Origin of the sequence: Streptomyces sp. CB02414 (assembly GCF_001905385.1) — a bacterium.
Taxonomy (GTDB): Bacteria; Actinomycetota; Actinomycetes; order Streptomycetales; family Streptomycetaceae; genus Streptomyces.
Genome location: NZ_LIPF01000005.1, coordinates 1 through 56,414 on the forward strand (window position 1 = coordinate 1; position 56,414 = coordinate 56,414).

The 56,414-nt window shown below is 73.0% G+C and carries 50 protein-coding genes and 1 pseudogene (1 of these 51 running past the window's edge); 21 read left to right on the forward strand and 30 right to left on the reverse strand.

Translation table 11 applies throughout. From position 1 onward, the window contains the following. Positions 1-48: 48 nt before the first annotated feature. The 3 genes from AMK11_RS17070 to AMK11_RS17080 all read right to left on the reverse strand — a co-directional run bounded on the left by AMK11_RS17070 (position 49) and on the right by AMK11_RS17080 (position 1,637). A complete protein-coding gene (locus AMK11_RS17070; RefSeq protein ID WP_073728007.1) occupies positions 49-270 on the reverse strand; it encodes a hypothetical protein in 222 nt (73 codons plus the stop codon). 138 nt (positions 271-408) lie between these two features. Next, entirely contained in the window at positions 409-948 is a 540-nt protein-coding gene (locus tag AMK11_RS17075) for a toxin-antitoxin system, toxin component (protein ID WP_073728990.1), read from the reverse strand. Between the two features lie 32 nt (positions 949-980). Next, the gene (locus tag AMK11_RS17080; RefSeq protein ID WP_073728009.1) at positions 981-1,637 is read right to left on the reverse strand and encodes a helix-turn-helix domain-containing protein; all 657 of its coding nucleotides are present in this window, start codon (positions 1,635-1,637) and stop codon (positions 981-983) included. A gap of 232 nt (positions 1,638-1,869) precedes the next feature. Here AMK11_RS17080 and AMK11_RS17085 point away from each other — a divergent pair, with 232 nt between their 5' ends. Beyond that, positions 1,870-2,529 carry an MmyB family transcriptional regulator gene (locus AMK11_RS17085; RefSeq protein WP_073728011.1) on the forward strand — a complete coding sequence of 220 codons (660 nt, stop codon included), beginning with the start codon at positions 1,870-1,872 and terminating at the stop codon, positions 2,527-2,529. An 18-nt stretch (positions 2,530-2,547) separates the two neighbouring features. Here AMK11_RS17085 and AMK11_RS17090 read toward each other — a convergent pair whose 3' ends face one another. Beyond that, entirely contained in the window at positions 2,548-3,309 is a 762-nt protein-coding gene (locus tag AMK11_RS17090; protein ID WP_073728992.1) for an ABC transporter ATP-binding protein, read from the reverse strand. Here AMK11_RS17090 and AMK11_RS17095 point away from each other — a divergent pair. Continuing rightward, positions 3,196-3,588: pseudogene (locus AMK11_RS17095) on the forward strand (IclR family transcriptional regulator domain-containing protein); the annotation flags it as partial. The gene AMK11_RS17090 and the pseudogene AMK11_RS17095 sit on opposite strands and share 114 nt — an antisense overlap. Here AMK11_RS17095 and AMK11_RS17100 read toward each other — a convergent pair. From AMK11_RS17100 to AMK11_RS17115, 4 genes are all read right to left on the reverse strand, one after another. Beyond that, a complete protein-coding gene (locus AMK11_RS17100) occupies positions 3,539-4,477 on the reverse strand; it encodes a PDR/VanB family oxidoreductase (protein ID WP_073728013.1) in 939 nt (312 codons plus the stop codon). The pseudogene AMK11_RS17095 and the gene AMK11_RS17100 overlap by 50 nt on opposite strands. Beyond that, positions 4,474-4,656 carry a hypothetical protein gene (locus tag AMK11_RS17105; RefSeq protein ID WP_073728015.1) on the reverse strand — a complete coding sequence of 61 codons (183 nt, stop codon included), beginning with the start codon at positions 4,654-4,656 and terminating at the stop codon, positions 4,474-4,476. The genes AMK11_RS17100 and AMK11_RS17105 overlap by 4 nt, the downstream gene beginning before the upstream one ends. After that, a complete protein-coding gene (locus AMK11_RS17110) occupies positions 4,653-5,726 on the reverse strand; it encodes an aromatic ring-hydroxylating dioxygenase subunit alpha (protein ID WP_079187506.1) in 1,074 nt (357 codons plus the stop codon). Before AMK11_RS17110 ends, AMK11_RS17105 begins: the two co-directional genes overlap by 4 nt. A gap of 107 nt (positions 5,727-5,833) precedes the next feature. Beyond that, the gene (locus AMK11_RS17115; RefSeq protein ID WP_073728017.1) at positions 5,834-7,129 is read right to left on the reverse strand and encodes an MFS transporter; all 1,296 of its coding nucleotides are present in this window, start codon (positions 7,127-7,129) and stop codon (positions 5,834-5,836) included. 170 nt (positions 7,130-7,299) lie between these two features. Here AMK11_RS17115 and AMK11_RS17120 point away from each other — a divergent pair, with 170 nt between their 5' ends. Next, the gene (locus AMK11_RS17120; protein WP_073728019.1) at positions 7,300-9,354 is read left to right on the forward strand and encodes a phosphocholine-specific phospholipase C; all 2,055 of its coding nucleotides are present in this window, start codon (positions 7,300-7,302) and stop codon (positions 9,352-9,354) included. A 97-nt stretch (positions 9,355-9,451) separates the two neighbouring features. On the opposite strand, the gene AMK11_RS17125 is transcribed toward AMK11_RS17120, so the two are convergent. Both AMK11_RS17125 and AMK11_RS17130 read right to left on the reverse strand, forming a co-directional pair. After that, positions 9,452-10,435 (reverse strand): hypothetical protein, encoded by a 984-nt coding sequence (locus tag AMK11_RS17125; RefSeq protein ID WP_073728021.1) that lies wholly within the window; start codon positions 10,433-10,435, stop codon positions 9,452-9,454. Further along, the gene (locus AMK11_RS17130) at positions 10,432-11,235 is read right to left on the reverse strand and encodes a phosphatase PAP2 family protein (RefSeq protein ID WP_073728023.1); all 804 of its coding nucleotides are present in this window, start codon (positions 11,233-11,235) and stop codon (positions 10,432-10,434) included. Before AMK11_RS17130 ends, AMK11_RS17125 begins: the two co-directional genes overlap by 4 nt. A 210-nt stretch (positions 11,236-11,445) precedes the next feature. Between AMK11_RS17130 and AMK11_RS17135 the strand changes: the two genes are divergently transcribed. Next, positions 11,446-12,060, forward strand: coding sequence for a TetR/AcrR family transcriptional regulator (locus AMK11_RS17135; RefSeq protein WP_073728025.1), 615 nt, complete (start codon positions 11,446-11,448; stop codon positions 12,058-12,060). 144 nt (positions 12,061-12,204) lie between these two features. Here the strand turns inward: AMK11_RS17135 and AMK11_RS17140 are convergent, their stop codons facing one another. Then, complete coding sequence (locus AMK11_RS17140) at positions 12,205-13,272, reverse strand: DUF2510 domain-containing protein (RefSeq protein WP_073728027.1); 1,068 nt, start codon at positions 13,270-13,272, stop codon at positions 12,205-12,207. A gap of 273 nt (positions 13,273-13,545) precedes the next feature. Here AMK11_RS17140 and AMK11_RS17145 point away from each other — a divergent pair, with 273 nt between their 5' ends. Next, positions 13,546-16,221 (forward strand): ATP-binding protein, encoded by a 2,676-nt coding sequence (locus AMK11_RS17145; RefSeq protein WP_073728029.1) that lies wholly within the window; start codon positions 13,546-13,548, stop codon positions 16,219-16,221. A gap of 2 nt (positions 16,222-16,223) precedes the next feature. Here AMK11_RS17145 and pcaDC read toward each other — a convergent pair whose 3' ends face one another. From pcaDC to AMK11_RS17180, 7 genes are read right to left on the reverse strand one after another with little or no spacing between them, the layout of a single operon-like run. Further along, positions 16,224-17,345 (reverse strand): bifunctional 3-oxoadipate enol-lactonase/4-carboxymuconolactone decarboxylase PcaDC, encoded by a 1,122-nt coding sequence (pcaDC, locus tag AMK11_RS17150; RefSeq protein WP_073728031.1) that lies wholly within the window; start codon positions 17,343-17,345, stop codon positions 16,224-16,226. Beyond that, positions 17,342-18,670 carry a 3-carboxy-cis,cis-muconate cycloisomerase gene (gene pcaB / locus AMK11_RS17155; protein ID WP_073728033.1) on the reverse strand — a complete coding sequence of 443 codons (1,329 nt, stop codon included), beginning with the start codon at positions 18,668-18,670 and terminating at the stop codon, positions 17,342-17,344. Before pcaB ends, pcaDC begins: the two co-directional genes overlap by 4 nt. Continuing rightward, on the reverse strand, positions 18,667-19,272 hold the full coding sequence (pcaG, locus tag AMK11_RS17160) for a protocatechuate 3,4-dioxygenase subunit alpha (protein WP_073728035.1): 606 nt from the start codon (positions 19,270-19,272) through the stop codon (positions 18,667-18,669). Before pcaG ends, pcaB begins: the two co-directional genes overlap by 4 nt. Positions 19,273-19,277: 5 nt before the next feature. Continuing rightward, entirely contained in the window at positions 19,278-20,051 is a 774-nt protein-coding gene (gene pcaH / locus AMK11_RS17165; protein WP_073728036.1) for a protocatechuate 3,4-dioxygenase subunit beta, read from the reverse strand. Positions 20,052-20,074: 23 nt separating this feature from the next. Next, positions 20,075-21,277: a thiolase family protein gene (locus AMK11_RS17170; protein ID WP_073728038.1), complete on the reverse strand. Its 1,203-nt coding sequence runs from the start codon at positions 21,275-21,277 to the stop codon at positions 20,075-20,077. Further along, positions 21,274-21,918 carry a CoA transferase subunit B gene (locus AMK11_RS17175; RefSeq protein ID WP_073728040.1) on the reverse strand — a complete coding sequence of 215 codons (645 nt, stop codon included), beginning with the start codon at positions 21,916-21,918 and terminating at the stop codon, positions 21,274-21,276. The genes AMK11_RS17170 and AMK11_RS17175 overlap by 4 nt, the downstream gene beginning before the upstream one ends. Then, positions 21,918-22,673, reverse strand: a complete 756-nt coding sequence (locus tag AMK11_RS17180; protein ID WP_073728042.1) for a CoA transferase subunit A — start codon at positions 22,671-22,673, stop codon at positions 21,918-21,920. The genes AMK11_RS17175 and AMK11_RS17180 overlap by 1 nt, the downstream gene beginning before the upstream one ends. Positions 22,674-22,865: 192 nt before the next feature. On the opposite strand from AMK11_RS17180, the gene AMK11_RS17185 reads away from it, so the two are divergent. After that, entirely contained in the window at positions 22,866-23,330 is a 465-nt protein-coding gene (locus AMK11_RS17185; protein ID WP_073728044.1) for a MarR family winged helix-turn-helix transcriptional regulator, read from the forward strand. A 13-nt stretch (positions 23,331-23,343) separates the two neighbouring features. Here AMK11_RS17185 and AMK11_RS17190 read toward each other — a convergent pair whose 3' ends face one another. After that, a complete protein-coding gene (locus AMK11_RS17190; RefSeq protein ID WP_073728046.1) occupies positions 23,344-24,345 on the reverse strand; it encodes a DUF3048 domain-containing protein in 1,002 nt (333 codons plus the stop codon). A gap of 221 nt (positions 24,346-24,566) precedes the next feature. On the opposite strand from AMK11_RS17190, the gene AMK11_RS17195 reads away from it, so the two are divergent. Next, positions 24,567-25,757 (forward strand): zinc-dependent alcohol dehydrogenase, encoded by a 1,191-nt coding sequence (locus AMK11_RS17195; RefSeq protein ID WP_073728048.1) that lies wholly within the window; start codon positions 24,567-24,569, stop codon positions 25,755-25,757. Positions 25,758-25,767: 10 nt separating this feature from the next. Here AMK11_RS17195 and AMK11_RS17200 read toward each other — a convergent pair whose 3' ends face one another. Beyond that, entirely contained in the window at positions 25,768-26,835 is a 1,068-nt protein-coding gene (locus tag AMK11_RS17200; RefSeq protein WP_073728050.1) for an ATP-dependent DNA ligase, read from the reverse strand. 190 nt (positions 26,836-27,025) lie between these two features. Between AMK11_RS17200 and AMK11_RS17205 the strand changes: the two genes are divergently transcribed. Beyond that, positions 27,026-28,720, forward strand: a complete 1,695-nt coding sequence (locus tag AMK11_RS17205) for a TlrC/CarA/OleB/SrmB family ABC-F type ribosomal protection protein (RefSeq protein WP_079187507.1) — start codon at positions 27,026-27,028, stop codon at positions 28,718-28,720. A gap of 97 nt (positions 28,721-28,817) precedes the next feature. Further along, positions 28,818-29,843 carry a non-homologous end-joining DNA ligase gene (ligD, locus tag AMK11_RS17210; protein ID WP_073728052.1) on the forward strand — a complete coding sequence of 342 codons (1,026 nt, stop codon included), beginning with the start codon at positions 28,818-28,820 and terminating at the stop codon, positions 29,841-29,843. A gap of 12 nt (positions 29,844-29,855) precedes the next feature. Here the strand turns inward: ligD and AMK11_RS17215 are convergent, their stop codons facing one another. Both AMK11_RS17215 and AMK11_RS17220 read right to left on the reverse strand, forming a co-directional pair. Continuing rightward, a complete protein-coding gene (locus AMK11_RS17215; RefSeq protein WP_073728054.1) occupies positions 29,856-32,048 on the reverse strand; it encodes an OmpL47-type beta-barrel domain-containing protein in 2,193 nt (730 codons plus the stop codon). 14 nt (positions 32,049-32,062) lie between these two features. Beyond that, positions 32,063-34,540, reverse strand: a complete 2,478-nt coding sequence (locus tag AMK11_RS17220; RefSeq protein WP_198941389.1) for a ThuA domain-containing protein — start codon at positions 34,538-34,540, stop codon at positions 32,063-32,065. 237 nt (positions 34,541-34,777) lie between these two features. Here AMK11_RS17220 and AMK11_RS17225 point away from each other — a divergent pair, with 237 nt between their 5' ends. The 4 genes from AMK11_RS17225 (at position 34,778) to AMK11_RS17240 (ending at position 40,722) form a co-directional block, all read left to right on the forward strand. Next, positions 34,778-35,791: a multicopper oxidase domain-containing protein gene (locus AMK11_RS17225; protein WP_073728058.1), complete on the forward strand. Its 1,014-nt coding sequence runs from the start codon at positions 34,778-34,780 to the stop codon at positions 35,789-35,791. Positions 35,792-35,878: 87 nt separating this feature from the next. After that, on the forward strand, positions 35,879-36,928 hold the full coding sequence (locus AMK11_RS17230; RefSeq protein WP_073728060.1) for a LacI family DNA-binding transcriptional regulator: 1,050 nt from the start codon (positions 35,879-35,881) through the stop codon (positions 36,926-36,928). Positions 36,929-37,082: 154 nt separating this feature from the next. Continuing rightward, entirely contained in the window at positions 37,083-37,322 is a 240-nt protein-coding gene (locus AMK11_RS17235) for a WhiB family transcriptional regulator (protein WP_073728062.1), read from the forward strand. Between the two features lie 40 nt (positions 37,323-37,362). Then, positions 37,363-40,722 (forward strand): hypothetical protein, encoded by a 3,360-nt coding sequence (locus AMK11_RS17240; protein WP_073728064.1) that lies wholly within the window; start codon positions 37,363-37,365, stop codon positions 40,720-40,722. A 56-nt stretch (positions 40,723-40,778) separates the two neighbouring features. Here AMK11_RS17240 and AMK11_RS17245 read toward each other — a convergent pair whose 3' ends face one another. The 4 genes from AMK11_RS17245 to AMK11_RS17260 form a co-directional block, all read right to left on the reverse strand. Further along, positions 40,779-41,753, reverse strand: a complete 975-nt coding sequence (locus AMK11_RS17245; RefSeq protein ID WP_073728066.1) for an acyl-ACP desaturase — start codon at positions 41,751-41,753, stop codon at positions 40,779-40,781. A gap of 217 nt (positions 41,754-41,970) precedes the next feature. Next, positions 41,971-42,747 carry a dimethylargininase gene (gene ddaH, locus AMK11_RS17250; protein ID WP_073728068.1) on the reverse strand — a complete coding sequence of 259 codons (777 nt, stop codon included), beginning with the start codon at positions 42,745-42,747 and terminating at the stop codon, positions 41,971-41,973. 91 nt (positions 42,748-42,838) lie between these two features. After that, entirely contained in the window at positions 42,839-45,097 is a 2,259-nt protein-coding gene (locus AMK11_RS17255) for an ATP-binding cassette domain-containing protein (RefSeq protein WP_073728070.1), read from the reverse strand. A gap of 10 nt (positions 45,098-45,107) precedes the next feature. Beyond that, on the reverse strand, positions 45,108-46,730 hold the full coding sequence (locus AMK11_RS17260; RefSeq protein WP_073728072.1) for an ABC-F family ATP-binding cassette domain-containing protein: 1,623 nt from the start codon (positions 46,728-46,730) through the stop codon (positions 45,108-45,110). A gap of 331 nt (positions 46,731-47,061) precedes the next feature. Here AMK11_RS17260 and AMK11_RS17265 point away from each other — a divergent pair, with 331 nt between their 5' ends. Further along, complete coding sequence (locus tag AMK11_RS17265) at positions 47,062-47,739, forward strand: GOLPH3/VPS74 family protein (RefSeq protein WP_073728074.1); 678 nt, start codon at positions 47,062-47,064, stop codon at positions 47,737-47,739. A gap of 32 nt (positions 47,740-47,771) precedes the next feature. On the opposite strand, the gene AMK11_RS17270 is transcribed toward AMK11_RS17265, so the two are convergent. Continuing rightward, positions 47,772-48,188, reverse strand: a complete 417-nt coding sequence (locus AMK11_RS17270; protein ID WP_073728076.1) for an SsgA family sporulation/cell division regulator — start codon at positions 48,186-48,188, stop codon at positions 47,772-47,774. Positions 48,189-48,450: 262 nt separating this feature from the next. Here AMK11_RS17270 and AMK11_RS17275 point away from each other — a divergent pair, with 262 nt between their 5' ends. Beyond that, entirely contained in the window at positions 48,451-49,569 is a 1,119-nt protein-coding gene (locus AMK11_RS17275; protein WP_241847012.1) for a WD40/YVTN/BNR-like repeat-containing protein, read from the forward strand. A gap of 71 nt (positions 49,570-49,640) precedes the next feature. Next, the gene (locus AMK11_RS17280; RefSeq protein WP_073728078.1) at positions 49,641-49,970 is read left to right on the forward strand and encodes a plasmid stabilization protein; all 330 of its coding nucleotides are present in this window, start codon (positions 49,641-49,643) and stop codon (positions 49,968-49,970) included. Between the two features lie 10 nt (positions 49,971-49,980). Here AMK11_RS17280 and AMK11_RS17285 read toward each other — a convergent pair whose 3' ends face one another. Further along, positions 49,981-50,277 carry a YciI family protein gene (locus tag AMK11_RS17285; protein WP_073728080.1) on the reverse strand — a complete coding sequence of 99 codons (297 nt, stop codon included), beginning with the start codon at positions 50,275-50,277 and terminating at the stop codon, positions 49,981-49,983. Between the two features lie 42 nt (positions 50,278-50,319). Here AMK11_RS17285 and AMK11_RS17290 point away from each other — a divergent pair, with 42 nt between their 5' ends. Then, complete coding sequence (locus AMK11_RS17290) at positions 50,320-51,021, forward strand: endonuclease V (RefSeq protein ID WP_073728102.1); 702 nt, start codon at positions 50,320-50,322, stop codon at positions 51,019-51,021. Here the strand turns inward: AMK11_RS17290 and AMK11_RS17295 are convergent. Beyond that, positions 51,009-51,203 (reverse strand): hypothetical protein, encoded by a 195-nt coding sequence (locus AMK11_RS17295; RefSeq protein ID WP_073728104.1) that lies wholly within the window; start codon positions 51,201-51,203, stop codon positions 51,009-51,011. The two genes, AMK11_RS17290 and AMK11_RS17295, sit on opposite strands and share 13 nt — an antisense overlap. Positions 51,204-51,383: 180 nt before the next feature. On the opposite strand from AMK11_RS17295, the gene mmpA reads away from it, so the two are divergent. Next, positions 51,384-51,533 carry a morphogenic membrane protein MmpA gene (gene mmpA, locus AMK11_RS38160; RefSeq protein WP_079187508.1) on the forward strand — a complete coding sequence of 50 codons (150 nt, stop codon included), beginning with the start codon at positions 51,384-51,386 and terminating at the stop codon, positions 51,531-51,533. Positions 51,534-51,547: 14 nt separating this feature from the next. Here the strand turns inward: mmpA and AMK11_RS17300 are convergent, their stop codons facing one another. Beyond that, the gene (locus AMK11_RS17300) at positions 51,548-52,726 is read right to left on the reverse strand and encodes a saccharopine dehydrogenase family protein (protein ID WP_073728106.1); all 1,179 of its coding nucleotides are present in this window, start codon (positions 52,724-52,726) and stop codon (positions 51,548-51,550) included. A gap of 205 nt (positions 52,727-52,931) precedes the next feature. Here AMK11_RS17300 and AMK11_RS17305 point away from each other — a divergent pair, with 205 nt between their 5' ends. The 3 genes from AMK11_RS17305 to AMK11_RS17315 form a co-directional block, all read left to right on the forward strand. Continuing rightward, positions 52,932-54,089, forward strand: coding sequence for a CaiB/BaiF CoA transferase family protein (locus tag AMK11_RS17305; RefSeq protein ID WP_073728108.1), 1,158 nt, complete (start codon positions 52,932-52,934; stop codon positions 54,087-54,089). Between the two features lie 11 nt (positions 54,090-54,100). After that, positions 54,101-55,315, forward strand: coding sequence for an acetyl-CoA C-acetyltransferase (locus AMK11_RS17310; protein WP_073728110.1), 1,215 nt, complete (start codon positions 54,101-54,103; stop codon positions 55,313-55,315). 65 nt (positions 55,316-55,380) lie between these two features. Further along, on the forward strand, positions 55,381-56,414 hold the 5' portion of the coding sequence (locus AMK11_RS17315) for a 3-hydroxyacyl-CoA dehydrogenase NAD-binding domain-containing protein (RefSeq protein ID WP_073728112.1). Its footprint extends 1,150 nt past the window's final position; 1,034 of the gene's 2,184 nt are visible here — the first part of the coding sequence; the start codon lies at positions 55,381-55,383; its stop codon lies beyond the right edge, outside the window.

The window sequence follows — 56,414 nt, forward strand, 5'->3', positions numbered from 1 at the left end:
TGTTCAAGCACCCAGCAGGCGTGTCACCAACGTCGCGGGACAGCACACCTAGCTCCGCAGCAGCCGGAAGAACGCCTCCTCGTTCCCCGCCAGCCCCGCGGCCCGCAGTGCCTGCTCGGCCTCGGCCAGCACGGACGGCGGTACGACGGCGGGCAGGGGCGCACCGGACGGTCCCGGCGCGGCGTCGAAGGCGGCCCGCACGGTGTGCAGCAGCCGCAGGTAGGCCTGCACGGCCGTGCGCTCGTGATCGGTCAGTACGGCGGTGGTCATCGGTCGGCTCTCCCCACAACGACGTCAGCGGTCACGCGCCCCCGCCCCCGGCGGTGGCACATCCCCAGCTTGCCGCCCGCCACTGACAATCGTGCCGAGCCGCGCCCCGTGCCGGCCCCGCGCGAGCCGATCGGGGCATCAGCCCGGGTAGCCCAGCGACGCGCCGATCCGGCCCGCCAGGTGGTCCCGCTGCACCGGGCCGCGCAGCGGCGAACCGTCCAGCCACGTCCGGCACTTGCTGGCCAGCAGCAGTCCGAAGGATTCCGCCTCCTTCTCCTCGGCGAGGTCGAAGCGGGAGCGTGCGGCGACCGCGCGCACGGTGGCGCGCAAGGCCTCCTCGTCCGGTTCCGGGCCGTCCCCGTCCAGCAGCCGGGCCGCGACCCCACCGCCCTCGAAGTGGTGCCCGTGGTGCCCGGCCTGCATGTGCCACAGTTCGTGCCCCAGGATCACCAACTGGTGGTCGGGCGCGGTGCGTTCCTCGACCACGACCAGGTCCTGCTCGGCCATGTCGAGCCACAGGCCGCTGGCCGTCCCCGGCGGGAAGGCGGCCGCGCGGAACAGCACCGGACGGCCCCGGCGCCTGCTCATCGCCCCGCACAGCGCCGCGTACAGCTCGGCGGGCGGCGCCGGGGCCGGGAGCGTCAGCTCCTCGACCAGCTCACCGCACAGGCGGCGCATCTCCTTGCCGATGCCCACGTGCCTCCCCACACTCACGACTCGGGCCGCTTGACGCTCTCCAGGAGCATGTCCAGCCACTCGGCGACCTTGTCGCGATGCTGGTCGGTGGGGAGTTGGGCGGCCCGCCAGGCGATGCCGCGCACGCCGTGGTCCTGGAGCAGGCGCTCCAGCGGGTCCTCGGCGGCGGCCGTCGCCGCCCGCTCCCGGTCGGCGAGCTGCTGCAGCAGTTCCTGCTCGGTGTGCTGGAGCGCGACCGCCAGCGCCTCGGGATCCTCGGCGGTCAGGAAACCGGCGTGCACCCGGAAGAAGCGCTGGATGGCGTCGCAGTGCTCCATGGTGGGCCGCCGGTCGCCGTTGATGAGGGCGCCCGCCTGCTGCCGGGACATCCCGGCGCCGTCGGCGATCTCCTGCTGGGTGTACTTGCGGCCGTTGGGCTTGAGCCGGGTGCGGCGCAGCAGGTCCAGGCGCTGTACGAAGCGGGTCTGCACATCGGGTTCCCCGGCGGGCCGGCCGCTCAGCAGCGCCGCGGCCACGGGCTCGGGGACGCCGGAGGCGGCGGACAGGCGGCCGATGTCGAAGACCTCCGCGGGCGGCAGGCCGAGCCGGTCCGCGAGTGCGGTGACGCGGGCGACGACGGCGGGCAGCGCGGCCGTCGGCAGCGCGCCCGGACCCTCGAAGCCATCCGTCACCGACAGCTCTCCTACGTCTCTCACAGGCCTCACAGGCTTCTCACAAGCGGTTGCCGTGAACTTCCCGGAGAGTAACCTGCCGCTCGAACTCACATCCAGGTCTCGCCACAACTGTGGCCTATTTCAGCCGTCAACAGGCACGAAATGCCACGATAGTTGACACACCTCGCGTCGGGGCGCCAGGATCGGGACGCCGCGAGAAGGCCGCATAGGCAAGAGGGGTGACCTCCCGATGGCATTTCAGGCAGGAGGGCAGCGGCCGGCGCCGCGGCCCGCTCCCGCGACCCCCGAGGTCCAGGCGTATCTCCAGGACTACACGGCGCTCCTGGAGGCCGTCCCCTTTCCCTCCTTCGTCGTCGACCACCGCTGGGACGTGGTGCTGACCAACGGCGCCTTCCGGACACTTTTCCAGGGTGCCGGACCGCACCCGACGGCGATGCCGGGCGACAACTTCCTCCGGTTCGTCCTGTTCCACCCGGACGCGTCCGCGGTCCTCGGGGACCACGAGTCGAGCTGGTGCCTGCCCATGCTGGCGCACTACGCCGCTGCCCTGGAGCGGTACGGCCACGACCCCGGCCTCCAAGCGGTCCGCCGCGACATCGCCCAGGACCCGATCATGGAGGCCGCCTACCGCCAGGGCCTGCCGCACTGGATCCGTGCCGTCGGCGCGGAGGCCGTCGAGCACGACGGCGCCGTACGGCCGCTGCACCACCCCGACCCGCGCCGGGGCACCACCGAGTGCCGGGTCGTGGTCGAGACGCCCACGGTCCTGGCGGAGCTGGGCTACAGCCGCCTGACGCTGGTCCTGCGCGAGCCGCGCCGCACCCCGCCCCGTCTCGCACGCCCCCGCCGCACCGCGGCCCACCTGAGAGTGGTCTCGTCCACCGAGTGACCGAGTGACCCAGGGCGGTCACTGCCGCGGCAGGTCCGACTTGACCGGGCGCTCCGCCGCGCGCTTCGCCGCCTGGATCTGCTCGTACACACGGGTGCGCAGCTCGGCGAAGCGCGGGGCCACCCGGGTGTGCACCTGGTCCCGCCCGTCCGGCAGGTCGACCTTCAGCTGCTCCCGGACGACGGTGGGGGAGGCGGAGAGCACGACCACCCGTTCGCCCAGGTAGACGGCCTCGTCGATGTCGTGCGTGACGAACAGGATCGTCATCGAGCGCTCCCGCCACAACCGCCGCACCAAGTCCTCCAGGTCGGCGCGGGTCTGCGCGTCCACCACCGCGAACGGCTCGTCCATCAGCAGCACTTCGGGCTCGTACGCCAGCGCCCGCGCGATGGCCACCCGCTGCTGCATGCCCCCGGACAGCTGCCACGGGTACGCCCCGGCGGCGTCCGCGAGTCCCACCGAGGCGAGGGCGTCCGCGACCAGCTCACCGCGTCGCGCCCGGCTCAGGCCCTTCTTCTGCTTCAGCGGCAGTTCGACGTTCTCGCCGACCCGCATCCACGGGAACAGGCTCCGCCCGTACTCCTGGAAGACGAACGCCATGCCGTCAGGCGGGCCGTCCACCCTCCGCCCGGCCAGGAACACCTCACCGGCCGTCGGCCGCAGCAGCCCGCCCACGCATTTCAGCAGCGTCGTCTTGCCGCAGCCGGAGGGGCCGACCAGGCCGACCTGCCGGACGCCGAGATCGAGGACCGGCTGGGCCGGGCCGACCTGCGCCCGCACACCGCCCGCACCCTCACCTCGGCGGACGCCCTGCGCGCGGAACTGCGCAGGGTGCGCCGCCAGGGCTACTCCCTCGTCGACCAGGAACTCGAGGACGGCCTCAGGTCGGTCGCCGCGCCGGTGCGGGACCGGGACGGCGCGGTGGAGTCCGTACGCCGGGACCTGCTGCCGCACCTGCTGGCGCCGGTCGCCCGGATCGATGCCGACCTCCGGATCACCGGCGCGGCGATCACAGGTTCAGCACCAGCCGACGGCCGCGACAGCGCGACACACAGATGAGCATCGTCTCCCCGGCGGCCCGTTCCTCGTCGGTGAGCACCGAGTCCCGGTGGTCCGGCTCGCCCTCGACCACGTCGGTCTCGCAGGTGCCGCAGGTGCCCTCGGTGCAGGAGTACAGCACCTCCACCCCGGCCCCGCGCACGGCGTCCAGCACGGAGACGCCGGGCGGCACGGCGACCGTGCGCCCGCTGCGCGCCAGTACGACGTCGAACTCCTCGTCCGGGGCAGCCGGTCCGGGCTCCTTCGGGCTGAACCGCTCCACGCGCAGGACGCCGGGCGGGCAGCGCGCCTCGACCGCGTCCAGCAGCGGGCCGGGCCCGCAGCAGTAGACCAGGGTGTCCTCGGGCACGTCGTCGAGCACGGGGGCCAGGTCCAGCAGCCCCGTCTCGTCCTCGGCCTTTACGGTGACCCGGTCGCCGTAGCGCTCCAGCTCCCCGGTGAACGCCATGGTCCCGAGGGTGCGGCCTCCGTACAGCAGCGTCCACTCGGCGCCCGCGGCCTCGGCGGCGGCCAGCATCGGCAGGAGAGGGGTGATGCCGATGCCGCCGGCGACGAAGCGGTAGCGTGCGGCCGGCTCCAGCCGGAAGTGGTTGCGCGGTCCCCGCACCCGTACCTTGTCCCCGGCCCGCAACTCCTCGTGCACGTAGGAGGACCCGCCCCGCCCCCGCGCCTCGCGCAGCACGGCGACGCGCCACGCCGTACGGTCGGTGGGGTCGCCGCACAGCGAGTACTGCCGTTCCAGGCCCGGGCCGAGCACGACGTCGATGTGGGCGCCGGGCTCCCAGCGGGGCAGTGGTTCGCCGAGCGGATGGCGCAGGGAGAGGACGAGCACGCCGTCGGCGGCGGTCTCCCGGCCGCCGACGACGAGTTCGGTCTCGTACACGGTCATGAGGTCCGTCCCCGAACGTGGTGCACGGGTGGGTGTCCTTGCGGGTGGGCGAGCATCCAGTCCCACATGGCGACCGGGTCCTCGGCGGTGTGCTCGGCGCCGCAGTGGCAGGTGCCGTGCAGGACGTCGGTGCCCGGCAGCCAGTCGACGCGGTAGACCTCGCCGGCGCGGACGCTCACCGGGCCGCCCGCCCGGCGGGCTCGGCGCTCTCCTCGACCAGCCGGGCGAGGATGCGGCGGGCGGCCAGGCCGCCGGTGTCGATGTTGATGCTCAGCTCCTGGTAGCCGGTGCGCTCGGAACCGAGCGTGCGCTGGAGGAGGTTGAGCGCGTCGACGTCCTGCATGACCACCGTGTGGTTGTTCTTCCGCAGGAACTCGGTGACCTCGGCGTCGTCCGTCGCCCAGTCCCGGGACACCGCCCAGAAGTCGTACACCTTGCCGTCGCCGGACGGCGTGATGGCATAGGTGATCTCGGTGTGGAAGCCGTGCGGGTCGCTGCCGTCCGCGTCGGGCACCACGCCCGTCGGGGCGACCCTGCTGTGCAGCAGATACAGGCAGGGCGCGTGGTACTCGATGTCCTGCCAGCGGTCGATGCGGCCCTCCACGCCGGTGGACTTGGCGTAGAACGGCGGGCACTCGGCGTCGTCCATGTGCCGGCTGACCCGGACGATCCCCGCGCCCTCGTCGACCTCGGTGGTGATCGGCGTCTCGGCGACCTCGGGGGTGCCGATGTAGCCGCCGTGCAGATAGGTCTCGTGGGACAGGTCGAGGAGATTGTCGACGAGCAGCCCGTAGTCGGCGTCGATCGGTTCCATGCCGCGGACCGTGACCCAGCCGGGGGAGTCCAGGTGCCGGGCCCGCGGCACGGTCTCCGGGTCGGCGAGGGCGGGGTCGCCGATCCACACCCACACCAGGGAGTCCTGTTCGAGGACCGGGTAGGAGGCGACGCGTGCGGTGCGCGGGACGCGCTTCTGGCCCGGCACGTACACGCAGGTGCCGGTCGTGTCGTAGGTGAACCCGTGGTAGCCGCACACGATCCGGTCGCCGTCGAGCCGCGTCGGCGGCTCGGACAGCGGATAACGGCGGTGCACGCACCGGTCGTGCAGGACGACCGGGGTGCCGTCCTCCTCGGAGCGGTAGAGGACGAGCGGCTCACCGAGGACCGTCCGTCCCAGCAACTCGCGTCCGACCTCGTGGCTGTAGGCGGCGACGTACCACTGGTTCCGTGCGAAGGCGGTCATGTGCGGCATCGTTGCGGCTCCCGTCCGTCGTGGGTGCTGGCATCGTGGGCGAGGGCCCCGGGGCGGGGCAACGCCGCTTCCGCCGGGCGGAAGCCGTCGTGCTCACGCCCCGGACGTCAGCGCTCCAGCTCCTTGTGCGCCGTCTCCGGCAGCCGCAGGTACACCAGCGAGGAGAGCAGGCAGAGCACGGCGACGTACCAGGGGAAGAGCCCGGAGTGGCCGAGGTCCTTGAACAGCGTGCCCACGTACGGCGCCGTGCCGCCGAACAGGGCGACGGTGAGGGAGTAGGGGAAGCCGATGCCCGCCGCCCGCACCCGGGGCGGGAAGACCTCGGCGTTGACGGCCGCGCTGATCGAGGTGAAGCCGGTCAGCAGGATCATGCCGGCGCACTGCACGAGCAGCAGCACGGCGAACGAGTCGCGCAGGGCGTGCAGCATCGGCACGCTGAGCAGGGCGAAGCCCACGCCGAAGAACAGGAGCAGCGGACGGCGGCCGAACCGGTCGGACAGCATCCCGCCGAGCGGCTGGAGCAGCGCGAAGAAGGCCAGCGAGATGGTGCCCGCCAGCAGCGCGTCCGACTTGTCCAGCCCGGTGTTGAGCTCCGCGTACGTCGGCAGGTACGACGTCCAGGTGTAGTAGGCGATGGTGCCGCCCGCCGTGATGCCGCAGATCAGCAGCGACTCGCGCGGATGGCGCCGCAGCGCCTCGAACAGGCCGGGACGCGGTGCCCGCTGCTGCTCCGCACTGCGGGTCTCCTCGGCGCCCTGCCGGATCCAGAAGCCGACCAGGCTGAGCACCGCCCCGAGGACGAACGGCACGCGCCAGCCCCAGCCGTTCATCCGGTCCTCGCTGAGCGTGTTCACCAGCACCGTCGCCACACCCGACGCGACGAGCTGCCCGGCCGTGGTCGAGACGTACTGGAAGCTGGAGAACAGCCCGCGCCGGCCGGGCCCCGCCGACTCCACCAGGAAGGTCGTCGAGGCCGCGAACTCGCCGCCCACCGACAGCCCCTGGAGCAGCCGCGCGGCGACCAGCACCACCGGGGCGAGCACACCGGCCGCCGCGTAGGTCGGGGTCAGGCCGACCAGCAGGCTGCTGCCGCCCATCAACAGGATGGTGACCGTCAGGGCGGCACGCCGTCCGCGCCGGTCGGCGATCGCCCCCATCAGCAGTCCGCCGACGGGCCGCATGAAGAACCCCACCGCGAACACGGCGAACGTCGACAGCAGCGGCACCAGCGAGTTGTCCGCGCTCTTCGGGAAGACCTGGTCGGCGATGTAGGTGGCCAGGAAGGTGTACGCGTACCAGTCGTACCACTCCACGGCGTTGCCCACCGAGGCGGCGAGGAGCTGCCGTACGGGCCGGCGGGTGGGCGGGGCCTCCACGTGCATGCGTGTCATGATCGCGACCATCCCCGGGCGGCGGACCCGTCACACCTCGCGTACGGAGGACTTTCACACGGGCGCCACCGGACCCTTCCCTGACGTTTGCTGCTCCTGGAACACTCCTTTCGCGCGCATTACGTCATCATCCGGCTCCGTCCGGCCGGTTGAACCCCCCAAGGCGAAAGGCATGTCACCCCATGGCCGAAGTCAACCGGCGCAGATTCCTCCAACTCGCGGGCGCCACCACGGCGTTCAGCGCACTGTCCGCGAGCATCGAGCGCGCCGCCGCGCTCCCCGCGAACCACCGCTCGGGGACGATCGAGGACGTCGAGCACATCGTCGTCCTGATGCAGGAGAACCGGTCCTTCGACCACTACTTCGGCAGGCTGCGCGGCGTCCGCGGCTTCGGCGACCCGCACCCGGTGCGCCTCGACAACGGCAAGTCGGTGTGGCACCAGGCCAAGGGCGACGGCACGGAGGTGCTGCCCTTCCACCCGGAGGCGGACGACCTCGGCATGCAGTTCCTGGAAGGGCTGCCGCACGGCTGGTCCGACGGGCAGGACGCCTACCGCAACGGCAAGTACGACCGCTGGCTGCCCGCCAAGGGCACCACCACCATGGCGTACCTGACCCGCGAGGACATCCCCTTCCACTACGCGCTCGCCGACACCTTCACCGTCTGCGACGCCTACCATTGCTCCTTCATCGGCTCCACCGACCCCAACCGCTACTACATGTGGTCGGGCCACACCGGCAACGACGGCACGGGCGGCGGCCCGGTCCTCGGCAACGACGAACTCGGCTACGACTGGACGACGTACCCCGAGCGGCTGGAGGAGGCCGGGGTCTCCTGGAAGATCTACCAGGACATCGGCGACGGCCTCGACGCGGCCGGCCACTGGGGCTGGATCGACGACGCCTACCGCGGCAACTACGGCGACAACTCCCTGCTGTACTTCAACAAGTACCGTGACGCGAAGCCCGGCGACCCCTGGTACGACAAGGCCCGCACCGGCACCGACGTGAAGAACGGCGACGGCTACTTCGACCACCTGCGTGCCGACGTCAAGGCCGACCGGCTGCCGAAGATCTCCTGGATAGCCGCCCCGGAGGCCTTCACCGAGCACTCCAACTGGCCCTCGAACTACGGTGCCTGGTACATCGCCCAGGTCCTGGACGCACTCACCTCCAACCCGGCGGTCTGGGCGAAGACCGCCCTGTTCATCACGTACGACGAGAACGACGGCTTCTTCGACCACCTCGTGCCGCCGCTGCCGCCGAAGTCGGCCGCGCGGGGCCGGTCCACCGTGGACGTCTCGCTGGACGTCTTCGAGGGCAGCGCCAAGCACCGTGAGGGCTTCTACGGGCTCGGCCCACGCGTGCCCATGCTGGTCGTCTCGCCCTGGAGCAAGGGCGGCTTCGTCTGCTCCGAGACCTTCGACCACACGTCGATCATCCGGTTCATGGAGCGCCGCTTCGGTGTGCGCGAGCCTCAGATCTCGCCCTGGCGGCGCGCCATCTGCGGCGACCTGACCAGTGCCTTCGACTTCTCCCGCAAGGACAGCCGCCCGGCCCGCCTGCCGGACACCGACGCCTACGAGCCGCCGGACCGCGAGCGCCACCCGGACTACCGTCCCACGCCGCCCACCGACCCGGACATGCCCCGCCAGGAACGCGGCCTGCGACCCGCCCGCCCCCTGCGGTACGCCCCGCACGTGGACGGTGCCGTGGACACGGCGGCCGGCAGGTTCACGCTGACCTTCGCCTCCGGCCCGAGGGCGGGTGCCGCCTTCCTGGTCACCTCCGGCAACCGCACCGACGGCCCCTGGACGTACACCACCGAGGCCGGCAAGAGCATCGCCGACACGTGGAACTCGGCGTACTCGGACGGCTCCTACGACCTGACCGTGCACGGCCCCAACGGCTTCCTGCGCGCCTTCCGGGGCCCCAACAAGGTCACCGGGTGCGAGGTCACCGCCCGCCACACCGGCGACGACCTCCGCCTGACCCTCACCAACGCCGGGAGCGGCACGGCCCGCCTCCGCGTCACCGACGGCTACGGCGGCCGGAGCCGGACCGTCACCGTGCGCCCCGGCGCGACGGTGCACCACACCGTCGACCTCGCGCGCAGCCGGCGCTGGTACGACGTGACGGTGACCTCCGAGTCCGACCCGGCGTTCCTGCGGCGCCTCGCCGGGCACGTGGAGAACGGCCGGCCGGGGGTGAGCGACCCGGCGATCGTGACGGACTGACGGCGCCCGCGCACCTGCGGGCTCGGGTGCCGCGGCTGCCGGTCCGGCGGCGCGCATCCCGAAGGCCCGGCCGGCCGGCTGGTCCGTGTGCCGCGGGTCAGGGCCCGGCCGGCAGGTGCGCCATGGGTCTCGGCGTCGCCGGTTCGGTTCCTGTGGGTTCCGGCGCCGCCAGTCGCGGTCCCACCGGTTGCGGTCCGACCCGTCCGGACCCCACCTGTCCAGGTCCCGCCCGTTCCGGCCCCGCCGGGGCCGCCCCGGGCCGCCGGGGCGTCGCCCGGCTCAGCTGGACCACCCCCCAGGCGGCCAGCGCCGCGCCGGTCAGCGCGAGCAGCAGGCCGGCCGCGCCGCCCCGCAGCCGCTCGCCGAGCAGGGAGAGCCCGATCACCGCGGCGGCCACCGGGTTGGCCAGGGTCACCACCGCCAGCGGGGCGCCCAGGCCTCCCCGGTAGGCCGTCTGCGAGAGCAGCAGCCCGCCCGCCGCGAACGCCGCCACCAGGACCGCCACCCCGATCACCTGGGCGCTGAGCAGCGGCCCCGAGCGGTCCGTGGCGGCCACCGTCACGGTCTGCGTGAGCGCCGACGCCACCCCCGAGGCGATGCCCGACGCCGTCGCGTGCCGCAGTCCGGGCCGGGCGCCGGGCCGGGACAGCAGACCGATCAGCGCCGCCGTGGCGCCGGACACCGTCAGCGCCTCCGGCACGCTCAGCACGTCGTCGGGCGCGGGGCCGGTCGCGGTGAGCAGCAGCGCGCCGAGACCGAGCAGCGTCAGCCCGGTGCCCCGCCACTCGACCGCGCTGACCCGCCGGCCCGCCAGCCGCGCCCCCAGGGGGACGGCCGCGACCAGGGTGAGCGCACCGAGCGGCTGGACCACCGTCAGCGGCCCGTACTTGAGGGCCACGACGTGCAGCAGCGCGGCCGCGGCGTTGAGCGCGACCGACCACCACCAGGCACCGGAGGCCAGCAGCCGCAGCGCGCCCGCCCCGGCATCGCGGGCGGCGAGCCGTTCCTGGGCGACGGCCGCGGCGGCGTAGGCGCACGCGGAGACCAGGGAGAGCAGGACGGCGAGCAGTGCGGCGCTCATCGGCCCGCTCCCACCAGGTCATGCCGCTCCACCGTCCGGCGCCGCGGCTCCGGGCGACGACGGGGCACGGCCCACCGCTGCCCGTGCGGCATGCGGAGCACCGCCAGGGCGAGGCCGAGCAGCGCGGCCGCCACGATCACGTCGAGCCAGTAGTGGTTGGCGGTGCCCACGATCACCAGCAGCGTCACCAGCGGGTGCAGCAGCCACAGCCACCGCCAGCGCGTCCGCGTCGCGACGATCAGGCCGATCGCCACCATCAGCGCCCAGCCGAAGTGCAGCGAGGGCATCGCCGCGAACTGGTTCGACAACGCGTCGGTGCTCGGCGGGCCGTAGACCGAGGGGCCGAAGACCCGCGCCGTGTCGATCAGGCCGGTGGCGCCCAGCATGCGCGGCGGGGCGAGCGGAAAGACCAGGTGCAGTACCAGCGCGGCGCCGGTCAGCGCGGCCAGTACTCGCCGGGCCCAGACGTAGTGCGCCGGCCGGCGCAGGTACAGCCAGACGAGGAAGGCCGCGGTGGCCGGGAAGTGGACGACGGCGTAGTAGGTGTTCGCCGTGTGTATCAGGGTGTCGCCGTGCAGGAGCAGCGACTGCACCGTGCCCTCGTCGGGCATCCGGAGCACGCGCTCCCAGTCCCACACGCGGTGGGCGTTGCCGAACGCCTCGGCGGTGTGTCCCGTCGCCAGCTGCCGGCCGAACTTGTACACGAGGAAGAGCCCTGCCACGAGCAGGAGCTCACGGATGAGCGGCGGGCGCGCGGGCGCGCCCGGTCCCGCTTGTGCAGGCTCGGTGCGGGCATTCATCCCCCGGCCCCTTCACTGACGGTGGTGCGTGTGGCTCACAGGTACGGGGTCGTGTGACGGTTCTCATCGATACGACCCCGTTCCGATACGCCAGTGTACCGATACGGTGGTGTACCGGTACACTGGCGTATCGATAGACGTACGACACACTGACCACGGGGCCCTCGAGCCTCGCCGCGGTGCCGCTGAACCTGGTGAGGAGCAGAGCCGATGACGTCGCAGGACGCGGACCGGCCGGACACGGCCGGCGCCTCGCGCCGCTCCAAGATCACGCCCGAGCGTGAGCAGGAGTTCTTCGACGCCGTGATCGAACAGATCCGGTCCTGCGGCTACGACGCCGTCACCATGGAGGGCATCGCGGCCAGCACGCGGTGCAGCAAGTCCACGCTCTACCGCCAGTGGAAGACCAAGCCCCAGTTCGTGGCCGCGGCGCTCCGCTCCCACCGCCGGGTGCGCTTCGCCGAGATCGACACGGGCTCGCTCGCCGAGGACCTGCGTCAGGCGGCCCGGGCCGCGGGCGGGGGAGCGGGCAAGGACACGGGGCTGCTCCAGGCGCTCGGACACGCCGTCATGGAGGACCCGGAGCTCAAGGGCGCGCTGCGCGAGGCGCTCGTCGAGCCGGAGATCGCCGCGCTCCGCGCGATCCTCGACCGGGGTGTCGCCCGGGGCGAGGTCCCGGCCGGCCATCCGGCGCTGGAGTACGTGCCGGCGCAGCTCTTCGGCATGCTGCGGATGCGGCCCGTGGTCGAGGGCGAGCAGGCCGACGGGGAGTACCTCGTCGGGTTCGTGGAGGCCGTCGTGCTGCCGGCGCTCGGCCTCCCCTGAGACTCAGGTCGCCGTCCACGGGATGACTGGACGGTGGCCTGCCCGCGCCGCACCGTGGGGACGGGGGCGGCGCGCACCCCCGGCCGGGCGGGGCCCCTTTGAGCGGAGGGGCGCCCCGCCCGGCCGACCTCTTCCGGAGGCCGGTCAGACGCCCTGGCCGGTGCCGCCCCCGCCGCCGGAGGAGTCCACCTCGATGCCCTCGGTGATCTCGTCGATGACTGACACACCTTCCTCGACGTCGACGCCGAAGCGGACCACGACGATGCGCTCGGGATCGGCGGGAGCAGGGAAGGCGAGCGACTCGACGTAGCCGTCCGAGCCCTCCTTGGTGACCGCCTTCCAGCGGACCAGCCAGCCCTTCTGCCCGGCGACCGTGACCGACTTCGACGCCAGTTCCTCGTGCGAGGTGATCCCGCCGTAGGCGTCGCCGTAGGACTCCTCGGCGTTCGCCTCGATGTCGGCCTTCGCGACCTCCTCGGCGGTACCGCCCTTCGTTTCCAGCACCTCCTGGGGTGCCGAGTACGCGCCGCCCTTGGTGCAGGTCTCGGCGGGGTCGCCGGGGCATTCGTAGCTGTCGTCCGAGGTCACCGTCGCACCGACCGGGAACTGCTGGCCGGACCAGCCGTCCGGGATGGGCAGGCTGATGTCGTTGACCGGGTCCGTCACCGACCCGCTGTCGATCGTGGGCGGCTCCGACTCGCCCGGCGACTCGGGCGCGGGCGACTCGCCGTTTCCGCCTTCGCCGCCCCCGCCGCCTTCGCCGCCGAAGGGGTCGTTCTGGCCACCGGGGCCGCGCCGGTCCTGCTGCGACGACGCGCTGCCGCCGCCGGAGCCGTCGTCGGTCAGCACGTACACGCCGGCCCCGATACCGGCCAGCACGGCCACGGCCGCCGCGACGGCTATGCCGGTCCGCAGCCGTCGCCGCCGCGCGGACGGCGGCTGCACGGGGTACCCGGGATAACCCGGGTGCACGGGATAACCGGGCGACGCGGGATACGGCCCGGCCGCGGTCCCGGGCGCCGCCGGCTGCGCGGGCGCCGGCCCGGGGGACGGCGCGGGAGGCTGTTCCGGCGGCGGCCCCGCAGCGGCGGCCGGCCCCGCGGGACGGACCTGGTCCGTCCATGCCCTGCCGTCCCACCAGCGCTCGGTGGCGGGACCGTCCTGCTTCTGTCCGGGGTCCGGGTACCACCCGGGAGGAGTCACCTGCGTCATGGGCACACCGTATGAGGCGTCGGTGAAAGCCGGATGAGAGGCCCCGCCGCGCTGGGAACCGGCGCGAGGTCCGCCTGGCCTCCGACGGTGCCGCCGCGACGAGTTGACGCCGGCCGCCCGCCCCGCCCCTGATGACGGACCCGGCGCGTCGCCCGCGCTTTACCGCATGTCACCCGACACGGCAACTGCTGCCCGGACCGCCCACCACTCGGGCTCCCGGACGGATAGGCTCGGGCTCTGTACGTCATTCGGGCGACTTGGGGAGGTAGCGGGATGACGGAGGTAGGGCGGACGGCCGCCGCCTCGGCCTCCCTCTGGGAGCGCGACGAGGAGATCGCCACCATCACGCGGGCGGTCGACACCCTGTGCGCGGACCGGTCCTCCTCCGGCACCCTGCTGGTGGCCCGGGGCGAGGCAGGACTCGGCAAGACCGCGCTGCTCGCCGAGACCCGCCGCATCGCGGAGGCCCGGGGCTGCACCGTCTGGTCGGCGCGCGGCGAGACCCTCAGGTCCGTCCCCTTCAACGTGGTGCGCCAACTGCTCCAGCCCGCGCTGGTGTCCATGCTCCCCGAGGAGGCGCGCGAGTACCTCGGCGACTGGTACGGCATCGCCGGCCCCGCCCTCGGCATAGCGGACCCGGGCGAGCGGCAGGCCGACCCGCAGGGCGTGTGCGACGGCCTGGTCGCCGCCGTGCGCCGGCTCGCCCGCCGGGAGTGGCCCCTGGTCCTGCTGGTCGACGACGCCCACTGGGCCGACCAGGAGACCCTGCGCTGGCTCGCCGCGCTGGCCGAACGGCTCGACGAGACCTCCGTGCTGGTCGTCGTCGCCCGCCGCCCCGGTGACGTCAGCGGCGACAGCGCCCGCCACCTGGACGCGGCCGCCGCCGCGGGCCGGCCGCTCCTCCCCATGAACGTCCTCAGTCCCGACGCCACCGCCGGCCTCACCCGGGCCACCCTCGGCGACCACGCGGACGCCGCGTTCTGCCGCGAGGTCTGGGCCGTCACCGGCGGCAACCCGTACGAGACCGTCGAACTCCTCGCCAAGGTCCAGGACAGCGAACTGCAGCCGGTCGAGTCGGAGGCCGCCGAACTGCGCGAGCTCAACCGCTCCGCCCGGGGCGGCGGCCTGGTGGCCCGCCTGGAGCAACTCGGCGCCGACTCCACCCGGTTCGCCTGGGCCGCCGCCATCCTCGGCGACGGCATCACCGTGGACATGGTGGCGCGGCTCCTCACCCTCGACCGCGCCGACGCCGCCCGCTGCGCCGAACTGCTGCAGGGCGCCCGCATCCTCACCGCACCCGACCCCGCGTCGGGCCGGCCGGACGCGGACGACCTGGAGTTCGTCCACCCCCTGATCGCCACCGCCGTCTACAACTCCATCCCCGGCGCGTTGCGCACGGCGATGCACGGCATAGCGGCCCAGCTGGTCGCCGACTCCAGGCTCGGCTCGGCGGCCGCCTCCCGCCACCTCCTCAAGGTGTACCCCGACGACGACCCGGAAGTCGTCGGCCAGCTGCGCGACGCCGCCCGCGAACACCTCGCCGTCGGCGCCCCCGAGGCCGCCCGCCGCTGCCTCGAACGGGCCCTGAAGGAACCGCCGCTGCCCGAGATCCATGCCAAGGTGCTCTACGAACTGGGCTGCGCCACCCTGCTCACCGCGCCCGCCACGACCATCGGCCACCTGCGCACCGCCCTCGCCATGCCCGGCCTCGACGGCGAGCAGCGCGTCAACGCGGTCTTCCGGCTCTCCGAGGCCCTGCTCCACAACGACCAGCTGGAAGAGGCCGTCCGCACCGTCCAGGCGGAGGCCGCCCGCAACCCGGACCCGTCCGTGCGGCTGCGGCTCCAGGCCGTCCAGTACATGTGGGAGGGCATCCACCCCGGCGAGACCTCCTCACCGGGACGGTCCGAACGCCTCGCCGAACTCGCCGCCACCTGCACCGGCCGCGACAACGCGGAACGCGCCCTGCTCATCCTGCGCGGCTTCGACGCCATGACCCGCGGCGAGAACGCCGAGGAGGTCGTCGAGCTGTGCGACCGGGCCCTCGTCAACGGCCGCCTCGCCCCCGGGCTCGGCTGGACCGACACCGAGTGGGGCCTCGAATTGCCGATGATGCTGGCGACCTCCTACGCCTACACCGACCGGCTCGACCGGGCGGAGGCGCTGTTCACCGAGGCGCTGAACACGTACGAGACCGCCGGCTGGAGCGGCGGCCACCTCGCCCTCGCGCACACCTACGTCGGCCTCGGCCACCGCAGGCGCGGCCGGCTGAGGGAGGCCGAGAAGTCCCTGCGCGAATCGCTGCGCATCGCCGAACGCGTCGGCCGCGGACTGCCCCTGTACTGGTCCGCGGTCTGCAACCTGATCGACACGCTGCTCGCCCGCGGCCACGTCGAGGAGGCCCGGTCCGTCGCCGACCGGTACGGCTTCGACCCGCCCTACCCGTCCACCATCGTGCTGCCCGACCCGCGCCCCGTGCGGGCCCGGCTGCTGCTCGCCACCGGCCGCACCGAGGAAGGCGTCAACGAGCTGGAGACCGCCGAGAAGGCGGCCGCGGCACGCGGCCGGCACAACCCGGTGGTGCACCCCTGGACGACCGAACTGGCCCGCGCCCTCGCCACGGCGGACCCCGGCCGCGCCGCCCGGCTCGTCACCGACGCCCGCCGCCACGCCGAGCGCTTCGGCACGGACACCGCGATAGGGGAGGCCCTGCGCTGCGCCGCCGCGCTGGAGACCGGCCAGCGCGCGGTCCGGCTCGCCGCACAGGCCGTCACCTACCTGGAGGCGTCACCCTGCCAGTACGAGCACGCCGCCGCCCGGGTCGAGTACGGCATCGCCGCCCGCTCGGAGGCCGAGCTGCGCCGCGGCCTGGCCCTGGCGGACTCGTGCGGCGCCGACGGGCTGGTGGCACGGGCCCGCGAGGCGCTGGCGGCGGGGCACGTGGGCTGAGGTCAGCCGGCCGCGCCGTCCTCCTCGGCCAGCACCCGCTGGGCCGCCGCGAACGCCGAGTTCGCCGCCGGGACCCCGCAGTACACCGCCGTCTGCAGCAGCACCGCGCCGATCTCGTCCGGCGTCAGTCCATTGCGCCGCGCGGCCCGCACGTGCATGGCCAGCTCCTCGTAGTGGCCGTGCGCGACCAGCGCGGTCAGCGTGATCATGCTGCGCTCGCGGCGCGACAGGGTCGCGTCCGTCCAGATCTCGCCCCAGGCGTAGCGCGAGATGAAGTCCTGGAAACGGGCCGTGAAGGGGGTCTGCCGTCCCTGCGCCCGGTCCACGTGCGCGTCGCCCAGCACCTCGCGCCGCACCGCCATGCCCCGTAGGGCGCCGCCGTCGAAGTGGGCCCGCAGCGCGGTCAGCACCGCCTCGGGGCGCTCCGCGGGCGCCAGGTGCGAGGCGTCCGGCAGTTCGGTCAGCGTCGCGCCCGGCACCGCGTCGGCGATCTCCCGCAGATGAGCGGGCGGTGTCGCCGGGTCCTCGCGTCCCGCGATCAGCAGCGTCGGCACGCCGATCTCGCCGAGCCGGTCCCGCAGGTCGAAGGCGGCCAGCGCGTCGCAGCAGGCGGCGTACGCCCCGGGGTCGGCGTCCCGGTGGTCCTGGACCAGCCGCGGCACGGAGAACCCGGGCGTGAACCACCGCCCGTCCGCCCCGTCCGCGAGCTTCGCCAGCCCCTCCGCGCGCACCGTCGCGGCCCGCTCCTCCCACGCCTTGGCACCGTTGAAGTGCGCCGACGAGCAGACGACGGCGAGCGACGACACCCGCTCCGGGTGGTGCACGGCCAGGTGCAGCCCCACCGCGCCGCCCAGCGACACGCCCGCGTAGGCGAACCGATCCACCCCGAGCGAGTCGGCGAGCGCCAGCACCAGTTGGGCGAGGTCGCCGACGGTGGCGCCCGGCTCGATCAGCTCCGCCGCCGAACCGCCGTGTCCGGGCAGGTCCCAGCGGATCACCCGGTGGCCGATGGACAGTTCCGGCGCCACCTCGTCCCACAGCGCGTACGAGGTGCCCAGCGAGGGCCCCAGCAGCAGCGGGGGAGCGGAGGCGGGGCCTTCGGTCAGGTGGTTGAGGAGGGTCAACGTCGCTCCAGAGCACGGTCGGTCAGGGCTCCCGCGGAGCCGGTGTAACGGGCGGGATCGGTCAGGGAACCGAGGTCGACGTCCTTCAACTCCGGTACCTCGGCCAGCAGTTCACCGAGAGTGCGGTCCTCGGCGTACGTCCGCCGGGCCAGCTCGGTCAGCAGCTCCTTGGCGCGGGCCCGCCCGAGCACCGGTGCCAGTTCGGCGGAGAGCCGCTCGGACACGATAAGCCCGTGCGTCAGGCCGAGGTGCGCGCGCATGACGTCCGGGCGCACCCGCAGTCCCTCGGTCAGCTCGGCGGCGTCCCGGGCCGCGCCGCCGGTCAGCCGCAGCAGGTCCCGCAGCGGCTCCCACTCGGCGTGCCAGGCCCCGGCCGGCCGCTCGTCCCCGGCGGCCAGCGAGCCGTACAGCGTGGCCGCGAGCTGCGGCGCCCGCCGGGCCGCCGCCGCGATCAGCGTGGACCGTACGGGGTTGGCCTTGTGCGGCATCGCCGACGAGCCGCCGCCGCTGCCCTCGGTCACCTCGCCGATCTCGGTGCGGGACAGCGTCAGCACGTCCTCGGCGAGCTTCCCGAGGGCCCCGGTGGCGAAGGCGAGGCAGCCGGCCAGGTCGGCGACCGGGGTGCGCAGGGTGTGCCAGGGCATCAGCGGTGCGCGCAGGCCCAGTTCACGTGCGTACGCCTCCGGCAGCACGAGCGGGTCCGCGGCCCCGTACGCCCCGAAGGCCGCCAGGGTGCCCGCCGCGCCGCCGAGCTGGGCGGGCAACCCGTCGCGCACGGCGGTGATCCGGTCCCGCGCGTCCAGGACCAGCGCGCGCCAGCCGGCCGCCTTCAGCCCGAAGGTCGTCGGCACGGCGTGCTGGGTGAGCGTCCGGCCCGGCATCGCCGTGTCCCGGTGCTCGGCGGCCAGCCGGGCCAACGCCCTTTCCGTACGGGCCAGATCGGCGAGCAGCAGGTCAAGGGTGCGGGCGGCGACCAGCATCAGCGCCGAGTCCAGGATGTCCTGGCTGGTCGCACCCCGGTGGACGTACGGCCCGTACTCCTCGCCGACCGCCTTGGTCAGGCCGGCCACCAGCGGGATCACCGGGTTGCCGCCGGCGCGGGCGCGCTCGGCCAGGGAGCGCGCGTCGAAGCGGGCGGGGTCGGCCGCCTCGGTCACCGCGTCCGCCGCCCGGGCCGGGGCCAGCCCCAGCCGGGACTGCGCCCGGGTCAGGGCCGCCTCGGCGTCCAGCAGCGCCCGCAGGACGGCGCCGTCCCCGGTCGCCCCGTCGGCCGGGGAACCGGCCCACCCGGGTGCGAGCAGGCCCGTGTCGGCAGCTGATGTCACTGGAACTCCAGGAAGACCGTCTCGCCCTCGCCCTGAAGGCGGATGTCGAAACGGTACGTCCCGTGGCCCTCGCCCGCGGCGACCAGCGTGTCGCGGCGCCCGGCGTCCACCCGGGACAGCAGCGGGTCCGCGGCCAGCGCCGCCCGGTCGTCCGGCAGGTAGATCCGCGTGAACAGGTGCACCAGCAGCCCGCGCGCGAACACGCACACGCTGAGGTAGGGCGCGCTGTTCCCCCGTGCGCCGGGGCGCAGGGTCCGCGCGTACCAGTGGCCGTTCGCGTCGGTCTGGATGCGGCCGAAGCCGGTGAACTCCACGCCGTTGCGGCCGAGGAAGCCGCCGGAGGCCGGGTCGCGCCGCATCGAGCCGTCGGCGGTCGGCAGCTCGCCGTCCGGGTCCGGTCCCCACACCTCAAGCAGCGCGTCCGGCAGCGGGTTGCCCTCGCCGTCGTACACGTACCCGTGCACGGTGATCGTGTCGGGGTGGCCGGCGGGCGCGATGTCCTCGCCGCCGCGGAAGGGCAGCGCGTACCCGTAGAACGGGCCGACCGTGTGCGACGGCGTGGGCAGCACGTTCTCCGGGCTGCTGGTGTCGGTCTTCGTCATGGCGGTCAGCGTCCTTCTTCGATCCAGGTGGCGTTCGGGCCGTCGAGCACGATGTCCCAGTGGTAGCCGAGCGAGAACTCGGGCACGGACAGGCTGTGGTCGTACGTCGCTATGAGCCGCTGCCGGGCGGCGTCGTCCGTGACGGACTGCAGGATCGGGTCGTACGGGAACAGCGGGTCGTTCGGGAAGTACATCTGGGTCACGAGCCGCTGGGTGAACGCCGAGCCGAACACCGAGAAGTGGATGTGGGCGGGGCGCCAGGCGTTGACGTGGTTGCGCCACGGATAGGGACCCGGCTGCACGGTGGTGAAGCGGTAGAAGCCGTCGTCGTCGGAGAGGGTGCGGCCCACCCCGGTGAAGTTCGGGTCCAGCGGGGCGTCGTGCTGCTCGCGCTGGTGGGCGTAGCGGCCGGCCGAGTTGGCCTGCCAGATCTCCACGAGCTGGCCGCGCACGGGCTTGCCGTTCCGGTCGAGCAGGCGGCCGGAGACGGTGATCCGCTCGCCGACCGGCTCCCCGGTGTGCTGCCGGGTCAGGTCGTTGTCGATCTCGGTGATGTCCCGCTCCCCGAAGGCGGGGGAGGACAGCTCGACCAGCTCCGGGTCCTTGGTGACGTCGATGGCGACCGGCGGCTGCTCGGGGTGGCGCAGCACCGAGGAGCGGTACGGGGCGTAGTCGCGGCGCGGGTGGTGCTCGACGGGCCCGCCGTCGGCGACCCGCTTCTCGTACGCGGCGTGCTCGGCCGCGATCTCCGCGTCGATGTCGTGCTGGGTGAGAGTCATCGTGATTCCCGTGGGTGACGTGGCTAGCGGTCGAGGACGAGGGCGAGGCCCTGGCCGACGCCGATGCACAGGGTGGCGACGCCCGTGCCGCTTCCCTTGCGGGCGAGCTGGTGGGCGACGGTGCCGGCGAGGCGGGCACCGGAGGCGCCCAGCGGGTGGCCCAGCGCGATGGCACCGCCCTGGGGATTGAGGATCGCGGGGTCGAACTCGGGCCACTCGGCGACGCAGCCCAGCACCTGGGCGGCGAACGCCTCGTTGAGTTCGAGGACGTCCAGGTCGGCGAAGGTGCGGCCGGCCTTGGCGAGGGCGCGGTTGACGGCCTCGACGGGCGCGAGGCCGAACCAGTGCGGGTCGGTCGCCGCGACGCCGGTGGCGGAGATCCGGGCGAGGGGCTCGCGGCCGGTGGCCTTCAGGCCCTCCTCGTCGACCAGGAGCAGCGCCGCGGCGCCGTCGTTGAGCGGCGAGGCGTTCCCGGCGGTGACGCTCCCGTCGGTCTTGCGGAAGGACGGCTTGAGCTTCGCCATCGCCTCCAGGGACGCGGTGGCGCGTACGCATTCGTCGGCGGCGAAGTCGACCGGGTCTCCGTTGCGCTGCGGCACCGGCACCGGCGCGAGCTCCCCGTCGAACAGGCCGTCGGCCTGCGCGCGGGCCGCCTTGTGGTGGGAGGCGAGGGCGTACTCGTCCTGCTGTTCGCGGGAGATCTTGTGCTTGTCGGCGATGAGTTCGGCCGACTCGCCGAGGGGGATCGTCCACTGCGGGTCCATCCGCGGGTTGACCATCCGCCAGCCCAGGGTGGTCGAGTACAGCTCGGTGTGCCCGGCGGGGAAGGGCCGGTCCGACTTGGGGAGCACGTAGGGGGCGCGGGTCATGGACTCCACGCCGCCCGCCAGCGCGATCGACGCGTCGCCGGCGGCGATGGCGCGGGCGGCCTGGATCACCGCTTCGAGGCCGGAGGCGCACAGCCGGTTCACGGTCACGCCGGGGACGGTGGTGGGCAGACCGGCCAGGAGGGCGGCCATGCGGGCGACGTTGCGGTTCTCCTCGCCGGCGCCGTTGGCGTTGCCGAAGTACACGTCGTCGATGCGGGACGCGTCCAGGCCGGGCGTGCGGGCGAGGAGTTCACGGACGGCGTGCGCGGCCAGGTCGTCCGGGCGCACGCCCGCCAGGGAGCCGTTGTACTTGCCGAAAGGGGTGCGGACCGCGTCGACGACGTAGACGTCCTTCACTTCAGGTCCTCCGAGACGGTGAGCTTGGCGTCGGTGCGGGCGGTGATCTCGTCGACGCTCACACCCGGCGCGCACTCGACCAGGACGAGGCCGTCGTCGGTGACGTCCAGGACGCCGAGGTCTGTGATGATCCGGTTCACGCACGCCTTGCCCGTGAGCGGCAGCGCGCACTCCTTAAGGATCTTGGGCGAGCCGTCCTTCGCGGTGTGGGTCATCACGACGATCACGGTGCGGGCGCCGTGGACGAGGTCCATCGCCCCGCCGATCCCGGTGATCATCTTGCCGGGAATGGCCCAGTTGGCCAGGTCACCCGTGGCGGACACCTGCATCGCGCCGAGGACCGCTACGTCGATGTGCCCGCCTCGGATCATGCCGAAGGAGAGCGCCGAGTCGAAGAAGGAGGCGCCCGGCAGGACGGTGACGGTCTCCTTGCCGGCGTTGATCAGGTCCGGGTCCACCTCGTCCTCGGTGGGGTAGCGGCCGGTGCCCAGGATGCCGTTCTCGGACTCCAGGGTCACCTCCACGCCCTCGGGGAGGTAGTTCGGGATCAGCGTCGGCAGACCGATGCCGAGGTTGACGTACTGGCCGTCCCGCAGCTCCCGGGCCGCTCGCGCGGCCATCTGTTCACGCGTCCAGGCCATCAGGAACTCACCGTCCGCCGCTCGATCCTCTTGTCCGCCGCCTGCTCGGCCGTCAGCGCGACCACCCGCTGCACGAAGATCCCCGGCAGGTGCACCGCGTCCGGGTCGATCTCGCCCGGCTCGACCAGCTCCTCCACCTCGGCGACCGTCACCCGGCCCGCCATCGCCGCCAGCGGGTTGAAGTTCCGGGAGGACTTGTTGAACACCAGGTTCCCGTGCCGGTCGCCCCTGGCCGCACGGACGAGGGCGAAGTCGGTGCGGATGCCGCGCTCCAGCACGTACTCCGTGCCGTCGAACTCGCGGACCTCCTTCGGCGGCGACGCCAGCGCGACCCCGCCGGAGCCGTCGTAGCGCCAGGGCAGCCCGCCGTCGGCGACCTGCGTGCCCACCCCGGCCGGGGTGTAGAAGGCGGGGATCCCGGCCCCGCCGGCCCGCAGCCGCTCGGCCAGCGTGCCCTGCGGGATCATCTCCACCTCCAGCTCACCACCGAGGTACTGGCGCGCGAACTCCTTGTTCGCCCCGATGTAGGAACCGGTCACCCGGGCGATCCGCCCCGCCGCCAGCAGCACCGCCAGTCCGGACTCCATCGCCCCGCAGTTGTTGGAGACGACCGACAGTCCACCGGTACCGCGCTCGTACAGCGCCTGGATCAGCACGTTGGGCACACCACTGAGGCCGAAGCCGCCCACGGCGAGCGACGCGCCGTCCGGTATGCCGGCCACCGCCTCGGCGGCCGTGGCCACCACCTTGTCCATCCGAGAAGCCCCATCTCTTCAAATTAATCAGGGCACTGAGTATTTCAGCGAGGTTCCCCACACGCTGCCACCGGACGACCGAAGCGTCAAGGCCTCGAAAAACAGGAGGTAGATCGCCTGGACTGGCTACGGACAGTCGGAGTCCGCCCGATGTATCGTCAGTGCACCGACGAAATGACCACAGGAGTGCACATGGCCGCGGTCGACCTGACCACCCATCCCGGGCACCTGGCCCGGCGGCTGCAGCAGGCGCACTACCTGCTGTGGAACACGATGGTCTCGGAGGAGATCACCTCGCCGCAGTTCGCGGTCCTCAACGCCCTGGTCGCCGAGCCGGGACTGGACCAGCGCACGGCGGGGGAGCGGGTCGGCCTGGACCGGTCCACCATCGCCGAGGTGGTCACCCGGCTCGGCCGGCGCGGGCTGCTGGACAAGGTCCGCGACCCGCAGGACGGCCGCCGCTTCCTGCTGCGCCCGACCGACGAGGGTCGGCGCGTCCACCGCAAGCTGGCGGTACGGACGGCCCGCATGAACCAGGTCTTCCTCGCCCCGCTCTCCGCCGACGAGCAGACCGTGTTCTTCGACCTCATCCGCCGGGTCGCGGACGCCGCCGAAGGGCTCCGCAACCCGGCCGAACCCGCGAACGCGCCGGGCTGACCCGGACCGCTGGTCAGGACTTGCCGGCAGAGTCCGTCGAGTGCGTCGAGTCGACGAACACCACCCACACCTGGCCCTCGGCGAAGTCCAGCGGCGTGCCGTTCCGGGCGGTGAAGGCGGTGCCGTCCGTCGCCGTGCCGCGCTTCCAGGTCGCGTCGTACAGGCGCCCGTCGCGCAGCACCTCCGCCTCCCCGGATCCGACCGACTCTACGTAGGGCGAGTAGTTGCCCCGGAAGTCCCGGAAGTCGGACTCGCGCACGTCCACGTGCTGCACGACGACCGTCGCCGGCGCCAGGCGCCCGCCGTCGGCCGTGCGGGCCGGGTCGCCGTCCATGCCGACCAGCCAGCGGTCACGGCTCTCGGACCAGGTGAAGGTGAAGGCCGCCGACGGGTAGCGCACCGTGCGCGACGACACTTCCCGGCCGCCCTCGGGCGTCTTCTCGCCGTAGCGGAATCCCGTGGTCAGGGCGTCGGCGCCGGGCGGCCCGGACAGCAGCCGGCCGGGACGCACGTAGAGGTTGTGCGGGGCGGGCCGGTCCGCGTCGCGGACGTAGGCGTCGGAGTCCTCGCCCGGCGGCTCCGCACGCAGTGGCGCCTTGTCGATGAGCGGCAGCAGCTTGCTCTGCGCGCCGGAGAACGCCAGCGTCGGCCGGTCGAACTGGCGCAGCAGGTCGAGGTCCGACTCGCGGGCACTGCGCACCGGCCCGACCGACTCCGGCAGCTTGGTCGCGTAGACCGCCATCAGGCGGCTCAGGCCCGCCTCCACCGGCTCCACGTAGACCACGTCGGCCGCCGCCAGGCCCGTCTGCGGGCGGGCCTGGCGCACGTTGTCCACCTTCACGGCCAGTACCGAGCCGCCCGGACGGCCCGTCTCGGTACTGGCCGAGCTCTCCGGGCTCGGCGCCCGACCGTCCTCGCGCGCCCCGGGCCCGGTCGTGCAGCCCGCCGCCAGCGAGACCGCCACCGCCGCCGTCAGCAGCGCACCGCCCCGCCACCTGTGCGTCCCTCGTCGCATTCCGACCACCCGCCACCCGTCCTCTGTCATTGATTGTGCGCTCTTTGAAGCTATTAAGAGCTTTTAGTGCGATACCTGACCGGAACCGATACGGCACGCGGAGACGGGCACATAATCCGCTGTTCGGACGAAACGGGTCCACGGTTCGGCGGACGACCGCCCGGGTACCCGGTCGCGGACGCAAGACCGACGCGCACGGGCGACGGAGGGAGCGCGAGGCGATGAAGGCAGTGACGTGGCAGGGCAAGCGGGACGTGCGGGTGGAGGAGGTGCCCGACCCGAAGATCCAGGAACCGACGGACGCCGTCATCCGCGTCACGTCCTCCGGACTGTGCGGCTCCGACCTGCACCTGTACGAGGTGCTCACGCCGTTCATGACGCCGGGCGACATCCTCGGACACGAACCCATGGGCATCGTGGAAGAGGTCGGGTCCGAGGTGACCGGACTGAAGCCGGGCGACCGGGTCGTCGTCCCGTTCCAGATCGCGTGCGGGCACTGCTTCATGTGCGGCACCGGACTGCCGACCCAGTGCGAGACGACCCAGGTCACCGGCGAGGGCATGGGCGCCCCGCTGTTCGGCTACACGCGCCTGTACGGCGCCGTCCCCGGCGGCCAGGCCGAGTACCTGCGCGTGCCGCAGGCCCAGTACGGGCCGATCAAGGTGCCCGAGGGGCCGGCCGACGACCGCTTCGTCTACCTCTCCGACGTGCTGCCCACCGCCTGGCAGGCGGTCGAGTACGCCGCCGTCCCGCAGGGCGGCACCGTCGCGGTGCTCGGCCTCGGCCCGATCGGCGACATGGCCTGCCGGATCGCCCGGGCGAAGGGCGTCGCGCGGGTCTTCGGCATCGACCTGGTGCCGGAGCGGCTGCGACGAGCCCGCGAGCGGGGCGTGGAGACCTACGACCTGCGCTCCTTCGACAACGAGAAGGAACTCGTCGCGGCGATCCAGGACGAGACCGGCGGCCGCGGGCCGGACGCCGTGATCGACGCGGTCGGCACCGAGGCACACGGCAGCGCCGCCGCCAAGCTGGTGCAGCAGGCCGCCGCGGTGATGCCCCGGGCCATCGGCGGCCCGCTGGCCGAGCGGTTCAGCGTCGACCGGCTCGCCGCCCTCTACACCGCCATCGACCTGGTCCGGCGCGGCGGCACGATCTCGCTGTCCGGCGTGTACGGCGGCATGGCCGACCCGATGCCGATGCTCACCCTGTTCGACAAGCAGATCCAGCTGCGGATGGGACAGGCCAACGTACGCCGCTGGAGCGACGAGATCGTCCCGTACCTCACCGACGACGACCCCCTCGGCGTCGACGACTTCGCGACCCACCGGGTGCCGCTGACGGACGCGCCGCACGCGTACGAGATGTTCCAGAAGAAGCAGGACGGCGCGGTCAAGGTGCTCATGAAACCCTGATCCGGCGGCCTCAGGGACCGCCCAGGATCTCCGCCAGGTCGTAACGGACCGGCTCCTCCAGCTGGGCGTAGGTGCAGCTCTCCGGCGTCCGGTCCGGGCGCCACCGGCGGAAGCGGGCCGTGTGCCGGAAGCGCGCCCCGTTCTCCATGTGGTCGTACGCCACCTCCACCACCCGCTCCGGCCGCAGCGGCACCCAGGACAGGTCCTTCTTGCCCGACCAGCGGCTGGGCGCGCCGGGCAGCCGCGCCGACTCGTGCGCCGACTCCTCGGCCCACGCCGCCCACGGGTGGCCCCGGACGTCGTCCATGCGCAGCGGCTCCAGCTCCTCCACCAGTTCGGCGCGCCGCTTCATCGTGAACGCCGCGCTGACGCCCACGTGCTGGAGGGCGCCCTTGTCGTCGTAGAGGCCGAGCAGCAGGGAGCCGACCACGGGGCCGCTCTTGTGCAGGCGGTATCCGGCGACGACCACGTCCGCCGTCCGCTCGTGCTTGATCTTGTACATGGCCCGTTCGTCCTGGCGGTAGCGCAGGTCGAGCGGCTTGGCGACGACCCCGTCCAGGCCCGCCCCCTCGTACTGCTCGAACCACTGCCGGGCCACCTCGATGTCGTCCGTCGCCGGCGCCACGTGCACCGGCGGCGTCACGCCGGACAGCGACCGGACCAGCAGGGCCCGCCGGTCGGCGAGAGGCACGTCGAGGAGTGACTCGTCGTCCAGGGCCAGCAGGTCGAAGGCCACCAGCGAGGCCGGTGTCCTCTCGGCCAGCATCCGCACCCGGGAGTCCGCCGGGTGGATCCGCTCGGTCAGCGCGTCGAAGTCCAGGTGGCCCTCCCGTGCGATCACGATCTCGCCGTCCACCACGCACCGCTCGGGCAACCGCTCCCGCACCGCCGCCACCAGCTCCGGGAAGTACCTGGTCAGCGGCTTGCCCGTACGGCTGCCGAGCTCGACCTCGGCACCGTCGCGGAAGACGATCGACCGGAAGCCGTCCCACTTGGCCTCGTAGTGCATGCCCGGCGGGATCTTCGCCACGGACTTGGCGAGCATCGGCTTCACGGGCGGCATGACGGGCAGATCCATGCTCCGACTGTATGAGCGGCCCGTGTGCCCCGCCTGTTAAGCTTGCCTGGTGATCAGGTTCTACTACTTCTACATCTGATACCGCCCCGGGAGACCGGGCGCCGATGCCGCCGCGAGCAAGCGGCGTGATTCCGGCTGCCCCGCTCCGTATCGGTCACCTGTTCACTTCTTCCGATATGGCGGATCACCCATGCACCGGCGTACCTCTGACGCCCCCACCTGCCCCACCACACCTGCCACGTCCACGCCCGGCTCGGGCGCCTTCCAGGTCGTCCTGGACGACGTCGTCCGCGCCCCCGGAGGCCGGCCGCTCCTGGACGGCGTGCACCAGTCGGTGTCCCTCGGCGAGCGCGTCGGCGTCGTCGGCGAGAACGGCACCGGCAAGTCGACCCTGCTGCGCCTGCTGGCCGGCACCGACCGGCCCGACGCGGGACACGTCCGCGTCCACGCCCCGGGCGGCGCGGGCTACCTGCCGCAGACCCCCGACCTGCCCCCGGACGACACCGTCCAGGACGCCGTCGACCACGCCCTCGCCGACCTGCGGGCCCTGGAGGGCGCCCTGCGCCGGGCCGAGCAGGCGCTGACCGAGGCCGGGCCGGACGAACTCGACGGTCTGCTCGCCACCTACGGCGAGCTCCTGGAGGCCTTCGAGGCCCGCGACGGCTACGCGGCCGACGCCCGCGTCGAGTCCGCCCTGCACGGACTGGGCCTGCGCCACATCACCCCCGACCGGCGCCTCGGCAGCCTCTCGGGCGGCGAGCAGGCCCGCCTGGGCCTGGCCTGCCTGCTGGCGGCCGCACCTCAGCTCCTGTTGCTCGACGAACCGACCAACCACCTCGACGTACCGGCCGTCGAGTGGCTGGAGGAACACCTGCGCGCCCACCGCGGCAGCGTCCTGGCGGTCTCCCACGACCGCGTCTTCCTGGAACGCGTCGCCACCGCCCTGTGGGAGGTGGACGGCGAGCGCCGCACCGTGCACCGGCACGGCGGCGGCTACGCCGGATACCTGCGCGCGAAGGCGGGCGCACGGCGCCGCTGGGAACAGGAGTACGCCGACTGGCAGCGGGAGCTGGCCGAACAGCGCGTCCTGGCTCGCCGCGCCGCCGACACGATGGCCGCGGGCCCCCGGCGCCGGGCCAACGCCGACCGCGAGGGCCAGCGCCACCAGCGCAGCGTGGAGAAGCAGATCTCCGCCCGCGTGCGGCAGGCGAAGGAGCGGGTGCGGCGCCTGGAGGAGAACCCGGTGCCGCCGCCCCCGGCGCCCCTGCGCTTCCGGGTGCGGGTCGAGGGCGGCGACGCGGACCACCACGGCCCGCTGGCCGACCTGCACCGGGTGACCGTCGGCGACCGGCTCGACGTCCACGACTTCACCGTCGGCCCGGGCGAGCGCATCCTGGTCACCGGCGCGAACGGTGCCGGCAAGAGCACCCTGCTGCGGGTCCTCGCCGGCGACCTGCACCCCGACCGGGGCACGTGCGCCCGCCCCGGACGCGTCGGCTGGCTGCCCCAGGAGACCCCGGTCACCCACCCGCGGCGGACCCTGCTGGACGCCTACGCGGCCGGGCTGCCCGGCGCTCCCGCCGAGCACCGCGGGGCACTGCTGGGCCTCGGCCTGTTCCGCCTCCCCGACCTGAGGACGGCGGTCGGTGACCTGTCCACCGGGCAGCTCCGCCGGCTGGCCCTGGCCCGGCTGCTGCGCGACCCGGTGGACCTGCTGCTCCTGGACGAGCCCACCAACCACCTCTCACCCGCGCTGGTGGAGGACTTCGAGGAGGCCCTGCACCACTACGCCGGCGCCCTGGTGATGGTCTCCCACGACCGCATGGTCGCCCGGCGGTTCACCGGTCGCCGGGTCAGCATGAGCAACGGGTCACTGGCCGAGTAGCGCCCCGCGCCGCCCGGGACGTCCACCTACCCGCGGACCCCGGGCGGCCCGCCCGCCTGATGTGCGAGGTGACCCGGGTGCGCCTACCGTGGCTCGCATGGCGGAAGCGGTGGAACTGGAAGCGGGCGGACGGACCGTGCGGCTGTCCAGCCCGGGCAAGGTCTTCTTCCCCGAGGACGGCTACACCAAGCTCGACGTGGCCCGGTACTACCAGGCGGTCGCCCCCGGCATCCTGCGCGCCCTGCGCGACCGCCCCACCACTCTCCAGCGCTACCCGGACGGCATCACCGGCGAGTGGTTCTACCAGAAGCGCGCACCCAAGGGCATGCCCGACTGGATCCCCACCGCGCACATCACCTTCCCCAGCGGACGCAGCGCCGACGAGATGTGCCCCACCGAGGAGGCGGCGGTGCTGTGGGCCGCCCAGTACGGCACCCTCACCTTCCACCCCTGGCCGGTGCGCCGCGACGACGTCGACCACCCCGACGAACTGCGCATCGACCTCGACCCGCAGCCCGGCACCGACTACGACGACGCCGCCCGCGCCGCCCGCGAACTGCGCGCCGTGCTGGAGGAGTTCGGCGGGCTGCGCGGCTGGCCCAAGACCTCCGGCGGACGCGGCATCCACGTCTTCGTGCCGATCGAGCCGCGCTGGACCTTCACCCAGGTGCGGCGCGCCGCCATCGCCGTCGGACGCGAGATGGAACGGCGGATGCCCGAGCAGGTCACCATCAAGTGGTGGAAGGAGGAGCGCGGCGAGCGCATCTTCATCGACTACAACCAGACCGCCCGCGACCGCACCATCGCCTCCGCCTACTCCGTGCGGCCCCGCCCCGGCGCGCCCGTCTCCGCGCCGCTGACCTGGGACGAGGTGGGCGTCGCGCACCCGCGGGACTTCGACATCACGACCATGCCCGCGCGCTACGCCGAACTCGGCGACGTGCACGCGGGCATGGACGACACGAGGTACTCCCTCGACGCCCTGCTGGAGCTGGCGACGAAGGACGAGCACGACCACGGGCTCGGAGATCTGCCGTACCCGCCCGAGTATCCGAAGATGCCGGGGGAACCCAGCCGGGTACAGCCGAGCCGCGCGAAGAAGCCGCGCCCTCAGAAGAGCTGAGGAAGAGCTGGGCTACAGCTCCTTGATCCTCACGTCCCGGTACGACACCACGTCCGTCGTGCCGTGGACCTGGAGCCCGATGTAGCCGGAGGCGTACCGCCGCCCGTCCGTGCCCGGGTCGTCCGAGCGCGGCGGGTAGAAGGCCTGGCCGCCGGTGTTGTCGAACTCGTTGATCAGCTTGCCGTTGCGGTAGATGGAGTAGTGCTGGTCGACCACGCGGATCTCGTAGTCGTTCCAGGTGCCCTTCTCGGTCACCCCGGCGCCGGCCAGGCCCACCCGGTCGAAGCCGTAGACCGACCCCGACTTGTACATGTCGCCGGTCGGGCTGTCGAACACCTGCACCTCGTGCCCGTACTTGATGGCGACCCACTCCGGCCGGGACTCCTCCGGGTGGTCGTGGACCTGCGGGAAGCGCACGAAGACGCCGCCGTTGGTGTTCGCGGTGCCCGGCGCGTCGTCCCGCCACTGGAGCTTCAGCGAGAAGTCGCCGTACTTGCGCTCCGGGAACCACAGCATGCCCATGCCGGGCGTGCTGGTGCTGGAGGTGATCGAACCGTCCTCGTTCAGCGCGAACGAACCGCCGCCCACCTGCTGCCACTTGGCGAAGGACTCTTCGGTGCCGTCCAGGATCGCCCGGTATCCCTCGGTCTGGCCGGGCACGCCGATCTTCGACTGACGCGCGGCCTTGTTGATGGCCCGGCCCTCGCGCCGGTCGATGACGCCCTCGTCCCGCAGCGCCTCGACGACCTCGCGGACGTGCTTGAGGAACAGCTGCTGCGAGGACCAGTCCTTCTCGTCCTCGATCAGCTCGTTGATCCGGCACCGGTTGTTGGTCACCCGGTTCGGCACACCCGTGTCGACCGTGCCGACGATCACCGTGAGGCGCTCGTCGTACTCGGGGCAGGGCGGCGGCGGCACCTGGCCCGACACCACCGTGAAGCTCACGGTCAGCGGCTCGGAGGTGTTGCCCGCCTTGTCGCTCGCCCGGTAGGCCACGGTGTGCCGGCCCACCCGGTCGACGACGACCGGCCCGGTGTACGCCAGGTAGGGCCCGGCGTCCAGCGAGTACTCCACGCCGGCCACCCCGGAACCGCCCTCGTCGGTGGCGCTGACGGTCACCTTGGCGCTGCCGACGTACGCGCCGTCGGAGTCCTTGCTGCCCTCCACGGTCACACCGGTCACCGGCGCGGTGGTGTCCTCGGGGGGAGCGGCGACCACGGTGAAGGCGACGTTCTTCTCCGCCGCGGCGTTGCCCGCCTTGTCGGTGGCGCGGTAGCGCACGGTGTGCTCGCCGACCTCGTGCACCATGACGGGCGCGGTGTACGGCTGCCAGGCGCCGTCGGCACCGACGGCGTACTCGATGGTGTTGACGCCGGAACCGGTGTCGGAGGCGGTGACGGTCACCGTCGCCATGTCGATGTAGGCACCGTCCGGGTTCTGTTCACCACTGATGGTCGCCGAGGTCTCCGGCGCGGTCGTGTCGTCGGTGTCCGGGGCGGCCACGGCGAACGTGACGCTCTTCTCCTCGGCGGCGTTGCCCGCCTTGTCGAACGCCCGGTAGCGCACCGTGTGCTCGCCGACCTGGTCGACCACGACCGGCGTCGTGTACGGCTGCCAGGCGCCGTCGGCGCCGATGGCGTACTCGATGCGCTCGACGCCGGAGCCGCCCTCGTCGGTGGCGGCGAGCGTCACGGTCGCGGAGCCGACGTAGGCGCCGTCGGCGTTCTGCGTGCCGCCCACCTGCGCCGACGTCGCGGGAGCCGTGGTGTCCTCGCCACCGCCGCCCTCGGTCACCACGAGCACGCCCTTCATCTCCCCGTGGCCGGGGATCGTGCAGTGGTAGAGGTAGCGGCCGGGGGTGAGGGTGACCTCGGCGGTGTGCTTGCCGCCCTGGTCGTCGTTGGGGTTGGCCAGGATGTTCAGCTGGACGTCCTGGTTGTACTCGGGATCGCTGGTCACGAACGTCAGCGTGTGCGGCATGCCGGTGGTGTTGCCGGTCGCCTCACTGTTCTCGAAGACGATCGTGGCCGGACCCGCCACCGCCGTCTCGGGCGCCGACGTGTACTTGGTGATGTCGTTCCCGGCGGTCCAGGTGAGGACCTGGTCCGCGGCCGGGGCCTGCTCCCCGGCCCTGGGCTGCCCGGAGGCGGACGTCGCCTGCAGTCCGAGCATCATCAGCAGGCCGGCCAGCAGCGCGGCCCACATTCTTCGTTGGCGTATCACTCGGTCCCCCTCGCCAGCTGTCCGGCGGCCGGCGTCGGGCCGCCGCCCTCGTAGGTGACCCGCCACAGGGCCGACTTGGAGTCCGAGGTGAAGAAGCCGCGGCCGTAGTCCAGGACGTACAGCGCGCCGTCCGGGCCGAACTTCCAGCCCATCAGGTTCTTGATGCCGTCGTTGCCGACCGGCACGATCTTCTTCAGCGACTCCGAGTGCACCGGCAGACCGCCGTCGCCCAGCGTCTTCGGGTCCATCAGCACCGCGTTGCGCGGCTGGTCGGCGTCGTAGAAGTCACCGACGAACCACTTGCCGTCCCAGTACGCGGGCCACGCGACCTTGCTGTCGCCGGCCGCGTCGTAGCGGTAGACCGGGCCGTTCATCGCGGCCTGGCCGCCGCCCTTGAGCCAGGGCAGCTTGTAGGTGGCCTCGTCCTGCTCGTACGACGGGATCCCGTTCTCGTCGCGCGGGAAGTCGGGGGCGCCGCCCTGCGGCGAGTACCAGATGTTGTTGCCGGTCACCGGCGGCAGGTTGACCAAGCCGTCGTTGTTCGGCGACTCGTTCTTCGGGGCGTCGCAGTCGTACCAGCCCAGCGGCTTCGACGGGTCCGGCAGGTTCCGGTCCCGGTACGGCTGCTTGTTGCCCATGCAGTACGGCCATCCGCGGTTGCCCGCCTCGGTGATCGCGGCGAACGTGTCGTACTTCGCCGGACCCCACGTCGGCGACGGAGAACCGGCGTCCGGGCCGACCCAGCCCGCGTAGAGGACGTCGGTCTTCTTGTCGACGGAGATGCGCGCCGGGTTGCGGACGCCCATCACGTAGATCTCGCCGCGCGTCTTGCCGCCGCCCTCGGCTGTCTCCTTCCCGGTGAACAGGTTGCCCTCGGGGAGTGTGTACGTCCCGTCCGGCTCCGGGTGGATGCGCAGGATCTTGCCGTTGAGGTTGTTGGTGTTGCCGGCGGTGCGGCGCGCGTCGGCGAAGGAGACGCCCTTGAAGTTGGGCTCCGGGTTGTTGCCCGAGTAACCGCCGCTGAATCCGCTGGAGTTGTTGTCACCGGTGGCGATGTACAGGTTGCCCTTGGAGTCCCAGGCCATCCCGCCGCCCGCGTGGCAGCAGCTGTGGATCTGCACCGGCCACTTCAGCAGCACCTTCTCGCTGCCGAGGTCCAGCTTGTTGGCCGCCTGGTCGAGCGTGAAGCGGGAGACGCGCCGCTCGGCCATGTGGGTCTCACGGTTGATCTCGGAGTGGGGTGTGTAGTGCAGGTACACCCACCCGTTCTCCTCGAACTCCGGGTCCAGCTCGATGCCGAGCAGGCCCTCCTCGACCTTGGTCAGCTCGTCGCCGCCGCCCTTGTTGCCGAAGACGGTCAGCTCACCGGCGAGGGTGACCTCCTTCGTCTTCGGGTCCCAGACGTGGATCTCTCCCTTGCCCTTGCCGATGTCCGGGTCGTTCCAGTCGGTGACCACGGGCTGGGAGGCGTCCGCGCCGCCCCGGCCGATGTAGAGGACGCGGCCGTCGGGGGCGGTGACCAGGCCGTGCGGTTCGCCGATCTGGTCGTTCTGGCCGGGCTGGTTGGGCTCGGTCAGGCGCTCGGCCTTGTAGTTGCCGGTGATGGTCGCCTTGCAGTCGGCCTGCGCCAGCCGCGTGGTCCACAGCAGGGCGCCGCGCAGATGGGCGCGGAAGTCGGTCTCGTCGTACGACGACACCGTGCCGCCCATGCCGGTGTAGAAGGACCGGCCGCCGTCGTAGTCACGGCACCAGCTCACCGGGTGGTCCCAGCCGTTGGCGCTCGCTCCGGGCGCGTACGTCGACTCGCGCACCCGGGCCACGGTGTGGACCTCGCCGGACGGGTTCTTCTGCCAGTTCAGCCACTCGTCGGGCCGCTTCCACTCCATCGGCAGGTCCTTGGTGGCCGGATGGCGCCGGTCACCGACCTCGACGACGGCACGCTGGACCTCGGTGGGGCTGGAGGCCGCCGGGCGGGCGCCGACCAGACCGGTGAACCAGTCCGAGTACGGCTCCGCGCGGGCCGCGTCGTGGACGCCGACGAACCCGCCGCCGGCCTCCATGTACGCCTCCAGGCCCGCCTCCTGGGCCGGCGTCAGGACGTCGCCGCCGCCGGTCAGGAACACGACCGCGTTGAAGCGGCTGAGCCTCTTGTCGTTGGTGAAGACGTTGGCGTTGTCCGTGGCCTCGACCCGGAAGCGTTCCTTTGCCGGGCCGGACAGCCCGATCCGCTCGATGGCCGAGATGCCGGCGTTCACGACCGGTGACTCGTCGCCGGCCGCGGCGGACCCGTAGAAGATCAGCACCCGTACATTCGCGCCGCCCGGCGGCGACTTGATCGACATCGTTGTCAGGGACGGTTCCGGCGCCGGACGCGCACTGGCGGCCGGGCCGGCCAGCAGTCCCGCGGCGACGAAACCGGCGGTGGCGAACGCCGCCCAGCCTCTGCTTCTCGCGCTCAACCCTCTTAAGGGCATGGGCACCTCCTAGGTCACGGCAGCAGCGCCAAGGAAGCTAGACCTCTTTGCGCGGTACGCCAATAGGTATGACCGGTATCCAACAAACTTTGTCCTGAGTGTGGATAAACCAGTCGGCAGCCGGTACCGTCCCACAGGTTCATCACAGCCCATCAGGTTCACCACAGCCAAGCAGGACGATCCGACGGTCCGTTGGCTGCGTCTCCGCAAATTCCGTATCGGCGTGGGGAGTTCGGCATGGACAGGCGAGGCTTCAACCGACGCGTACTGCTGGGCGGCGCGGCCGTCGCGACATCGTTGTCCATCGCTCCGGAGACTGCGGGCGCGGCGGCCGAGGGCAAGGGGGTCACGGCGCCGACGGCACCTGCCGGAGGCGAGGTGAGACACATCAAGATGTACGCCGAGAAGCTGCCCGACGGACAGATGGGCTACGGGCTGGAGAAGGGCAAGGCGTCCATTCCCGGCCCGCTGATCGAGCTCAACGAGGGCGACACGCTGCACATCGAGTTCACGAACACGATGGACGTGCGGGCGAGCCTGCACGTCCACGGCCTGGACTACGAGATCTCCAGCGACGGCACCGCCATGAACAAGAGCGACGTCGAGCCCGGCGGCACCCGCACCTACACCTGGCGCACCCACAAGCCCGGCCGCCGCGCGGACGGCACCTGGCGGTCGGGCAGCGCGGGCTACTGGCACTACCACGACCACGTCGTCGGCACCGAGCACGGCACGGGTGGCATCCGCAAGGGCCTGTACGGCCCGGTGATCGTGCGCCGCAAGGGCGACGTACTGCCGGACGCGACCCACACGATCGTCTTCAACGACATGCTCATCAACAACCGCGACCCGCACACCGGGCCGGACTTCGAGGCCACCGTGGGCGACCGCGTCGAGATCGTGATGATCACGCACGGCGAGTACTACCACACCTTCCACATGCACGGTCACCGCTGGGCCGACAACCGCACCGGCATGCTCACCGGCCCCGACGACCCGAGCCAGGTCATCGACAACAAGATCACCGGTCCCGCGGACTCCTTCGGCTTCCAGATCATCGCGGGGGAGGGGGTGGGCGCCGGGGCGTGGATGTACCACTGCCACGTGCAGAGCCACTCCGACATGGGCATGGTGGGGCTGTTCCTGGTGAAGAAGCCGGACGGCACGATCCCCGGCTACGACCCGCACGAGCACGCGCACGGGAGCGGCGGTGGTGAGCAGACCGCCGAGGCGCCCGCGCACCAGCACTGACGGGCCCGGCGGACGGTGACGAGAGCGCTCTCTCCCGTCCGGTGGCTGCGGCTATCCTGGCCGCAGCCACCGACGAGGAGCCCAGAAGTGACCGACACAGCGCCACGTCCCACGCTGGAGGCCGTGGCCGAGCGGGCCGGGGTCTCGCGGGCCACCGTCTCCCGGGTGGTCAACGGGGCGCACGGGGTGCGCGAGGCGCTGGCCGAGCGGGTCCGGCGCGCGGTGGAGGAGCTGGGATACGTGCCCAACCAGGCCGCCCGCTCCCTCGTGACCAGACGCCACGACGCCGTCGCCGTGGTCGCCGCCGAGCCGGAGACCCGGGTCTTCGCCGACCCGTACTTCGCCCAGCAACTCCGCGGCATCAGCAAGGAGCTGACCGCCCACGACAGCCAGCTGGTGCTGCTGCTCACCGAGGGCCGCGAGGACCACGCGCGCGTCGGCCGCTACCTGGCCGGCGGCCATGTCGACGGCGCGCTGGTCTTCTCCCTGCACCTCGACGACCCGCTGCCCGGCCTCGTCCTCGGCGCCGGTGTGCCGACTGTGTTCGGCGGGCGCCCCGGCTGGGACGACGGCCGGGACGGCGTGGCCTACGTCGACAGCGACAACCGCGGCGGCGCCCGCGACGCCGTGCGCCACCTCGCCGGCCTCGGCCGCAACCGCATCGCGCACATCACCGGTCCGCTCGACCAGACCTCCGCCGCCGACCGGCTGGCCGGCTTCCGCGACGTGCGGGCGGACACCGACGAGGGGCTGGTCGCGCGCGGGGACTTCACCTCGGGCGGCGGAGAGCGGGCGATGCGGGAACTGCTGGAGCGCCGCCCCGACCTGGACGCCGTGTTCGCCGCCAACGACCTCACCGCGGCGGGCGCCCTCAGGGTGCTGCGCGAGCGCGGCCGCCGGGTGCCGGACGACGTGGCCGTGGTCGGCTTCGACGACATGCTGCCGGTCGCCGAGGAGACCGACCCGCCACTGACCACGGTCCGTCAGGACATCGAGGAGATGGGCCGGCTGATGGCCCGCCTGCTGCTGCGCGGCCTGGACCGGGACCCGGGTGCCGGGCACACCGCGCCGTCCCCGGCGGTCACACCGTCGGGAGTCGTGCTGCCGACCACCCTGGTCCGCCGCGCGAGCGCGTGAGGCGGCGTGGACGCACCGCCACTCGCTACTCGCCTCCGCGCGCCGCCGTGCACCCTGGCGCGGGACGGAGGACCATCGGGTCGGCCGGGGGCCCGCGGAGCGGTGTTGATCCCGCGTTGATCGAACGTTTTTCGCCGCCCGGCACGCTCCTGCCATGCACATCGAAACCACCGCGACGCCCGACCTCGCCTGGCAGCAGGAGGCGTTGTGCGCACAGACCGGGGGCGACTTCTTCTTCCCCGAGCCCGGCAGCTCCGTACGCGACGCCAAGCGGATCTGCGCCCTGTGCCCGATCCGCACGGTCTGCCTGGAGTACGCGCTGAGCAACGACGAGCGGTTCGGCGTGTGGGGCGGACTGTCGGAGAAGGAGCGGCTGGCCCTGCGGCGCGGATAATTCGCTGGGTCCCGCGTGTCACGGCAGGCACAATCCCCACATGTCGCCGACCTCCGCGCAGCACGAGACCGAAAGCCTGCTGCACGCCCTCGACCCGCTCGACCACCCGCGTCGCATGCGGGAACTCGTCAGCCGTGCGCGGCAGTGGACCGCCCCACGGCCCGTGCTGGCCGAACTGGAACGGCGTGGAGCCCACGGGCGCGGGCTCGCCGTGATCGCCGCGTCCGCCACGGGCGACGCCGGGTGGATCGCGGACCGCATCGCCGACACCGACCCGTACGTGCGCGGTCACGCTCTGCGGGTCGCCCACGGCCCGCGCACACCGGACGCGGCCTTCGAGGCGGCGCTCGCCGACGCGCCCGAGGCGGCCCGCCGGGACCTGCTGCGCGCGATCGTGGCCGACCGCCGCGCCGCCCTCGCCGACCGGCTGGTCGAAGGGGTCCGGCGCGACTGGGGCGACACCGAGGCGGCCCGCCTGCTGCCGGGCTGCACCGCTCCGGTGGTGGCGCGGCTGCTGCCCGGCCTGCTGCACGCCGTCCGGGCGTGGCGCGCGCTCGCCACCCGGCACCCCACGACACTGCTGGACGTCCTCGAGCAGGAACTGACCGGGCTGCCCGAGGCGTTGCGCGACACCTGGTGGCACCGGTACGCGCAGGCCGTGACGGCGCTGACCCCTTTCGATCCGGCGCGCGTGCTCGGGCTGCTGGACCGCCACGGACCGGGCCGGCTGCCCTACGGACTGCGCCCCCACCTCCCCGCCTTCGCCGCCGCCGACCCGCGACGCGTACTGCGGCTGCTGCTCACACCCGCGTGGTCGGACGTCGCCGGCGTCCACCGGATGGGGCGCACGGCACTGTACCGGCTGACCCGCACCGACTCGCCGGAACTCGTCGCCTACGGCAGGACCCGGCTGCCGTACGGCGACTTCCCGCGGCTGCTGAAGGCGCTCCCGCCCGCCCGGCGCCATGCCCTGTACACGGCCGTCCGGGAGGGGCGCGGAGCCGCGGAGGCCGCCGTCGACACCGGCCTGCTGGAGGCGCTGCCCCGCCGGCACGCGATACCGGAGGCCCGTGAGACCGCGGCCCGCGCGCGTGAGCGGGGGGCCTCCGCGATCGCGGTCCTCACCGCCGAGTCCTTCCTGCCCGTGGCCGAGGTCCGCGACCGGCTGCTGGCAGCCACCGGGCGACCGGACGCCGAGGACCGTAGCCGGGCCTGGTCGCTGCTGATCGGCAACGCCGCACGCTCCGGCGACCCGGCCGCCGTCACCGCCGTCCTGCGGGACATGGCACGGCTGCGCAACGAACAGGACCCGGTGCGATCCGCCGCCCTGCGGGCGCTGGCCGGCACCCGCGCCGCGCTGTTCACCGAGGAGTCCGCCGAACACCTGGACCGCGTCGCCACCGACGCCGTCGAGGCGCGCGACTGTTCCGCCGGCACCCGCCGACCGCTGATCTCCCTGGCGCTCGCCGTGCTGGCCGAGCACGCGGCGACGGGCCCGCACGCCCTGGTCGACTGGTCGCTGCGCGCCCTGGTCCGCCTGTCCGAGAGCACCGGCCGTGTGGAACTGGGCCGCCTCGACCGCACCCTGCGGCGCGGTCAGGAACGGCTGGTGTTCGAGGCCATGCGGCCGTGGCTGGAGGCCCGCGCCTCGAAGGGCGACCACGGCCCGGTCCTCGCCTTCGCCGAGTCCGTCGGCCGACGTGCGCATGACATGACCGACTTGCAGGAACTGCTCTGGCGGGCCTTCCGCGACGGCGACGTCACGGCCGCGAGCGGCGCGCTGCTCGCGTGGCTCGAGCCGGTCCGCACCCGCGACGAACGGGTGGCGCGCGTGCTGGCCCACGACCCGTCGGCGGTCGACCTGCCGGTGGTGTGGCGGCTGCTCGCGCGGCGCCGCACCGATCTGCTCGGCGCGGTGCTCGCCGACACCCCGCCGCACGGCCGGTTCCTGCCCGAGGGCAGGCCGCTCACCGTGTGGGTGGAGGCCGCGGACGTAAGGCGCTGGGTACCGCGGCAGCAGGCGCGCTTGCTGCGGCGCCTGTCGGCCCAGGCCGCGGACACCTCGCTGCCGCGCCAGGAGCGCGCCGAGGCCGTCACCGAGGCCGCCGGGGTGCCCGACGGCGGTGCCGACGTCGCACGCCGCTGGACCGCGTCGCCCGACGTCGAGATCGCCGAGGCCGCGCTCGCCGCCCTCGCCCGCACCGACCGGGCCGCCGAGGTCCTGCCCGAACTGCTCGCCCACGCCGGCGGCGACCGGGCCCGCGTCGCCGTGTACGCCGCCACCCAGGCGTCCCGGCACGTGCCGCCGTCGCGACTCGCCGGCCACCTGCGGGACGTACTGCGGGCACCGGACGCCAAGGTGACCAGCCGCAAGGAGGCGGTCCGGCTCGCCGCCGCCAGGCTTCCCGGGCCGGAAGCGGCCGCCCTGGTCACCGAGGTGTACGCCCGCCCGGGCGCCCACCCCGACGTACGCGCCGCCTGTGTCGCGTCCGCCGGCGCGCTGCTCGGGCACGAGGAGGTCTGGGAGCTGCTGGGCGACGCCGCGGCCGGTGCGCCGGTCCTGCGGACGGCGGTGCTGCGGGTCCTGCCGCTGGACCTGCCGGAGCACCACCGCGCCCGGTACGCGCAGCTGGTGCGTTCGGTCGCCGCCACCGACGACACCGCGACCGCCCTCAGCGCCTTCCGGGCGCTGGCCCGCTGGACCCCGTGGGCGGCCGAGGCGCCAGGGGTGCTCGTCGAGGCGCTCACGGACCTCTCGAACCGCGAGACGTGGCACGGTGCGGCGAGTGCCCTGACGGAAGCGGCGTCCGCTTCGCCGCACGGACTGGCCGGACTGCTGGACGCGCTGCGCACGCTGGCCGGCTCGTCCGCCGACGAGGACGACGACGCCGGGGAGCGCCGTGACCGCCCGGCACGGCAGCGTGTGGCGGCGCTCGTCGAGCAGCCCGGCGGGTCCGGCCCCGGCACCGGGGCCGCCCGCCGGCCGGCCGCGCTGGCGGCAGCCGAACTCCTCGGCGGGTACGACGCCTACGCCGCGCAGGCCGCCGGGCTCGCGGCGGCCTGCGCCGACCTGGCCGCCGTACCGCCGTGTCTGGACCGGGTGACCGCCCTGGCGGGTCCCGGCCGACCCGCGCTCGCCGCACGGGTCGCCGACACGGTGCGCGACCGGCTGGAGAGCCGGGGAGAGGCCGTGGACCCCGAGACCCTGCACGCCGAGGCCGTCGCCCTGGCCGGCCACGGCGGACACGCCGAGGGACTGATGGCCGTCGCGGTCACCGGCGCGCTGGGCGGCCGAGAGGACTGGCCGCGGCCGTGGCGCGCACTGCTGCGGACCCTGCGCCGCCACCCGGTCGCCGACGTACGGGACGCGTCACTGGAGGAGACGACGGCCTACGAGTGACGTCGGCCGGCGGGAAGGCGGCCGGGGCCGGCTCAGCACCGGGTGGTGGGCGCGGGTCAGTGTGCCGCGCGGGCCGCCATCCGGGCCTTGCGTGCCGCCAGCTTCTCGTCGAACTTGGCGGCCTCCGAGTCCAGGCCGCCCATGAACAGCCCCAGTTCCTCCTGGGCCTGCTGCCCCTCGGGGCCCAGCCCGTCGATCTCCATGATCTTCAGGAAGCGCAGCACGGGCTGGATCACGTCGTCGTGGTGGATGCGCAGGTTGTAGACCTCGCCGATCGCCATCTGCGCGGCGGCCCGCTCGAAGCCCGGGATGCCGTGTCCGGGCATCCGGAAGTTCACGACCACGTCCCGCACCGCCTGCATGGTGAGGTCGGGCGCGAGCTCGAAGGCGGCCTTGAGCAGGTTCCGGTAGAAGACCATGTGCAGGTTCTCGTCGGTCGCGATGCGGGCCAGCATGCGGTCGCAGATCGGGTCGCCCGACTGGTGACCGGTGTTGCGGTGCGAGATGCGCGTGGCCAGCTCCTGGAAGGCGACGTAGGCCACCGAGTGGAGCATCGAGTGCCGGTTGTCCGACTCGAAGCCCTCGCTCATGTGGGACATGCGGAACTGCTCCAGCTTGTCCGGGTCGACGGCCCGGGAGGTGAGCAGGTAGTCCCGCATGACGATGCCGTGCCGGCCCTCCTCGGCGGTCCAGCGGTGCACCCAGGTGCCCCAGGCGCCGTCGCGGCCGAAGAGGCTGGCGATCTCGTGGTGGTAGCTGGGGAGGTTGTCCTCCGTCAGCAGGTTCACCACGAGGGCGATGCGCCCGATCTCGGTGACCTTCGACTGGTCCTTCTCCCAGGCCTCGCCGTCCTCGAAGAGGCCCGGGAAGTTCCGGCCGTCGGTCCACGGCACGTACTCGTGCGGCATCCAGTCCTTGGCGACCTTCAGATGCCGGTTCAGTTCCCTCTCGACCACTTCCTCCAGCGCGTACAGCAGCCGGGCGTCGGTCCATTCGGCGGAACTGCCGAGGTGCGGGGAGACGATCGTCACGGAGAACTCCAGGGGACGTGCGACAAACAGACCGGAAGAGCAACCGGCGAGCGGGCCGGTGGACGGAACCTACGGGATCGTAGGCTACGAAACCGTAGGTTACGAGGGCGTAGGTTAAACGCACCGTAAAGGCCGCTGATCAGCACCCGTTCAGCAGGGCTTGCGAAGACCCCGAGACCCGCAGGTCCCGGGGCCGGACGGGTGACGTGCCCGTCCCTCAGGCGTACAGCTCCCGCAGCCGGACCGAGAGGCACGTCACACAGCCTTCGAGCTTCTCGAACTCGCCGATGTCCACGATCACCGGCTCGTGGCCGAGGTCGGCGAGCAGCTCCGCCGTCTTCGGCGCGCTCGCCGCCATCAGCAGCCTCCCGCCCCCGAGCAGCACCACGTGCGCCCCCGACTCCTCCGGCACCGGCAGGAACCGGGGGAACAGCGACGGCACGTCCGTCATCGGGATGTGCCCGATCACCGTCCCGTCCGGCAGCGCGGTCACCGCCGACTTCAGGTGCAGCACCCGGCTCACCGGCACGGCGACCACCCGGGCGCCCAGCGGCTCGAACGCCGCCCGCAACTGCTGGACCCCGGCCGCGTTGGTCCGCCCGCCCCTCCCCACGTAGACCGTGTCACCGATCTTCAGCACGTCGCCGCCGTCCAGCGTGCCCGGCTCCCAGATCCAGTTGACCGAGCAGCCCAGCCGCGCCACGGCCTCCTCGACACCCGGGGTCTCCGCCCGCCGCGACTCGGCGCCGGGCCGCGTGATCAGGGCGACGTTCCTGTACATGACGACGGTGTCCTCGACGAACACCGAGTCCGGGCAGTCGTCGGCCGGGTCCACCTCCAGCGTCTCCCAGCCGTGCGCGCCCAGCGCCTCGACGTACGCCTCCCACTGCTCGACGGCGAGGCCGTGATCGACCCGTTCGCGTTCGACGTGGGTGACCAGCCCCTCGGCGAGGCGGGGGCTCGGGCGGCGGACGAGGGCCTTCTTGCTGGGCACGAGGGGTTCTCCGGGGTCTCCGAATCGACGCTGGCTGCTCCGGCGCCGGTTGGCCATCATGCAGGGCGGCCCCGCGCGGACGGAACCCCCGTCAGCGCCCCGTGGCCCTCCTCAGGTGCTCCGCCGTGCTGGAGTCCCGGGCGGTGAGCAGCTCGCGCGGGGTGCCCTCGAAGAGCACTCGGCCGCCGTCCCGGCCCCCGTCCGGGCCGAGGTCGATCACGCGGTCGGCGTGCGCGACCACGTCCAGGTTGTGCTCGACGACCACGACCGTGTTGCCGGTGTCGACCAGCCGGTCCAACAGGCCGAGCAGCCCCTCGACGTCCGACATGTGCAGCCCCGTCGTCGGTTCGTCCAGGACGTACACGGCGCCGGTGCGGTGCAGCCGCGTCGCCAGCTTGATCCGCTGCCGCTCACCGCCGGAGAGCGTGGACAGCGGCTGTCCGAGCGTGAGGTAGGTCAGGCCGACGTCGTGCAGGGCACGCAGCCGCCGCCGTACACCGGTGTCCGGGAAGAAGTCCAGGGCCTGCTCGGCGGTCATCCCCAGCACGTCGGCGATGGAGCTGCCGCCGACGGTCAGTCGCAGCACCTCCTGACGGAAGCGCCGGCCCTCGCAGTCGCCGCAGACGGTCGTCACCGGATCCATGAAGGCCAGGTCGGTGGAGATGATCCCGCGCCCCTCGCAGGTTCCGCAGGCACCCGCCGAGTTGAAGCTGAAGCAGCCGGCCTCGGCGCCCGTCTCCCGCGCGAAGATCTTCCGCACCGTGTCCATGATCCCGAGGTACGTCGCCGGAGTGGAGCGCGCCGAGACGCCGATCGCCGACTGGTCGACGACCACCGTGTCCGGGTGCCGGTCGACCAGCTCCGCGACCAGCGTGCTCTTGCCCGACCCGGCGACCCCCGTGACCGCCGTCAGCACACCGGTCGGGAAGGCCACCGTTACGTCCCGCAGGTTGTGCCGCTCGGCGCCCTTCACCCACAGCTCACCGGTCGGCGTCCGCGGTCGCGCCTTCACCGTCGTACGGCGTCGGAGGCAGCGGCCGGTGAGCGTGTCCGCCGCGGCCAGCTCGCCCGGCGTCCCCTCGAACACCACCCGGCCGCCGCCCGCGCCCGCCCGCGGGCCCATGTCGACCACGTGGTCGGCCAGCGCGACGACGTCCGGGTCGTGCTCGACGACCAGCACGGTGTTGCCCTTGTCGCGCAGCCGCAGCAGCAGGTCGCCGAGGCGCCCGACGTCGCGCGGGTGCAGCCCGACGCTGGGTTCGTCGAAGATGTACGTCATCCCGGTCAGGCTGGAGCCCAGGTGCCGCACGGTCTTCAGCCGCTGTCCCTCGCCGCCGGAGAGGGTGGCGGTCTCCCGGTCGAGGCTGAGGTAGCCGAGGCCGATCGCCTCGATCCGCTCCAGCGCGGCGACGGCGGCCCCGGCGACCGGCCGGGCCACCGGGTCGTCGATCCGTTTCAGTACGGAGATGAGGTCGGTGACCTGCATGCGGGAGCAGTCGGCGATGGAGTGCCCCTCGATCCGGGACGCGAGCGCCGCCGCGTTGAGCCGGGCGCCGCCGCAGTCGGGGCACTCGCCCTCGATCAGGAACTCCCGCACCAGGTTCCGGGTCTTCTCGCTCATCGCCGACAGGTCCCGCTTCAGGTACAGCCGCTCGAAGCGGTCGGCGAGCCCTTCGTACTCGGTGGTCCAGGTGCCGCCCGTGCCGTTCACGGTGACCTTGCTGCCGGGCCGCCCGCGCATCAGGAACGCCCGCTCGCCGTCCGTGAAGTCGCCGACGGGTTTGTCCGGGTTCAGCTCGTCGGTGTTGGTGTACGCCTGCCCCTGCCAGGTCCCCGCGGCGAACGGCGGGAAGCGGACCGCCCCGTCGGCCAGCGACCGGGCCGGGTCGAGGATGCGGTCCCAGTCGGGACGCACCGTGCGGCCCAGGCCGTCGCAGCCCGGGCACATGCCCGACGGGTCGTTGAACGAGTACGCCGTCGCCGTTCCGGCACTGGGCGTGCCGTGCCGGGAGAACAGCACGCGCAGGGCCGAGTGGATGTCGGTCATGGTGCCGACGGTGGAGCGGGAGTGGCCGCCGACCGGCCGCTGGTCGACGACGATCGCGGGGGAGAGGTCCTCCAGGGCGTCCGCGTGGGGGCGCTCGTACTTGGGCAGCCGGTTGCGCACGAACCAGGTGAACGTCTCGTTCAGCTGGCGCTGCGACTCGACCGCGATCGTGTCGAACACGACCGACGACTTCCCCGATCCCGAAACGCCGGTGAACACGGTCAGCCGGCCCTTCGGGATGCGGAGGGCGACGTCCTGGAGGTTGTTCTCCCTGGCTCCGGTGATGGTGATGAACTCGCTCATGCGGGTGACGCTAGGCGGGATACCCGACAGCTTCTGGCGTGGTTTCCCGAAGTTCTCCCTCCTCCAGCAGCAGCCACCGGGTGATGCCGACCGACTCCAGGAACGGCATGTCGTGGCTGGCCACGATCAGCGCCCCCTCGTACGACTCCAGCGCCGTGGTGAGCTGCCGGACGCTCGCCATGTCCAGGTTGTTCGTCGGCTCGTCCAGCATCAGCAGCTGCGGCGCGGGCTCCGCCAGCATCAGCGCGGCCAGCGTCGCCCGGAAGCGCTCGCCGCCGGACAGCGTGTCCGCCGGCTGGTCGGCACGGGCGCCCCGGAACAGGAAGCGCGCCAGCCGCGCCCGGATCCGGTTGTTGGTGGCGCCCGGCGCGAACCGGGCCACGTTCTCGGCGACGGTCAGCCCGCCGTCGAGGACGTCGAGGCGCTGCGGCAGGAACCGCAGCGGCACGTGCGCCGTCGCCTCGCCCGCCACCGGCTCCAGCTCGCCGGCGACGGTCCGCAGCAGCGTGGACTTGCCCGCGCCGTTGCGGCCGACCAGCGCGATCCGCTCCGGGCCGTGCAGGTCCAGCCCGCCCGCCCGGGCCCCGTACCGCAGCTCCAGGTCCCGCAGGGTGAGCACGGACCGGCCCGGCGGCACGGCCGTGTACGGCAGGTCGACGCGGATCTCGTCGTCGTCCCGCACGGCCTCCACCGCGTCGTCGAGCCGCTCCCTGGCCTCGGCGAGCTTCTCCTCGTGCATGATGCGGTGCTTGCCCGCGGACTCCTGTGCCGCGCGCTTGCGTGCCCCCATGACGATCTTCGGCTCGCGCTTCTGGTCCCACATCTTCTGGCCGTACCGCTTGCGGCGGGCCAGCTTCATCTGGGCCTCGGTCAGCTCGCGCTTCTGCTTGCGCAGATCGGACTCGGCGACCCGCACCATGCGCTCGGCCGCCTCCTGCTCGACGGCGAGGGCCTCCTCGTACGCCGAGAAACTGCCGCCGTACCAGGTGATCTCCCCGGAGCGCAGGTCGGCGATCTGGTCGACCAGGTCCAGCAGCTCCCGGTCATGACTGACCACGACCATGACGCCCGGCCAGGATTCGACGGCCGCGTACAGCCGCCGGCGCGCGTACAGGTCGAGGTTGTTGGTCGGCTCGTCCAGCAGCAGGACGTCGGGCCGGCGCAGCAGCAGCGCGGCCAGCCGCAGCAGCACCGACTCGCCGCCCGACACCTCGCCGACGGTGCGGTCGAGGCCCACATGGCCCAGTCCGAGTTCGCCGAGTGCGGCGAGGGCGCGTTCCTCGACGTCCCAGTCGTCGCCGACCGTCTCGAAGTGCTCCTCGGCCACGTCACCGGCCTCGATGGCGTGCAGGGCGGCCCGCTGTGCGGCGATGCCGAGCGCCTCGTCGACCCGCAGCGTGACGTCGAGCGTGACGTTCTGCGGCAGGTAGCCGACCTCGCCGGCCACGCGGACGGCGCCTTCGGCCGGGGTGAGCCGACCGGCGATCAGCTTCAACAGGGTCGACTTTCCCGACCCGTTGACGCCGACGAGCCCGGTGCGGCCGGTACCGAAGGAGGTGTCCAGTCCCTCGAAGACGGGGGTGCCGTCGGGCCAGGCGAAGGAGAGGGACGTGCAGGTGATCGAAATAGACATACGGGTCTCCGCGGTTGCTTGAAGCCGTCAGGGGCAAACGCGTATCGAGACACCGGGAGGCGGCGACCGCCGTCGGGCGGGGAAGGAGGATCCCGGGGAGTGCTGGGCACGAAAAAAAGCCCTGCTCCGCAAGGACGGCTCGAACGCCGAGGTCGCACGCGGCGTGCACATGTGACATGCGTTGACATGTGACGCGGTGTCTCAGGACCTCAGACGAGCAACGTCCTTCTCCAATCGGCGGCAACAGAAGCGTCGTACACAGTAAGAGAGACCGGTCCGACTGTCAACGCTTTTTCGTAGGTCCGGTCTCACGGCCCTTAGGAGGCACCCCGTGCCCGACGGCTCGCTCTCCCTGCCGGCCCGGCTCTGCCTGCTGGCCTGGGACCCCACACGGCCCGGCGCCACCGACACCGCCCGGGTCCACCACCTCGTGCGCGCGGGCGCCCTCACCGAGCTGGCACGACGAGGTCTGCTCACCGACGACGAGGGCATCGCCACCCCCGTCGACCTCGACTCCCGCACCGGGGACGCCGTCCTGGACGGGCTGCTCGAACTCGTCCGCGAGTCCGCGCCGCACAGGTGGCGGACCTGGGTGCGGCGGTACGCCCGGGTCACCTTCGATGCCGCCAGGGAGCAGCTGGTGGCCGAGGGCTGTCTGCGCGCCGAGAGGAAGCGGGTCCTCGGCGTCTTCCCGTCGGTGGAGTACGTCCTGGCGCGCGCCGCGGCGGCCCGGACGCTGAGCGCCCGGACGCGGTCCGTCCTGGAGGGCGCGGTGCCGGCCGGTGAGGTATCCGAGCGGGACGCGGTCGTGGCCGTACTGGCGGCGGCCGCGGAACCGGGCCCCCTCGGGCCCGCCGCGACCCGCGCGGGCCGGGAGGCGCGGGTCGCGGAACTGACCGAACACGGCGCGGCGTCGGCGCCCGGCCTGCGCGAGATCCTGCTCGAGGTGCGGGGCGCGTTGCGCGCGGAGCCGGCGGACGTCGCCGTGACGTCGCCGGGCGGCGGCTGAGGCGGTCCGGGAGGGCGGCCCCGGGGCGTCTCTCAGCAGGTGCCGCGCATCAGCTCGGCCAGTTCGTGGTCCAGGTCCAGCTGGAGGTGCTCCAACCCCACCGGCACCAGCTCGCCGGTGGCCTGCAGGAACCGGCGCAGCTCGCCCGAGCGGACGTGGATCACGGCGGTGCCCTCGGGCGCGTGGAACTCCAGCACGGTGCGGTCGTACCCGTACGGCCGCACCCGCACGTCGCCGTGGCCGTCCGGCTCCCGCATGCCCGAGATGAGCAGCTCGCGGGAGAACGTCCAGCACACCTCCACGCCTTCGAGGGTGGCGGGGGCCGGGAAGGTCATGCGGACGGCGAACGGGTCGCTGCGGTCGTAGCGCAGCGTGGCGGGAATGTTCGGCATACGCGGCGCGGCGGCGACGAGACGCGCCTCGACCGGCTGTTCGATGACGGTGGACAACGCCTTGCTCCCTCGTGACGGCTGGACGGGCGGGGGGTGGTTGGGCCGGGCACTGGAAGAGACGACGGAATCAGCCAATCCGTGCACACGATGAGCGAGTGACCTCTGTCACCGCGTTCATGCACGGGAGTGACGTGACTCTCCTCGCGTGCCACGCAAGGCACTTGGGCCACTCGCGCGCGGCCGTGCGTGCCGTGCCCGGTCCTCTGGACGGCGCGGGAGCAGTGGGCTAGCTTCGCCCGCCATGAGGCGCTTGGGGAGCATGCGACGCACGGCACGCACGGCACGGTCCGCCCGCGCGGGCGGCGGGCGCACGGCACGGGCGGTGATCGCGGGGGCGGTGTCCGCGGCCGCCCTCGCCGCGCTGACGGCGGCGACCCCCGCGCAGGCGCACCAGCGACCGCACTGGGACCTGAAGGGCACCGGGGCCGCCGGGGCGTCCGACGTCCGCTTCCGCGGCCTCGCGGCGGTCAGCCGGCACACCGCCTGGGTGGCCGGCAGCCGAGGCACCGTCCTGCGCACCACCGACGGCGGCGACACCTGGCGGAACGTCTCGCCACCGGGCGCGGGCGAGCTGGAGTTCCGCGACGTCGAGGCGTTCGACGCCCGGCGGGCCGTGGTGCTGGCCATCGGCGAGGGCGAGGCGTCCCGCGTCTACCGCACCGACGACGGCGGGGCCACCTGGACCGAGTCCTTCCGCAACACCGACCCACGGGCCTTCTACGACTGCCTCACCTTCTTCGACCGCCGGCACGGCCTCGCCATGAGCGACCCGGTGGACGGGAAGTTCCGCATCCTGTCGACCAGCGACGGCGGACGCTCCTGGAAGGTACTGCCCAGCCGGGGCATGCCGGCCGCGCAGAACGGCGAGGCCGGGTTCGCGGCCAGTGGCCAGTGCCTGGTCGCCTCGGGACCGAAGGACGTCTGGCTGGCCACCGGCGGCGCGGCACGCGCACGCGTGCTGCACTCCGCCGACCGCGGACTCACCTGGACGGCGGCCGACGCCCCGGTTCCGGCCGGCGACCCGGCCCGGGGCGTCTTCGCTCTCGCCTTCCGCGACCGCGTCCACGGGCTCGCCGTCGGCGGCGACTTCCGCCCCGGCGAGGCGTCCCCGAGCGCGGCGGCGCGGACCACCGACGGCGGCGGCACCTGGCGGTCCGCCGGCCGTTCGCCCGACGCCTACCGTTCCGGCGTCGCCTGGCTCCCGCACAGCCGCGTCGCGGCCCTCGCGGTCGGCCCCACCGGCACGGACCTCACCACGGACGGCGGCCGCAGCTGGCGGACGGTCGACACGGGCTCGTACGACACCGTGGACTGCACCGCCGACCTGGGCTGTTGGGCGGCGGGCGAGCAGGGGCGGGTCGCCCGGCTGGAGCGCTGACGCCGCGCGGGGCGGGGTGCTCGTCCGTAACGTGGGTACCCGTTCACCGAACGTGAGAGGAGTGAGCGGACATGCCGAGCGGTTCCAGCTCCAAGCGGGAGCGGCAGTACGAGCACATCAAGGACAGCGCCGAGGACCGTGGCGCGAGCACCGGGCGCGCCAAGGAGATCGCGGCCCGGACGGTGAACAAGGAGCGCGCGCAGTCCGGCGAGTCCAAGACCGCCAGCCGCACGTCCACGCGGGACAAGTCGCCGAGCAAGCGAGGCGGCCAGCGGTCCGGCAACCGCCAGGGTCCGCAGGGACAGACCAAGGAGCAGCTGTACCAGGAGGCCAAGCGCCGCGACATCAGCGGCCGTTCGAACATGAACAAGGGCGAGCTGCAGCGCGCGCTCGGCAAGTGAGCCGTTTCGCCTAACCGAGGGTCTCCCGGTACGGCTCCAGCGCCGGCGCCGTCTTCGTGGCGACGAACTCGGTGACGCGGTAGGCGCACACGCCCGCCCTGACGAAGGGGTCGCCCGCCGCGATCTCCTCGACCCGCGCGCGGTCCTCCGCGACGGCGATGATGACTCCGCCGTCGCGGGGCTCCTTGCGTCCGGACGCAAGGACCACCCCCCGCGCGTACAACTCGTCGAGCCACGCCACGTGCTCCTCCAGCACGGCGTCGACGGCTTCCAGCGAGGCGGTGTAGGACAGCTCCAGAACGAACATGATCGCGAGCGTACTCCGGGGTCCCGTAGGCTTGCGGCCACCATGACGACCGTGACCGCGCAGACCCCCGCCGACTGGCCCGTGACCGAGGAGCGGGCCCGCGCCGTCCAGGACGAACTGCGGGCCCGCGCGGTGCTCGACGAGCCGGGGCCGCCGCCCGGTACGGGCCGGGTGACCGGTGTGGACGTCGCCTACGACGACCAGCGCGACGTCGTCGCCGCGGCCGCCGTCGTCCTCGACGCCGCGACCCTCGACGTCGTCGCCGAGTCCACTGCCGTCGGGCGGATCTCCTTCCCGTACGTGCCCGGTCTGCTCGCCTTCCGCGAGATCCCGACCGTCCTCGCCGCCCTGGACGCGCTGCCCTGCCCGCCCGGCCTGGTCGTCTGCGACGGCTACGGCCTGGCCCACCCGCGCCGCTTCGGTCTCGCCAGCCATCTCGGGGTGCTGACCGGCCTGCCCACGATCGGCGTCGCCAAGAACCCGTTCACCTTCACCCACGACGGACCGGACGCACCGCGCGGCAGCACGTCGCCGCTGCTCGACGGCGCCGAGGAGGTCGGGCGGGCCGTGCGCACGCGGGACGGCGTCAAGCCGGTCTTCGTCTCCGTCGGCCACCGGGTGAGCCTGGACAACGCCTGCGCCCACACCCTGGCGCTGGCCCCGGCCTACCGTCTGCCGGAAACCACCCGCAGGGCCGACGCCCTGTGCCGCCAGGCCCTGCGGGCGGCCACCTACCCGGCCTGATCCTCGACGCTCCAGCGGCCCACCTCCCGGTACGCCGAGTCGTAGATCTCGGCACCGTCGCCGGGCCGCAGTCCGTAGTGCTTCAGGTTGCCGCCCCAGTACCGCAGGATCCGCTGCAGCTCGCCCGCGGGGTCCTCGGCGAGCGCGCCCTCGTCCATGGTGACTTCGAGAAGGAACTTCATGCCTTCAAGGGTTTCATTGAACTCCTTCTTGGGACTTTACCGCGCTCCGCCGCAGGCGTAGACGTCCAGTGGCGGCCAAAGTCTCAAATCGCGCTGACGGTCGCCGGGCGCCGGTGCTCAGCGGCGGCTGAGTATCCGTACGGATGCGCCCGTCCCGTCGGCGGCGGCAGGCTGGAGGGCATGACGACACACCGCACCCACGAGCAGCCCGCCCGCCGGCCCGCACCGCGCAACGAGCGGGCGGTGGTCGCCGGGCTGGTGCTCGCCGTGGGCGCGGGACTGGCCTGGGCCGGCGGGATGATCTGCACGATCGTCGGGTGGTCGAGTTAGGCGGCGAAAGAAGGTCAGCGGGTCGCCGCCACCCGGAAGCGGAGGCCCGCGGCCCGCAGGCGCCCGGTCAGGGCGTCGCCCATCGCCACGGCCGTCGTGACCTGCCCGGAAGTCGGGGGCAGGTCGTCGAGGGCGAGGGAGAGCGCCGCCTCGGCGAACATCTTCGCCGTCTCGTCGTACCCGGGGTCGCCGCCCGCGACCTCGGTGAACACCTTCCGGCCGCCGCCCTCGCCCACGAAGCGGACCGAGAACCAGCTCTTCGCCCGCTTCTCGGCGCTCGGACCGTCCCCCGGCTCCAGCCGGGCGGACAGCCACCGCCGCGCGGGCGGCACCTGCGCCGCCGTCACCAGCGCGGCCACCGCCGCCACGCCGCCCACCGCGACGGGCAGTCGCCGCACGGCCGCGTAGTGGCGGTAGCGGAAGTCGGGGCCGTAGCGGTCCAGGGCCTTCGCGGAACGGCGCACGATCTGCGCGTCGACGGTCGGCAGCGGCAACGCCCAGGCGCCCACCTCCCCGGCGAACCGGGGCGCGCCCGTCGGCGTCACCGCGCGGCGGCCCACCAGCCGGGGCTCGTGCCGCCTGCGTTCCAGCGCGGCGGCCCGCAGCTGCCGGCCGCGCGCGAACTGGCCCAGCGCCGAGGCGAACGTACCGCCGGAGAAGGCGGCGTCGGCGCTCACGTAGCCGTCCACGGTCAGCGGCACGCCCTCGGGCAGCTGCCGCACGGTGAAGTACACGCCGAGGTCGTGCGGAACGGAGTCGAAACCGCAGGCGTGCACCAGCCGCGCCCCGGTCTCCCGCGCGCGTGCGTCATGACGGACGTACGTCAGGTCCACGAACTCGGGCTCACCGGTGAGGTCGAGGTAGTCCGTGCCCGCATCCGCGCAGGCGCCGGCGAGCGCGTCGCCGTACCGGACGTACGGGCCCACCGTCGTGGCCACCACGCGCGCGTGCCCGGCGAGTTCGCGTACCGTGGCTGGTTCGGACACGTCGGCGCGCAGGACCCCGACGTCCGGAGCACCGGGCAGCCGGTCCCGCAGTCGGCGCAGTTTCTCCTTGCTGCGGCCGGCGATCGCCCAGCGCAACCCCTCGGGCGCGTGCGCGGCGAGGTAGCGCGCGGTGAGCTCGCCGACGAATCCCGTCGCTCCGAAGAGCACGATGTCGTACGGCCGGTCGGCCTTGTTCTGCCCGCTCATGACACCCCTTCGTCACCCGTCGGCAACCCCTGGACCCGGAACGCGCGCCGTTGCCGGTGGCCGAGGCTAGCGTGAGGACCGCCGGCCCGAAGAGGGGTCGCCCCATAATTGGCTAAGCGCTTGCTCGCTCGGGTCTTGTGCCCAGTGGAACACGTTCTTAGCATCACTGGTGTTACATCAGTTGTGTCACAGAGCTGGGGGCTCCATGTCGCAGGCAGGGACGGCGGGGCGGACAGCGGGCGAGGGCCCGCTCGCCGGCGTGCGCGTGGTCGAGCTGGCCGGCATCGGGCCCGGACCCTTCGCCGCCATGCTCCTGGCCGACCTGGGCGCCGACGTCGTCCGCGTGGACCGTCCCGGTGGTCCCGGCCTCGCGATCGACCCCGCGCACGACGTCACCAACCGCAACAAACGGTCCGTGGTCGTCGACCTGAAGGCGGCCGACGGTCCGGCCCGCGTCCTCGACCTGGCCGAACGCGCCGACGTCCTGATCGAGGGCTACCGCCCCGGAGTCGCCGAACGGCTCGGTGTCGGCCCCGGGGACTGCCACGCCCGCAACCCGCGCCTCGTCTACGGCCGCATGACCGGCTGGGGCCAGGAGGGCCCGCTCGCCCAGCGCGCCGGGCACGACATCGGGTACATCGCGCTCACCGGCGCCCTCGGCATGATCGGCGCCCCCGACACGCCGCCGGCCGTACCAGCGAACCTCCTCGGCGACTACGCGGGGGGCTCCCTCTACCTGGTCGTCGGCGTACTCGCCGCGCTGCACCACGCCCGAGCTACCGGAACCGGGCAGGTCGTGGACGCCGCCATCGTGGACGGCACCGCCCACCTCACCTCGATGATCCACGGCATGCTGTCCGCCGGCACCTGGCAGGACCGGCGCGGCGCCAACCTCCTCGACGGCGGCTGCCCCTTCTACGGCACCTACGAGACCGCCGACGGCCGGTACATGGCGGTCGGCGCCCTGGAGCAGCGGTTCTACGCCGAGTTCATGGAGCTCCTCGGCATCCCCGGCCTGGCCCCGGCCCGCGACGACATGGCCCGCTGGACCGAACTGCGCGAGGCCGTCGCCGCCCGTTTCAAGTCCCGTACCCGCGACGAGTGGACGGCCGTGTTCACGGACTCCGACGCCTGTGTGGCCCCCGTCCTGACGCTGCGCGAGGCCCCGCACCATCCGCACCTCGCCGCGCGCGCCACGTTCACCGATCACGGAGGCACCACCCAGCCCGCCCCCGCACCCCGCTTCTCCGCGACTCCCGCCACCGTCCGCACCGGGCCCGCCCTGCCGGGCGCCGACACCGAGGCGGTGGCCCGCGACTGGGACGTCCCCCGGCTCGCCCCCTCATCCCGAAACCCTCAGTGAAAGGCCTGCCAGTGAGCACCGAAGCGTACGTGTACGACGCGATCCGCACTCCGCGCGGACGCGGCAAGGCGAACGGCGCCCTGCACGGCACGAAGCCCGTCGACCTGGTCGTCGGCCTGATCCACGAGATCCGCGCCCGATTCCCCGACCTGGACCCCGCCGCCGTCGACGACGTCGTGCTCGGCGTCGTGGGGCCGGTCGGCGACCAGGGTTCCGACATCGCCCGCATCGCCGCGATCGCGGCCGGGCTGCCGGACACCGTGGCGGGCGTCCAGGAGAACCGCTTCTGTGCCTCGGGTCTGGAGGCCGTCAACCTTGCCGCCGCGAAGGTCCGCTCGGGCTGGGAGGACCTGGTCCTCGCCGGCGGCGTCGAATCCATGTCCCGGGTTCCCATGGCCTCGGACGGCGGCGCCTGGTTCAACGACCCGATGACCAACCTCGCCACCAACTTCGTGCCGCAGGGCATCGGCGCGGACCTGATCGCCACCATCGAGGGCTTCTCGCGCCGGGATGTGGACGAGTACGCGGCCCTCTCCCAGGAGCGCGCGGCCACCGCCTGGAAGGAGAACCGCTTCGAGCGGTCCGTGGTGCCCGTGACGGACCGCGCCGGTCTCACCGTCCTGGACCACGACGAGCACCTGCGGCCGGGCACGACCGCCGACTCCCTGGCGAAGCTGAAGCCGTCCTTCGCCGACATCGGCGAGCTCGGTGGTTTCGACGCGGTGGCGCTGCAGAAGTACCACTGGGTCGAGAAGATCGACCACGTGCACCACGCGGGCAACTCGTCCGGCATCGTGGACGGCGCGTCCCTGGTGGCCATCGGTTCCAGGGAGGTCGGTGACCGTTACGGTCTGCGGCCCCGCGCCCGGATCGTGTCCGCCGCCGTCTCCGGTTCCGAGCCCACGATCATGCTCACCGGTCCCGCGCCGGCCACCCGCAAGGCGCTCGCCAAGGCCGGTCTGACGATCGACGACATCGATCTGGTCGAGATCAACGAGGCGTTCGCGGCGGTGGTCCTGCGTTTCGTGCGGGACATGGGCCTGTCCCTGGACAAGGTCAACGTCAACGGCGGTGCGATCGCGCTCGGCCATCCCCTCGGTGCCACGGGGGCGATGATCCTGGGCACGCTCGTGGACGAACTGGAGCGGCAGGACAAGCGGTACGGCCTCGCCACCCTGTGCGTGGGCGGCGGCATGGGCATCGCGACCATCGTCGAGCGCGTCTGACCCCCTTCCCGACGGACCACGACGGATCACGACGGACCAAGCCGGATCACCTGGAGCACACCTTCATGACCACCACCGAGTCCACCACCATCCGCTGGGAACAGGACGACACCGGGATCGTCACCCTCGTCCTCGACGACCCCGACCAGTCCGCCAACACCATGAACCAGGCGTTCCGCGAGTCGCTGGCCGCGATCGCCGACCGCCTGGAGGCCGAGAAGGACGACATCCGGGGCGTCATCCTCACCTCCGCCAAGAAGACCTTCTTTGCCGGCGGCGACCTGCGCGACCTGATCCGCGTCACCCCCGAGACCGCCCAGGACCTCTTCGACGGCGGCATGGCGATCAAGCGGAACCTGCGCCGCATCGAGACCCTCGGCAAGCCCGTCGTCGCCGCCATGAACGGCGCGGCCCTCGGCGGCGGCTACGAGATCGCCCTCGCCTGCCACCACCGCGTCGCCCTCGACGCCCCCGGCTCCAAGATCGGCTGCCCCGAGGTCACCCTCGGCCTGCTGCCCGGAGGCGGCGGCGTCGTCCGCACCGTCCGGATGCTCGGCATCACCGACGCCCTCCTCAAGGTGCTCCTCCAGGGCACCCAGTACAACCCGCGCCGCGCCCAGGAGAACGGCCTGGTCGACGAGGTCGCCGACAGCCGCGAGGACATGCTCGCCAAGGCCCGCGCCTTCATCGACGCCAACCCCGAGTCCGCCCAGCCCTGGGACAAGCCCGGCTACCGCATCCCCGGCGGCACTCCGTCCCACCCGAAGTTCGCGGCCAACCTGCCCGCCTTCCCGGCCAACCTGCGCAAGCAGACCAACGGCGCCCCCTACCCGGCGCCGCGCAACATCATGGCCGCCGCCGTCGAGGGCTCCCAGGTCGACTTCGAGACCGCCCAGGTCATCGAGGCCCGCTACTTCGTCGAGCTGGCCGCAGGACAGACCGCGAAGAACATGATCCAGGCGTTCTTCTTCGACCTCCAGGCCGTCAACTCCGGCGCCAACCGCCCTCAGGGCATCGAGCCCCGCAAGGTGAGCAAGGTCGCTGTCCTGGGCGCCGGGATGATGGGTGCGGGTATCGCGTATTCGTGCGCCCGCGCGGG

Coding starts and splice junctions, on each gene's coding strand:
- AMK11_RS17100 (WP_073728013.1), bottom strand. CDS start 4,477: ATGACCGTGTACGAGACCGAACTCGTCGTCGGCGGCCGGGAGACCGCC.
- AMK11_RS17305 (WP_073728108.1), top strand. CDS start 52,932: ATGTCGCAGGCAGGGACGGCGGGGCGGACAGCGGGCGAGGGCCCGCTC.
- AMK11_RS17255 (WP_073728070.1), bottom strand. CDS start 45,097: ATGAGCGAGTTCATCACCATCACCGGAGCCAGGGAGAACAACCTCCAG.
- AMK11_RS17260 (WP_073728072.1), bottom strand. CDS start 46,730: ATGTCTATTTCGATCACCTGCACGTCCCTCTCCTTCGCCTGGCCCGAC.
- AMK11_RS17135 (WP_073728025.1), top strand. CDS start 11,446: ATGACGTCGCAGGACGCGGACCGGCCGGACACGGCCGGCGCCTCGCGC.
- AMK11_RS17180 (WP_073728042.1), bottom strand. CDS start 22,673: ATGGACAAGGTGGTGGCCACGGCCGCCGAGGCGGTGGCCGGCATACCG.
- AMK11_RS17110 (WP_079187506.1), bottom strand. CDS start 5,726: ATGCCGCACATGACCGCCTTCGCACGGAACCAGTGGTACGTCGCCGCC.
- pcaG (WP_073728035.1), bottom strand. CDS start 19,272: ATGACGAAGACCGACACCAGCAGCCCGGAGAACGTGCTGCCCACGCCG.
- AMK11_RS17130 (WP_073728023.1), bottom strand. CDS start 11,235: ATGAATGCCCGCACCGAGCCTGCACAAGCGGGACCGGGCGCGCCCGCG.
- AMK11_RS17275 (WP_241847012.1), top strand. CDS start 48,451: ATGCGACGCACGGCACGCACGGCACGGTCCGCCCGCGCGGGCGGCGGG.
- ligD (WP_073728052.1), top strand. CDS start 28,818: ATGGCGGAAGCGGTGGAACTGGAAGCGGGCGGACGGACCGTGCGGCTG.
- AMK11_RS17075 (WP_073728990.1), bottom strand. CDS start 948: ATGCGCCGCCTGTGCGGTGAGCTGGTCGAGGAGCTGACGCTCCCGGCC.
- AMK11_RS17085 (WP_073728011.1), top strand. CDS start 1,870: ATGGCATTTCAGGCAGGAGGGCAGCGGCCGGCGCCGCGGCCCGCTCCC.
- AMK11_RS17205 (WP_079187507.1), top strand. CDS start 27,026: ATGCACCGGCGTACCTCTGACGCCCCCACCTGCCCCACCACACCTGCC.
- AMK11_RS17120 (WP_073728019.1), top strand. CDS start 7,300: ATGGCCGAAGTCAACCGGCGCAGATTCCTCCAACTCGCGGGCGCCACC.
- AMK11_RS17175 (WP_073728040.1), bottom strand. CDS start 21,918: ATGGCCTGGACGCGTGAACAGATGGCCGCGCGAGCGGCCCGGGAGCTG.
- AMK11_RS17125 (WP_073728021.1), bottom strand. CDS start 10,435: ATGAGCGCCGCACTGCTCGCCGTCCTGCTCTCCCTGGTCTCCGCGTGC.
- AMK11_RS17235 (WP_073728062.1), top strand. CDS start 37,083: ATGCACATCGAAACCACCGCGACGCCCGACCTCGCCTGGCAGCAGGAG.
- mmpA (WP_079187508.1), top strand. CDS start 51,384: ATGACGACACACCGCACCCACGAGCAGCCCGCCCGCCGGCCCGCACCG.
- AMK11_RS17280 (WP_073728078.1), top strand. CDS start 49,641: ATGCCGAGCGGTTCCAGCTCCAAGCGGGAGCGGCAGTACGAGCACATC.
- AMK11_RS17115 (WP_073728017.1), bottom strand. CDS start 7,129: ATGGTCGCGATCATGACACGCATGCACGTGGAGGCCCCGCCCACCCGC.
- AMK11_RS17200 (WP_073728050.1), bottom strand. CDS start 26,835: ATGGATCTGCCCGTCATGCCGCCCGTGAAGCCGATGCTCGCCAAGTCC.
- AMK11_RS17215 (WP_073728054.1), bottom strand. CDS start 32,048: ATGTGGGCCGCGCTGCTGGCCGGCCTGCTGATGATGCTCGGACTGCAG.
- AMK11_RS17290 (WP_073728102.1), top strand. CDS start 50,320: ATGACGACCGTGACCGCGCAGACCCCCGCCGACTGGCCCGTGACCGAG.
- AMK11_RS17195 (WP_073728048.1), top strand. CDS start 24,567: ATGAAGGCAGTGACGTGGCAGGGCAAGCGGGACGTGCGGGTGGAGGAG.
- AMK11_RS17295 (WP_073728104.1), bottom strand. CDS start 51,203: ATGAAGTTCCTTCTCGAAGTCACCATGGACGAGGGCGCGCTCGCCGAG.
- AMK11_RS17285 (WP_073728080.1), bottom strand. CDS start 50,277: ATGTTCGTTCTGGAGCTGTCCTACACCGCCTCGCTGGAAGCCGTCGAC.
- AMK11_RS17140 (WP_073728027.1), bottom strand. CDS start 13,272: ATGACGCAGGTGACTCCTCCCGGGTGGTACCCGGACCCCGGACAGAAG.
- AMK11_RS17190 (WP_073728046.1), bottom strand. CDS start 24,345: ATGCGACGAGGGACGCACAGGTGGCGGGGCGGTGCGCTGCTGACGGCG.
- AMK11_RS17240 (WP_073728064.1), top strand. CDS start 37,363: ATGTCGCCGACCTCCGCGCAGCACGAGACCGAAAGCCTGCTGCACGCC.
- AMK11_RS17145 (WP_073728029.1), top strand. CDS start 13,546: ATGACGGAGGTAGGGCGGACGGCCGCCGCCTCGGCCTCCCTCTGGGAG.
- AMK11_RS17070 (WP_073728007.1), bottom strand. CDS start 270: ATGACCACCGCCGTACTGACCGATCACGAGCGCACGGCCGTGCAGGCC.
- AMK11_RS17220 (WP_198941389.1), bottom strand. CDS start 34,540: ATGCCCTTAAGAGGGTTGAGCGCGAGAAGCAGAGGCTGGGCGGCGTTC.
- AMK11_RS17185 (WP_073728044.1), top strand. CDS start 22,866: ATGGCCGCGGTCGACCTGACCACCCATCCCGGGCACCTGGCCCGGCGG.
- AMK11_RS17225 (WP_073728058.1), top strand. CDS start 34,778: ATGGACAGGCGAGGCTTCAACCGACGCGTACTGCTGGGCGGCGCGGCC.
- pcaH (WP_073728036.1), bottom strand. CDS start 20,051: ATGACTCTCACCCAGCACGACATCGACGCGGAGATCGCGGCCGAGCAC.
- AMK11_RS17300 (WP_073728106.1), bottom strand. CDS start 52,726: ATGAGCGGGCAGAACAAGGCCGACCGGCCGTACGACATCGTGCTCTTC.